53 protein-coding genes (2 of these 53 cut by a window edge) are annotated in these 57,671 nt (G+C 55.9%); 44 read left to right on the forward strand and 9 right to left on the reverse strand.

All coding sequences use genetic code 11. The features are described from left to right. Both hslU and hslV read right to left on the reverse strand, forming a co-directional pair. On the reverse strand, window positions 1-567 hold the 5' end (the start) of the coding sequence (gene hslU / locus L2731_RS11325) for an ATP-dependent protease ATPase subunit HslU (RefSeq protein ID WP_041510795.1). The gene continues 759 nt to the left of window position 1, outside the view; only the first 567 of its 1,326 coding nucleotides appear in the window; its start codon is at window positions 565-567; its stop codon lies beyond the left edge, outside the window. Window positions 568-622: 55 nt separating this feature from the next. After that, window positions 623-1,147 carry an ATP-dependent protease subunit HslV gene (gene hslV, locus L2731_RS11330; RefSeq protein WP_033539082.1) on the reverse strand — a complete coding sequence of 175 codons (525 nt, stop codon included), beginning with the start codon at window positions 1,145-1,147 and terminating at the stop codon, window positions 623-625. A 41-nt stretch (window positions 1,148-1,188) separates the two neighbouring features. Between hslV and L2731_RS11335 the strand changes: the two genes are divergently transcribed. Then, window positions 1,189-1,419 carry a hypothetical protein gene (locus L2731_RS11335; protein ID WP_249253202.1) on the forward strand — a complete coding sequence of 77 codons (231 nt, stop codon included), beginning with the start codon at window positions 1,189-1,191 and terminating at the stop codon, window positions 1,417-1,419. A gap of 322 nt (window positions 1,420-1,741) precedes the next feature. Then, window positions 1,742-3,436 carry a hypothetical protein gene (locus L2731_RS11340; protein WP_249253203.1) on the forward strand — a complete coding sequence of 565 codons (1,695 nt, stop codon included), beginning with the start codon at window positions 1,742-1,744 and terminating at the stop codon, window positions 3,434-3,436. Window positions 3,437-3,534: 98 nt separating this feature from the next. Here L2731_RS11340 and L2731_RS11345 read toward each other — a convergent pair whose 3' ends face one another. The 3 genes from L2731_RS11345 to priA all read right to left on the reverse strand — a co-directional run bounded on the left by L2731_RS11345 (window position 3,535) and on the right by priA (window position 8,191). Beyond that, on the reverse strand, window positions 3,535-4,113 hold the full coding sequence (locus tag L2731_RS11345) for an SPOR domain-containing protein (protein ID WP_249253204.1): 579 nt from the start codon (window positions 4,111-4,113) through the stop codon (window positions 3,535-3,537). A 14-nt stretch (window positions 4,114-4,127) separates the two neighbouring features. After that, window positions 4,128-5,873 (reverse strand): arginine--tRNA ligase, encoded by a 1,746-nt coding sequence (argS, locus tag L2731_RS11350; RefSeq protein ID WP_249253205.1) that lies wholly within the window; start codon window positions 5,871-5,873, stop codon window positions 4,128-4,130. 122 nt (window positions 5,874-5,995) lie between these two features. After that, window positions 5,996-8,191: a primosomal protein N' gene (gene priA / locus L2731_RS11355; RefSeq protein WP_249253206.1), complete on the reverse strand. Its 2,196-nt coding sequence runs from the start codon at window positions 8,189-8,191 to the stop codon at window positions 5,996-5,998. 279 nt (window positions 8,192-8,470) lie between these two features. Between priA and L2731_RS11360 the strand changes: the two genes are divergently transcribed. The 35 genes from L2731_RS11360 (at window position 8,471) to L2731_RS11530 (ending at window position 47,707) form a co-directional block, all read left to right on the forward strand. Then, window positions 8,471-9,232, forward strand: coding sequence for a FimV/HubP family polar landmark protein (locus L2731_RS11360; protein WP_249253207.1), 762 nt, complete (start codon window positions 8,471-8,473; stop codon window positions 9,230-9,232). 203 nt (window positions 9,233-9,435) lie between these two features. Continuing rightward, window positions 9,436-9,648: a 50S ribosomal protein L31 gene (gene rpmE / locus L2731_RS11365; RefSeq protein WP_011864187.1), complete on the forward strand. Its 213-nt coding sequence runs from the start codon at window positions 9,436-9,438 to the stop codon at window positions 9,646-9,648. Window positions 9,649-9,854: 206 nt separating this feature from the next. After that, window positions 9,855-10,625, forward strand: a complete 771-nt coding sequence (locus L2731_RS11370; protein ID WP_249253208.1) for a thermonuclease family protein — start codon at window positions 9,855-9,857, stop codon at window positions 10,623-10,625. Between the two features lie 179 nt (window positions 10,626-10,804). After that, window positions 10,805-12,052, forward strand: coding sequence for a malic enzyme-like NAD(P)-binding protein (locus tag L2731_RS11375; protein WP_239886541.1), 1,248 nt, complete (start codon window positions 10,805-10,807; stop codon window positions 12,050-12,052). Between the two features lie 319 nt (window positions 12,053-12,371). Then, a complete protein-coding gene (gene csrD, locus L2731_RS11380; protein WP_249253210.1) occupies window positions 12,372-14,282 on the forward strand; it encodes an RNase E specificity factor CsrD in 1,911 nt (636 codons plus the stop codon). A gap of 236 nt (window positions 14,283-14,518) precedes the next feature. Continuing rightward, a complete protein-coding gene (locus tag L2731_RS11385) occupies window positions 14,519-15,397 on the forward strand; it encodes an MSHA biogenesis protein MshI (RefSeq protein ID WP_249253211.1) in 879 nt (292 codons plus the stop codon). Further along, entirely contained in the window at window positions 15,398-16,003 is a 606-nt protein-coding gene (locus tag L2731_RS11390) for a PilN domain-containing protein (protein WP_249253212.1), read from the forward strand. Beyond that, entirely contained in the window at window positions 16,000-16,656 is a 657-nt protein-coding gene (locus L2731_RS11395) for an MSHA biogenesis protein MshJ (protein ID WP_249253213.1), read from the forward strand. Before L2731_RS11390 ends, L2731_RS11395 begins: the two co-directional genes overlap by 4 nt. Continuing rightward, on the forward strand, window positions 16,640-16,957 hold the full coding sequence (locus L2731_RS11400; RefSeq protein ID WP_249253214.1) for an MSHA biogenesis protein MshK: 318 nt from the start codon (window positions 16,640-16,642) through the stop codon (window positions 16,955-16,957). Before L2731_RS11395 ends, L2731_RS11400 begins: the two co-directional genes overlap by 17 nt. Then, window positions 16,958-18,640: a pilus (MSHA type) biogenesis protein MshL gene (gene mshL / locus L2731_RS11405; RefSeq protein ID WP_249253215.1), complete on the forward strand. Its 1,683-nt coding sequence runs from the start codon at window positions 16,958-16,960 to the stop codon at window positions 18,638-18,640. 4 nt (window positions 18,641-18,644) lie between these two features. Next, window positions 18,645-19,550 carry an ExeA family protein gene (locus L2731_RS11410; protein WP_249253216.1) on the forward strand — a complete coding sequence of 302 codons (906 nt, stop codon included), beginning with the start codon at window positions 18,645-18,647 and terminating at the stop codon, window positions 19,548-19,550. After that, window positions 19,547-20,713, forward strand: a complete 1,167-nt coding sequence (locus L2731_RS11415) for a tetratricopeptide repeat protein (protein WP_249253217.1) — start codon at window positions 19,547-19,549, stop codon at window positions 20,711-20,713. The genes L2731_RS11410 and L2731_RS11415 overlap by 4 nt, the downstream gene beginning before the upstream one ends. Continuing rightward, window positions 20,710-22,470 carry a GspE/PulE family protein gene (locus L2731_RS11420; protein WP_249253218.1) on the forward strand — a complete coding sequence of 587 codons (1,761 nt, stop codon included), beginning with the start codon at window positions 20,710-20,712 and terminating at the stop codon, window positions 22,468-22,470. Before L2731_RS11415 ends, L2731_RS11420 begins: the two co-directional genes overlap by 4 nt. A 2-nt stretch (window positions 22,471-22,472) precedes the next feature. After that, complete coding sequence (locus L2731_RS11425) at window positions 22,473-23,690, forward strand: type II secretion system F family protein (protein ID WP_249253220.1); 1,218 nt, start codon at window positions 22,473-22,475, stop codon at window positions 23,688-23,690. 32 nt (window positions 23,691-23,722) lie between these two features. Continuing rightward, window positions 23,723-24,214, forward strand: a complete 492-nt coding sequence (locus L2731_RS11430) for a hypothetical protein (protein ID WP_249253221.1) — start codon at window positions 23,723-23,725, stop codon at window positions 24,212-24,214. 94 nt (window positions 24,215-24,308) lie between these two features. After that, window positions 24,309-24,923, forward strand: a complete 615-nt coding sequence (locus tag L2731_RS11435) for a type IV pilin protein (protein ID WP_041510907.1) — start codon at window positions 24,309-24,311, stop codon at window positions 24,921-24,923. 74 nt (window positions 24,924-24,997) lie between these two features. Then, the gene (locus tag L2731_RS11440; protein ID WP_249253222.1) at window positions 24,998-25,504 is read left to right on the forward strand and encodes a type II secretion system protein; all 507 of its coding nucleotides are present in this window, start codon (window positions 24,998-25,000) and stop codon (window positions 25,502-25,504) included. Between the two features lie 16 nt (window positions 25,505-25,520). Then, window positions 25,521-26,012 (forward strand): type II secretion system protein, encoded by a 492-nt coding sequence (locus L2731_RS11445; protein WP_249253223.1) that lies wholly within the window; start codon window positions 25,521-25,523, stop codon window positions 26,010-26,012. A 143-nt stretch (window positions 26,013-26,155) separates the two neighbouring features. Then, a complete protein-coding gene (locus tag L2731_RS11450) occupies window positions 26,156-26,605 on the forward strand; it encodes a type II secretion system protein (protein ID WP_249253224.1) in 450 nt (149 codons plus the stop codon). Then, window positions 26,595-27,146, forward strand: coding sequence for a type II secretion system protein (locus L2731_RS11455; protein WP_249253225.1), 552 nt, complete (start codon window positions 26,595-26,597; stop codon window positions 27,144-27,146). Before L2731_RS11450 ends, L2731_RS11455 begins: the two co-directional genes overlap by 11 nt. Continuing rightward, window positions 27,146-27,943: a PilW family protein gene (locus L2731_RS11460; protein ID WP_249253226.1), complete on the forward strand. Its 798-nt coding sequence runs from the start codon at window positions 27,146-27,148 to the stop codon at window positions 27,941-27,943. The genes L2731_RS11455 and L2731_RS11460 overlap by 1 nt, the downstream gene beginning before the upstream one ends. Further along, a complete protein-coding gene (locus tag L2731_RS11465) occupies window positions 27,933-28,370 on the forward strand; it encodes an MSHA biogenesis protein MshP (RefSeq protein ID WP_249253227.1) in 438 nt (145 codons plus the stop codon). Before L2731_RS11460 ends, L2731_RS11465 begins: the two co-directional genes overlap by 11 nt. A gap of 61 nt (window positions 28,371-28,431) precedes the next feature. Next, window positions 28,432-31,080 (forward strand): DUF6701 domain-containing protein, encoded by a 2,649-nt coding sequence (locus tag L2731_RS11470; RefSeq protein WP_487392389.1) that lies wholly within the window; start codon window positions 28,432-28,434, stop codon window positions 31,078-31,080. A gap of 430 nt (window positions 31,081-31,510) precedes the next feature. Then, a complete protein-coding gene (locus L2731_RS11475; RefSeq protein ID WP_011864209.1) occupies window positions 31,511-32,560 on the forward strand; it encodes a rod shape-determining protein in 1,050 nt (349 codons plus the stop codon). 133 nt (window positions 32,561-32,693) lie between these two features. Further along, on the forward strand, window positions 32,694-33,575 hold the full coding sequence (gene mreC / locus L2731_RS11480) for a rod shape-determining protein MreC (RefSeq protein WP_249253230.1): 882 nt from the start codon (window positions 32,694-32,696) through the stop codon (window positions 33,573-33,575). Then, on the forward strand, window positions 33,572-34,060 hold the full coding sequence (mreD, locus tag L2731_RS11485; protein WP_041510821.1) for a rod shape-determining protein MreD: 489 nt from the start codon (window positions 33,572-33,574) through the stop codon (window positions 34,058-34,060). Before mreC ends, mreD begins: the two co-directional genes overlap by 4 nt. A gap of 2 nt (window positions 34,061-34,062) precedes the next feature. Next, the gene (locus tag L2731_RS11490; RefSeq protein ID WP_275659154.1) at window positions 34,063-34,650 is read left to right on the forward strand and encodes a Maf family protein; all 588 of its coding nucleotides are present in this window, start codon (window positions 34,063-34,065) and stop codon (window positions 34,648-34,650) included. Between the two features lie 99 nt (window positions 34,651-34,749). Next, window positions 34,750-36,252, forward strand: a complete 1,503-nt coding sequence (gene rng / locus L2731_RS11495; protein WP_052813792.1) for a ribonuclease G — start codon at window positions 34,750-34,752, stop codon at window positions 36,250-36,252. Next, window positions 36,252-40,628 carry a YhdP family protein gene (locus L2731_RS11500; protein ID WP_249253232.1) on the forward strand — a complete coding sequence of 1,459 codons (4,377 nt, stop codon included), beginning with the start codon at window positions 36,252-36,254 and terminating at the stop codon, window positions 40,626-40,628. The genes rng and L2731_RS11500 overlap by 1 nt, the downstream gene beginning before the upstream one ends. Then, entirely contained in the window at window positions 40,552-41,385 is an 834-nt protein-coding gene (locus tag L2731_RS11505) for a carbon-nitrogen hydrolase family protein (RefSeq protein ID WP_249253234.1), read from the forward strand. Before L2731_RS11500 ends, L2731_RS11505 begins: the two co-directional genes overlap by 77 nt. A gap of 35 nt (window positions 41,386-41,420) precedes the next feature. Next, window positions 41,421-42,869 carry a metalloprotease TldD gene (tldD, locus tag L2731_RS11510; RefSeq protein ID WP_249253237.1) on the forward strand — a complete coding sequence of 483 codons (1,449 nt, stop codon included), beginning with the start codon at window positions 41,421-41,423 and terminating at the stop codon, window positions 42,867-42,869. 159 nt (window positions 42,870-43,028) lie between these two features. After that, on the forward strand, window positions 43,029-44,432 hold the full coding sequence (locus L2731_RS11515) for a TolC family protein (RefSeq protein ID WP_249253239.1): 1,404 nt from the start codon (window positions 43,029-43,031) through the stop codon (window positions 44,430-44,432). Continuing rightward, window positions 44,422-45,393, forward strand: coding sequence for an HlyD family secretion protein (locus tag L2731_RS11520; protein WP_249253241.1), 972 nt, complete (start codon window positions 44,422-44,424; stop codon window positions 45,391-45,393). The genes L2731_RS11515 and L2731_RS11520 overlap by 11 nt, the downstream gene beginning before the upstream one ends. Window positions 45,394-45,405: 12 nt before the next feature. After that, window positions 45,406-46,572: an ABC transporter permease gene (locus tag L2731_RS11525; RefSeq protein WP_249253242.1), complete on the forward strand. Its 1,167-nt coding sequence runs from the start codon at window positions 45,406-45,408 to the stop codon at window positions 46,570-46,572. Window position 46,573: 1 nt separating this feature from the next. Next, a complete protein-coding gene (locus tag L2731_RS11530; protein ID WP_239852858.1) occupies window positions 46,574-47,707 on the forward strand; it encodes an ABC transporter permease in 1,134 nt (377 codons plus the stop codon). An 88-nt stretch (window positions 47,708-47,795) separates the two neighbouring features. Here the strand turns inward: L2731_RS11530 and yjgA are convergent, their stop codons facing one another. Beyond that, window positions 47,796-48,338: a ribosome biogenesis factor YjgA gene (gene yjgA, locus L2731_RS11535; RefSeq protein WP_239852856.1), complete on the reverse strand. Its 543-nt coding sequence runs from the start codon at window positions 48,336-48,338 to the stop codon at window positions 47,796-47,798. A 145-nt stretch (window positions 48,339-48,483) separates the two neighbouring features. On the opposite strand from yjgA, the gene pmbA reads away from it, so the two are divergent. From pmbA to arsJ, 5 genes are all read left to right on the forward strand, one after another. Beyond that, window positions 48,484-49,824 (forward strand): metalloprotease PmbA, encoded by a 1,341-nt coding sequence (gene pmbA / locus L2731_RS11540; RefSeq protein ID WP_346429478.1) that lies wholly within the window; start codon window positions 48,484-48,486, stop codon window positions 49,822-49,824. A 197-nt stretch (window positions 49,825-50,021) separates the two neighbouring features. Beyond that, window positions 50,022-50,369 carry a metalloregulator ArsR/SmtB family transcription factor gene (locus L2731_RS11545; RefSeq protein ID WP_239882517.1) on the forward strand — a complete coding sequence of 116 codons (348 nt, stop codon included), beginning with the start codon at window positions 50,022-50,024 and terminating at the stop codon, window positions 50,367-50,369. 4 nt (window positions 50,370-50,373) lie between these two features. Continuing rightward, window positions 50,374-51,408: an ACR3 family arsenite efflux transporter gene (gene arsB / locus L2731_RS11550; RefSeq protein WP_249253243.1), complete on the forward strand. Its 1,035-nt coding sequence runs from the start codon at window positions 50,374-50,376 to the stop codon at window positions 51,406-51,408. Between the two features lie 41 nt (window positions 51,409-51,449). Then, a complete protein-coding gene (locus tag L2731_RS11555; RefSeq protein ID WP_249253244.1) occupies window positions 51,450-52,460 on the forward strand; it encodes an ArsJ-associated glyceraldehyde-3-phosphate dehydrogenase in 1,011 nt (336 codons plus the stop codon). An 11-nt stretch (window positions 52,461-52,471) separates the two neighbouring features. Next, window positions 52,472-53,701 (forward strand): organoarsenical effux MFS transporter ArsJ, encoded by a 1,230-nt coding sequence (gene arsJ, locus L2731_RS11560; protein WP_249253245.1) that lies wholly within the window; start codon window positions 52,472-52,474, stop codon window positions 53,699-53,701. A gap of 168 nt (window positions 53,702-53,869) precedes the next feature. On the opposite strand, the gene L2731_RS11565 is transcribed toward arsJ, so the two are convergent. Beyond that, entirely contained in the window at window positions 53,870-54,355 is a 486-nt protein-coding gene (locus tag L2731_RS11565) for a DUF2938 domain-containing protein (protein WP_249253320.1), read from the reverse strand. Window positions 54,356-54,432: 77 nt separating this feature from the next. On the opposite strand from L2731_RS11565, the gene L2731_RS11570 reads away from it, so the two are divergent. Together L2731_RS11570 and L2731_RS11575 are read left to right on the forward strand one after the other, a co-directional pair. Further along, window positions 54,433-54,855 (forward strand): helix-turn-helix domain-containing protein, encoded by a 423-nt coding sequence (locus L2731_RS11570; RefSeq protein WP_249253246.1) that lies wholly within the window; start codon window positions 54,433-54,435, stop codon window positions 54,853-54,855. A 206-nt stretch (window positions 54,856-55,061) separates the two neighbouring features. Further along, on the forward strand, window positions 55,062-56,435 hold the full coding sequence (locus L2731_RS11575; RefSeq protein ID WP_239852840.1) for an alanine/glycine:cation symporter family protein: 1,374 nt from the start codon (window positions 55,062-55,064) through the stop codon (window positions 56,433-56,435). A gap of 60 nt (window positions 56,436-56,495) precedes the next feature. Here the strand turns inward: L2731_RS11575 and L2731_RS11580 are convergent, their stop codons facing one another. Together L2731_RS11580 and L2731_RS11585 are read right to left on the reverse strand one after the other, a co-directional pair. Next, window positions 56,496-57,506: an ABC transporter permease gene (locus L2731_RS11580; RefSeq protein WP_249253247.1), complete on the reverse strand. Its 1,011-nt coding sequence runs from the start codon at window positions 57,504-57,506 to the stop codon at window positions 56,496-56,498. Beyond that, window positions 57,493-57,671, reverse strand: the 3' end of a protein-coding gene (locus L2731_RS11585) for an ABC transporter ATP-binding protein (protein WP_249253248.1). Its footprint extends 814 nt past the window's final position; the window shows 179 of its 993 coding nt (coding positions 815-993); its start codon lies off the right edge, out of view; the stop codon is at window positions 57,493-57,495. Before L2731_RS11585 ends, L2731_RS11580 begins: the two co-directional genes overlap by 14 nt.

The following is a 57,671-nucleotide window of genomic DNA, read 5'->3' on the forward strand; positions in this document are numbered from 1 at the left end:
GCCGGGAGGTGACATGATCTCTATGCCCACCTGAGGCGCGGCGATATCGATTTCGATCTCTTTATCATCCAGCTGGCCTTCGCGCAGTTTCTTACGAAATACCTGGCGAGTGCCTGAATCATCTTTTTGCTCGCTGTCCCAGTCTTCCTTCGGCTTAGGCAGCAGGGCGTCGAGAATGCGCTCTTCGGCGGCTTCCTCGGCTCTGAATTTACACTTGGCCATCTGCTCTTCACGGGTCAGCTTAACGGCGGCGTCGGTGAGGTCACGGATGATCTGCTCGACCTCCTTACCCACGTAACCGACTTCGGTAAACTTAGTGGCCTCGACCTTGATGAAGGGCGCCTTGGCCAGCTTGGCCAGACGGCGGGCGATCTCGGTTTTACCTACACCCGTTGGGCCTATCATCAGAATGTTTTTTGGGGTGACTTCTTGGCGCAGCGCGGCGTCAAGCTGCATACGGCGCCAGCGGTTGCGCAGGGCGATAGCGACCGAACGCTTGGCATTTTGCTGGCCTATGATGTGGCTGTCCAGCTCGTGAACAATCTCGCGTGGAGTCATCTCAGACATAAGTATCCCTTAATGCTTGGGTGCATATATTTGTTAACAATGAGCGGACTCAGTGTTAGTAATTCAGTTCTTCTATCGTCTTGAATTGGTTGGTGAATACACAGATGTCACCGGCAATGGTCAAAGACTTTTCGGCGATCTCTTTGGCACTGAGATCGGTATTTTCCAGTAGCGCAGTTGCGGCTGCCTGGGCAAAGTTACCGCCCGATCCTATGGCGATCAGGTCATTTTCTGGCTGTACCACATCGCCGTTACCTGTGATGATCAGGCTGCACTCGGTATCGGCCACCGCCAACAGGGCCTCGAGCTTGCGCAGGACCTTGTCGGAGCGCCAGTCTTTAGCCATCTCGACCGCGGCGCGCATCAGATGTCCTTGATGCATCTCTAACTTGGCCTCGAAGCGTTCGAACAGGGTAAAGGCATCTGCGGTGCCGCCGGCAAAGCCCGCAAGGACCTTATTGTGATATAGGCGGCGAACCTTTTTAGCGTTTCCTTTCATCACTGTATTTCCCAGTGATACCTGGCCGTCTCCGGCAATAACAACCTGATTGTTGCGACGTACTGAAACGATTGTGGTCACGGTATTTCCTCTTCTCAAGCCGACGAGTAGGAAACTCATCGGTGGACAATAGCTTAGATATGGGGATGGCATTTCGTTTTTCAAGGGAGATCAGCCATAGGTTTACCCATGCAATCCGCGAAAAGCCGAGTTTTGTGCCTCTTAGGTGGAAAAGCCTTTTATTTTTATCGCCTTATTCATTTGAGTATGACACCGAGGATAATACTAAAGAGGGGGTATTCCTGGGCAAAACTAGCCGCTTGGTGGCGGGCTTTCATACCTTAGCCGGATGAAGGGGGAGGGGCTTGTCCGCATACTTTTGCCTGCCAGCAAAGGCTGGCGCTTGTTTCTAAGCCGCTTGTTTCAAACATGGGGATGAAAGGAAAACGGTTCGCGGTGTAGGGGTCGACTGGCCAGAGGTTGCACGGTGACGCTTGTCGGGATCTTCTCAGGATGCGCCAACATCTCAGTGATGGGCGATGAAGATTCGACATCTGGTAATCGCAGTTTCATGTTACTGCTGAGACTTGCATAGGATGCACCACCAGACTTGGTGTGCTTGGGGGCCGCTTTAGCTGAGCGCCCGACAGACAAATTTAGTAAAGGATATTACTCATGACAAAGCTACTTCCACTGGCCGCCGCCATTGCGATGACAATTGGTACCGCCCACGCTGCAGACAGCACGGCGACAACCTCACAGAATGGTTCAGGCAACCTAGCCACCACAGTGCAGACAGGGACTAACCATACCGCGACGATTAACACAGCCCTGGGTTTCGACAGCTCGGCCAACATAGACCAAGCCGGTGATGCACAAACCGCTACCATCAACCAGGTTGGCGGCGTGGCTAACTCGAGCGCCATGGTGACTCAGTCTGTATCGTCAAACAATGCCACCATCAACCAGGAGCATATGGATAACACCCATGCGACTGTGACCCAGGCCGGTGAGAGTAACAACGCCGATGTGAACCAGCTGCATGTTGACGATTCTCAGGCGATCGTTCAGCAGCAGGGTAACACCAACAACGCCAACATCAGACAATATGGTTTCGGTATCCATAATCCGGCAGGTTCGACCATACTGCAGACAGGTAACAACAATAGCGCGACTTCAGATCAAGATACCTCTACCGATGCCCTGTCGACAGTGGTGCAAACCGGCGCAGATAACATCGCCAACGTAAACCAGATGAACGGTGCCGAGCGCTCGGTGGTTGCCATCAATCAGATCACTAATAGCTCTCTGGCCACCGCGACTCAGGACGGCTCTGCCGATTCGAGCATCACCATTAACCAGATTAACGGTTCTATCGGCACAGCCGATGTCACTCAAAGCAACGGCAGCGGCAACATGGCGAGCGTGACTCAGGATGACAACAGCCTAAATGCGATTGCAAGCGTGTCGCAAACCGGCAGCTCTAACCAGGTCAGCACGCTACAGCAGCACGCAATCAACACCAGCCTGAGCGTGATGCAAGAGGGTGCGTCTAACATCGCCTCTGTTAATCAAGAGCATGTGAATGACAGCGTCGCGACCGTGAATGTGACCGGTGACTCTAACACCAGCACTGTACGTCAGTATGGCTTTGGTTTCCATGAACCGGCATCGGCTACCGTAACGACTGTGGGTAACCTCAACAATGCCAACATCAACCAAGATACCTCCTACATGGCGCAGGCGACCGTGGACCAGGCAGGTAACGGTAACATCGCCTTGGTGAGCCAGCTTAATGAGTCAGACAACGCTAACGTCTTTGTCGCTCAGATCGATGGTAGCGAGTCGGGTAACGTTGTCGTGGCGCAGAACCAAGCTGCAGACTCTACCGCGACTGTGATGCAGTCTGCCGTTAACGGTTCGGCGGTATTTGTGGCCCAGGGCCCAGGTAGCCAACTGAATGCCGACGTGAATCAGACTGGCAGTATTGGCGGTATGGTAAACGTGAACCAAGATGGCGTTGACCAAGCCGCAGTGGTGAGCCAGAGCGGTACGGATAACATGGCCGATGTTTACCAGACGGCTTCGCTTAACCGCGCGAACGTGACGCAGATGGGCGACTTTGGTGCGGCCGATATCGATCAGACCGGTGCCGACAACGAAGCTTGGGTAAACCAGAGTGGTGGTGAGTACAATGACGCCGTGTTGCTGCAACAAGGCGATGAAAACTACGCCATGATCGAGCAATCAGGCTTGGGCCAGGATGGCGCGCATAACCTGGCGACCATCAACCAGCTGGGCATGAACGATAGCGCTTCTATCATGCAGGCCGGTGGTTTCGGTAACACGGCGACCATCACCCAGAACTAAGCGATTAACGCAGACAACAAAAAGCCAGCATCATGCTGGCTTTTTTATTGCCTCAAACATAAAAAAACGGGCCTTGGCCCGTCTTTAGTCTGCTGAGGTTAACTGCCTTCCCAGAACCAGATCTGACAGCCGTTGAGGCCGCCGCGTTGCAGGATATGGCGATGCTTCTCGGCGAGGCGTTTACGCTCGTAGGGGCCTAAGACCACCTTGTACCAGATACCGCTACTGCCGCTGACTTTACGCACCTGAGCCTCTAGGCCCTGAAAGGCGATAACCGCCTTCATCTCGTTAGCCTGAGCCTCTTTCCTGAAGGAGCCACACTGCATCTGATAGGGGCGGGTCGGCGTAGTATTTTCGGGAATATCCACCTCGACCTGCTTGTTTTCAAGTTCCTCTTGGTAGGTCCACTCTTCCTTCGGCTTTGGCGGCAGCGCATTAGGGTCCTTCTTGACCACCTTAGGCTTAACCGTTTGTACCTCGGGCTGAGTCTCTACCTTGTCGGCGCTGTCGTTGATGCTCCACAGGAAGTAGCCGAAACCGCCCACCAATCCTAAGGTCACCAGTGAGAGCACGAAGGGGAAGCGTCTCGGCGCTGGTGCCGACTTACGTCGGCCACCGGTGCTCTTCTTGCGTCCTTTCGAGGCAGGTCTTCTGTTGGCGTAATCGCGATTGCTCATCCTAGCGCCCTATACTACATGCGTTCTAAGGTTTCGATACCCAGTAGATCCAGACCCTGCTTAAGAGTCTTAGCGGTCAGCTGTGCCAGCAGTAGACGGCTCTTCTTCTCATCTTCGCTATCGGCCGCCAGTACAGGACAGGCCTCGTAGAAGCTTGAGAAGGCGCCAGCCAGTTCGAACAGGTAACCACACAGGGCGTGAGGCTGACCCTTGGCCACCATGCGGCCTAGCACCTCGGCAAACTGGGCCAGCTTGTTGCCCAGCTCCTTCTCCTTGTCGTGTTCCAGCTTGATGCTGGCGCCAGTCAGGTCGACGTCGGCCGCACGCTTGAAGATGCCTGCAACACGCGTGTAGGCGTAGAGCAGGTAAGGCGCCGTGTTGCCCTCGAAGCTCAGCATCTGCTCGAAGCTGAAGATGTAATCGCTGGCGCGGTTCTTCGACAGGTCGGCATATTTCACCGAGGCGATACCGACCACCTTGGCGATCTTGGCCAGCTCCTCTTCATCCATATCGGGGTTCTTGCTGCGTACCAGTTCCAGCGCACGGGTCTCGGCCTCGCTCAGTAGGTCAACCAGCTTCACCACGCCGCCTGAGCGGGTCTTGAATGGGCGACCGTCTTCGCCGTTCATGGTGCCAAAGCCCATGTGTTCCAGGCTCATCTCTGGACGGACGAAATTAGCGGTGCGAGCCAGGCTGAACACCTGTTGGAAGTGCAGCGCCTGACGCAGGTCGACGAAGTACAGGGCGCGGTCGGCCTTGAGCACGTTTGAGCGGTAGCGCATCGCCGCCAGATCGCTGGTGGCATACAGGAAGCCGCCGTCGGCCTTCTGGATGATCACAGGCAGTGGCTCACCCTCTTTGGTTTGGAACTCATCCTGGAACACCACCTTGGCACCGTTACTTTCAGACAGCAGGCCCTGGGCATCCAGATCCTTGACCACCTGCTCGAGGTCGTCGTTGTAGGCGCTCTCGCCACGCACATCGGCGCGGGTCAGGCTGACGCCCAGACGCTCATAAACCTCGTGGCAATGGCTCAGCGAGATATCGTTAAATTCACGCCACAGCTTGTTGCAGTATTCGTCGCCCGATTGCAACTCGACCACTAGCTGACGGGCGCGGGTGGCAAACTCTTCCGATTCGTCGAAACGAACCTTGGCGGCGCGATAAAAGCTTTCGAGATCCGCCAGCTCAACCTGGGCTTGCTCACCTTGCTGAGCGCGGAGCTCTTCCATGTAGGCCAGCAGCATGCCGAACTGGGTGCCCCAGTCGCCGACGTGGTTCTGACGGATCACCTTGTGACCCTGGAATTCCAGGGCGCGTACCACGGCGTCACCGATAATGGTCGAGCGTAGGTGACCTACGTGCATCTCTTTGGCTAGGTTAGGCGACGAGTAGTCGACCACCACAGTCTGTGGCGCTGGCAAGCTGACACCCAGATGATCGTCGTTCAGGGCGGCCATCAGTTGGTTGGTCAGGGCGTTCTCATCGATAAAGAAGTTGATGAAACCAGGGCCGGCGATCTCCACCTTAGCCACCTGGCTATCTTGCGGCAGGCTATCGATTATCAGTTGCGCGACCTCACGAGGATTCTTGCGCGCCACCTTGGTCAGCATCATGGCCAGGTTGGTGGCAAAATCACCGTGGGTTTTGTCTTTGGTTCGGTCTACCTGAATGCGAGCCTCAAAATCCGCAGGGATGATCGCCTGCTGTTTTAGGGTTTGAATGGCTTGTTCGAGCAAAGATTGAATATGTGATTTCATTGGCGTTTAATCGACAGTTGCTAAATAAAAAGATTCAGGGATAACCGCGTATTTTAGCCGCTTGTGGTGGCCAATTGCTATCCTCTGGTCGGATTTTTATGAGCTATTTTTGCATTTTTTGATCACAAGAGATCCTGCGGGTCGCGATCTAGGCTCCAGCGGCATCGCTTGGCCAGGGGTAGGGCTTCGATCTGCGGCAGCGCCTGTTCGAATGCCTGCTGCAACAGGCCGCGGGTCTTGGTCTGGAACATCAGCTGACGGCGGAACTTGCCGGCCTTTCTGTCCATGGGCGCGGGCATGGGGCCTATGATCTCACACTGCTCGTCTTGCGGCAGTAACTGGGCAACCTGGGCCAGGAAGGCGTCGGCGTCCTCTGCCTTGTGGGCCTCGGCGCGCAGCAGCAACATGTGCCAGGCCGGCGGCAACAGGGCCTGTTTACGCTCCTCTAGCTGGCCGCGGGCGAACTCGCCATAGCCCTTGTGCATCAGCTCTCTCAGTATGGGGTTATCGCATTGGTGGGTCTGCAGCAGCACTGTGCCCGGCTTGCGCGCCCGCCCGGCGCGGCCGGATACCTGGGTATAGAGCTGGCCGAAGCGTTCGGGGGCACGAAAGTCGGCGCTGAACAGGGCGCCATCAACATCTAACAGGCCCACCAGGGTAACATCGGGGAAATGGTGTCCCTTGGCGAGCATCTGGGTGCCCACCAGGATCTTATATTCGCCCTTATGGATGGCATTGAGGTGGGTTTCCAGCGCGCCCTTGCGGCTGGTGGTGTCGCGATCGATCCGCACCACGGGGTAACGGGGAAACTCCTTGGCCAGGGCGTCGGCCAACTGCTCGGTCCCCACCCCTTGGCCCATCAACATGGTGCTGCCACACTGGTGGCACTGCTTGGGGATGGCGTATTGATTGCCACAGTGATGGCAGCGGATCTCCCCCAGAGACTGATGCACGGTAAAGAAGGCGTCGCAGCGGTCGCACTCATGCAGGTGGCCACATTCATGGCACAGTAGCGCCGGGGCGAAACCGCGACGGTTGAGAAACAGCAGCACCTGGTTGCCCGCATCTAGATGGATTCGCATCTCGTTGAGCAGGCCATGGGAGAGGCCATTCTTCAGCGGCTGGTTACGGATGTCGATGATTCCCTGGCGCACTTTCTCGGCGGCGCCGGCGCGGCTGCCGAGGCTAAGGTGTTGGTAGCGTCCCGACAGGGCATTCTGCAGCGTCTCCAGAGAGGGGGTGGCGCTGCCCAGCAGCACGGGGATTTTTTCCAGATGGCCGCGCATCACCGCCAGGTCTCGGGCGTGATAGCCGATCCCTTCCTGCTGCTTGAAGCTGGCATCGTGCTCCTCATCCAGGATGATGATGCCCGGATAGCGCATGGGGGTGAACAGCGCCGAGCGGGTGCCGATTATGATGGCGGCCTCGCCGCTTCTGGCCAGACGCCAGGCGCCGAGGCGTTGATTGTCGGTGAGCCCAGAGTGGATAACTACCACCTGCACCTTGAAACGGCGTTTGAAGCGGCTGATGGTCTGAGGTGTCAGGCCGATCTCGGGCACCAGAATCAGCGCCTGTTTGCCCTGTTTCAGCACTGTCTCCAGTAGCGCCAGATAGACCTCTGTCTTGCCCGAGCCAGTGATCCCTTCGAGCAGGGTGCAATGGTAGCCCTGCTGCTGATTGAGGGTGGCAACCGCAATGGCCTGCTCGGGATTGAGCTGATGGGGCGTCTCAATGAGTTCGAGCCCGTCACGCCAGCTGAGATCTGAGGCGATACGCCGCTCGATACACTCTATCCAGCCCCGTTCAACAAGAGCCTTTAGCGCCGTCTTGCTCAGCTCCAGGGCATTGAGTTCATCCTGGCTGAGCTCTGTTTCTAACAGGGCAAGCAGCAGCTTGCGCTGGGCGGGTGCACGCTTGAGCAGATCGATATCCGCTTCCTGTCCGGCAGCGGTCACGCGCCAGATCTGCAGCTGCTGCGCCTCTACCTCGGCACCCTTACGCAGGGCGACGGGTAGGGCCTGAGACAACATCTGCCCCAGGCTGCAAAAATAGTAGCGGGCGGCCCATTGGGTCAGCTTGTAGAGGGAGGGAGGCAATACGGCTTCTTGGTCGAGAAAGGCGATGACTGACTTGATCTGATTCGGCGCCAGGTCGCAGCTCTGACTGAGGCCGGTTACCAGTCCGATCAACTGTTGCCTGCCAAAGGGGACTCTGACCCTGACGCCTACCTGGGCCTTGTCGAGATCGGCCTCTGTGACGCGATAGCTAAAGGCTTGACGCATGGGGACGGGGAGGGCGACTTCGACAAACAGGGACATAGATTCGGCTGGGACTCGGCTGGCAGCAATATATAGTAGAGCAAGTGTAACCAGACAGCCTGACGAGGGCTACCAGAATCTGTCACGAGTCTGTGGAAAGCTAAGGCGGTTCAGCTCTAAGACTTGTGACAAAATTGTTGAAACATCAAGGAGCTTGTAGCTTAATAGCTAATAGACTTATGGGGCGTTAGGCGAGGCGTGTGTTGTCCCGTTGAGCCCTATAAAGGTCGGCGTCAAAGATTCGAGTCTGTTCACCCAAACAGGGATAAGAAGGTTGCGATGAAGAGAGTGCAATATCTGGTCATGCTTTGCTTAGTACTGGTGAGTCAAGCCGGGCTAATGAGTCAGTCCGCCTGGGCCAAGCTTACTCATGTCAGTATCAATCAAAGGCTGTCAGAATTGGGGCAGCGCCCGACGCTCAGGGTCAATATCGTCGCCCAATCGGTTAACCTGGATAAGGTGCAGTTTATCGTCGAGCAGCGATCGGGCAGCGAGCGATTGATGGTCAAGCCGATGAACACCTATATGTTGCTGCTCAGTGGCGTAGAAGATGTGCAGGACAGTGAGGCGGAGCTGGTGGTCAAAGAGTATCAGGTCAACAACTGGCAAGAAGTGAAACGCATGCCATTGTTCGATGCCGGCATGCGAAGCGCTAGAGCCGATAAACCAGTCAAGGTGGCTAAGTCGAACAAGCCGATGAAGGCCCCCGCGCAGCCTTCGCGAATTGCCGATGCCCGCCAACCTATGGCCGCCTTAGGGACTGTCGACGCTGGCGATAGAGTGCAACCTGGCTGTCAGCTGGATTATGCCCCGCCGCAGACTCTGTGGCGACTCGGTAGTGCCTATGCCAAGCAGTGGAAGCTGAGTACCTACGGTGCCATGCTGGCGATCTTCGAGGCCAATCCTAGGGCCTTTAACGGCGGTAAGATCAATGGCCTGCGGGCAGATGTGACCCTCAAGTGTCCGTCTACTGCCCTTAAGCAGAAATATCATAGTGCAGAGGCGGCAAGAGTCACCTTCGAGGCCCTGTCGGCCGAGTAAGCGTGGCGCCCGGCCGATTCGGGCCGGATGCCGATATTCCCAGCCGCAATATTTTTAGATGATGCAGCAGAATAGTTACAGGCTATGCTTGTATCTATTGGTGGTATCCTGTACTATCTCGCGCCTAAATATTTTATTAACTGCATGTGGTGTCCGACTTCGGGTTGGAAGTGCGACATGGCCTTAAACTTGAGGTAATCCCAATGAAACCAGGCATTCATCCTGAATATGCTGAAATCACTGCAACTTGTACTTGTGGTAACGTTATTAAAGTAAACTCAACTGCAGGTAAGCCACTGCACTTGGACGTATGTGGTGCATGTCACCCATTCTACACTGGTACTCAGAAAGTTATGGATACCGGTGGACGTATCGACAAGTTCAACAAGCGTTTCGGTATGCTTGGCAAGAAGTAATACTTCTGCAAAGAACTCTGAAAAAGGCGCCTATAAGGCGCCTTTTTTGTTGCCTATTCGGTGCTGGTTTGCCCCTCAAGCAGGCTCTTGGCAATACGGTTGGCACTCGGCCTAACAAGCTAGAATGATCAATTATTTATTATGATTGGTATAAGGTAATGATATAACTGATCGACCGAGCGATTAATCTAGGGAAGCGATTTATTATGGATAAGATTCTGGCCCTCTCTCTTTCTCTCTGCTCCTTTCTGGCGACGGCCAGCGGCAGCCTGTGTGCGCCGACCCATTATGATGAGACGGTGACTTTCGTCTCGGTGATCGATGGCGATACCCTGATGCTGGAAGATGGCCGTCAACTCAGGCTGATCGGCATCGACTCGCCCGAGATAGACAGGCACTACCCTGAGCTGTCTGAACCCTTCGCCAATCGGGCTCGCAACTTTCTGGCGGAGCGCTTGGTACCTGGGCAGAAACTCGAGCTGGCCTTCGACCGTAAACGCCTGGATCCTCAGGGAAGAACACTGGCTTATGCCTATACCGAATCAGGAGAGCATCTACAGGAGATGATGCTGAGTCAGGGCTACGCTAAGGCGAGAGTCTATCAGAACGACTATTTCTGGCAGTGTTTGGCCAATATCGAGCGTCAGGCACGCCAGGAGAAGCGGGGATTATGGAGCCATAAAAGCTATCAGGCCAAGTCGCCAGATGAGCTGGGGCGTGACGATCGCAACCGTTGGCGAGAGGTCAGAGGAGTAGTGACGGGTTTTGAAAGAAAAGGTCAGCAATTGTGGCTGATTATCGATGAAAACTTTTATGTGGGTATACCTAGAGAAGAATCTGGTAAATTTAGCAACATTTTAACCCTAAATCTGCTTGAAAGTCCGGTAATTGTGCGTGGTGAGTTGTATTATTCCTACAAAAAATGGCAGATGATTGCCCATCATCCTTCGCAGATAAGTTTGCAAAATAAGCCTTAGACCGTTTGGCTTCATAATAAACTGAAATTTTCTAATATCTTGTTTAAAAATCGCCTAATTTCGAGTATCTTAGCGCCCTAATGGCTCGCGTCGTTTTTCGCCAAATCTGGGGGAGCGAAGCGGGGCAAATAAGACCTTACCCTGAACACACTTGTCGCATTTTTTGCAGGATTACTAAAATGGCCGATTTCCGTCAGCAAGCCCTTGACTACCATGAGTTCCCCGTACCAGGCAAAACCGCCGTTAGCCTGACCAAGCCCGCAGAGACCAGCATGGATCTGGCGCTGGCCTATAGTCCGGGTGTAGCCGAGCCGGTGCGTGAAATTGCTGCCAATCCTGACGACGCCTACCGTTACACCGCCAAGGGCAACACGGTCGCCGTGATCTCAAACGGTACCGCTATCTTGGGCCTGGGTAACCTGGGGCCACTGGCCTCTAAGCCTGTGATGGAAGGTAAGGCGCTGCTGTTCAAACATTTCGCCAATATCGATGCCACAGACATCGAAGTGAAGCACCGTACCGCGGAAGAGTTTATCAACACGGTCGAGGCGATTGCCGATACCTTTGGTGGCATCAACCTGGAAGACATCAAGGCGCCAGAGTGTTTCGAGATCGAGAAGGCGCTTATCGAGCGTTGTAACGTGCCAGTCTTCCATGACGATCAACACGGTACGGCCATCGTGACCGCTGCCGGCATGATCAACGCCTTAGAGATCCAAGGTAAGAAGCTGGAAGAGGCGGTCTTTGTCTGTATGGGCGCCGGCGCTGCGGCGATCGCCTGTATGACCATGCTGGTGAAGTGTGGCGTGCAGCGTGAAAATGTCTATATGCTGGATCGCAAGGGGGTTATCCACACCCGTCGTGAAGATATCAACGAATACAAGGCGCTGTTTGCCAACAACACAGACAAGCGTACCCTGCAGGATGTGATCAAGGGCGCCGACGCCTTCCTCGGTCTGTCTGGCCCAGATGTATTGAGCGCTGAAGATGTGGCCCTGATGGCCGAGAAGCCGGTGATCTTCGCCTGTTCAAACCCAGATCCCGAGATCAAGCCTGAGCTGGCCCACGATGTGCGTAAAGATCTGATCATGGGCACCGGCCGTAGCGACTACCCTAACCAGGTGAACAACGTGCTCTGCTTCCCCTTCATCTTCCGTGGCGCCCTGGACGTGCGCGCGGCTAAGATCAATGACGAGATGAAGATCGCCGCAGTACACGCCATCGCGGCCCTGGCGAAAGAACCGGTTCCAGCCGAGGTATTGGCTGCCTATCCAGACGTGTCTGAGCTGAAGTTTGGCCCCGATTATGTGATACCTAAGCCGATGGACCCACGCCTGCTGTCAAACGTGGCCAAGGCCGTTGCCCAGGCGGCTATCGACTCAGGTGTTGCCGCCTTGCCGACATTGCCTGAACACTACACAGCCTAATCGGCGAATGTGATGATAAGAAAAGGGCCTCAGGGCCCTTTTTTATTGTGCCTTTACGGCTTTATTTGTATGGTAAGTGTTAATACGCAGCCTTTGCGTTGACGCCTTTTACCGCAAGCGGTCAGCGAAGCTGTCAGGAGTCGTTCCAGACGATTTCTTTGTTGCGTGCTATTTACATAGAATAACTATGCCGCACAGCACGCGCCTTGAGCAAAACGCGTTTAGATTGAACAAAAAGTAAACCTGAAAGATAAACAGACCCTAGATGATAAAGCGGTCTCAGACGTAAAAAATAATAATAATCCTGCAGGAAGCGGAAATGAAATTGACACAACTCCTCACCAAGAAGTTAACCGGCTTTTGGCTGCTTTCCCTCGCTGCGGTCGCCTTCATCTTTCTGCTTACCGCCCTGGTCAGTTTTATTCAGCTTACCTATAAGTTCCAACAGCAGCAGATGACAGAGCTGGAAGAGATGCTGCTGCAACATCAGGTTCGCCATGAGCTGCAGCATCTGGATATCTGGTTGCCGCAGATCTTGGCGGCCTACGATGCGCAGAAATTTACCCTGATCCGTGGCGAAGAGACGCTGTATCGTTTCGATAGGGGCAATCATGAGCAGAGTGTGGTCAACTACGACAGGGTGCTCAACCAGACCCTAGATCTGCATTTTCATATCAGCCTGCCCCAGCCCTTCTTGCTGCATAACATCAGCTGGCACGGCAGCCTGGTGTTCTTGGTGGGCTGTATCGCCGTGGGGCTGCTGGTACGCCGGGGCTATCTCTGGCTGGCGCAGCAGTTACAGGGCATAGAAGATCTGGCCAAGCGCAGCCATCTGATCCTCTCCGGGGACTATGATAAGGCTCTGGCCGAGACGGGCCACGGCCGTCCTCGATTGATCAACCGCGCCCTGACCCAAATGTTGCTGGAGCTGGATGATGCCCAGAAGCAGCGCGCCAGGTTCGATCAGTTTATTCGCTCCAACACCTTCCTCGACCCCGAGTCTGGCATAGGTAACCGCCTGTTCCTCAAGAATCGTCTGGATGCCCTGAGCAACAAGGATGGCATGATGGCCCCTGGGGTACTGCTACTGCTGGAGATGGAAGATCTGGATCTCTTACAGCAGGAGGCCGACGAGTTCAGCATTCAGGAGCTGCTCACCCAGACCATAGGCGGCATCAGCCACCTGCTGGACAGCCAGGCCAACAGCATCTTCTCCCGCCGATCCTATAATCAGTTTGCCATAGTAGTGCCGCAGATCTCCCTGGCGGACGCCGAGAAGCTGGCGGCCAGGCTGCTCAAGGTCTGCCTGAGCCAGCCCCTGGAAGGGGTGAATAATCGCGACGACTTCTTTCATATCGGCGTCGCCTACTTTAAGGTGGGCGAGAGCAAGGAGCAGCTGTTCGAAGAGGCAGAGATGGCGCTGCGGGCGGCCCAGTTTCAGGGCAACAGCGGCTGGTTTATGTATGACAAGGGCGCGGTGGACGAGGAGTTTGCCAGAGGCTCGGTGCGTTGGCGCAGCTTTCTCGAGTATGCCCTGGTCAATAAGCGCGTGGTACCTTTCACCCAGGCGATACTCGACAGCGATGGCAAGGAGCACCACAGCGAGGTCTCCTGTCGTCTGCGCGACAGTAGCGACAATCTGGTGCGCGCCACCCTGTTCTTGCCTATGGCAATCAAGTGCGGCCTGATCCCCCAGATCGAGCGTCAGGTGATCGAGGCCGTGTTGTTCGATCTGTTACCTAAGTCACCCAAGGACCAGCGGAAATACAGTATTAATCTCTCTCTGGATACACTGACCAGCCGCGCCTTTATCCGTTGGCTACAGACGACCCTGCTGGAGTATCGTCATCTAACGCCGCGGCTGATCTTCGAGATTAACGAAGATATCTTGGTGAATAACCTGGCGAAACTGAAGGCGCCGCTGGATATGATCGCCAAGATGGGCGCCAGCCTGTGTGTCGACCGAGTGGGGCAGCAGGTGGTGAGCACCCAGTATCTTCAATCCTGCCGCGTGGATCTGATTAAGCTACACAGATCTATTGTGCGACAAATACATTTACGCCAGGAAAATCAACTGTTTGTCAGAAGCCTTATCGGTGGCCTCTATCGCACCGAGGTGCAGGTCTTTGCCGAAGGGGTCGAGTCGCTGGAGGAGTGGCAGACGCTGAAGATTTTAGGGGTGAGTGCGGGACAGGGCAGTTTCTTTAGCGACCCCCTCGAGGCCGCGTGATTTTGTTATCTCCCTGTTGGGCCTGATAAGGGCTTGTTAGGGCAGGGTTACTGTTCTATGTTTATCTGAGTGTATCTGATTGATGTTAGATTTTTTCTATAAAATTAGGCGATTAGTCGCTACAATAACGCTATTATTTTGACGCTTTCCTCGAGGCAATATCCATCCGGCATTTGAGGTAGAGCGATTTGGGACACTCATGGCGCGTGAGTATCAAATTGGTGGATATGCCTTTAATGGAAAATAGTCTTTTGAGTAAATTTGCCTTCTGGCAAACCAAGCACGATAGAGTCGATTTAGGCGTATACCTCAACGCCGCCGAAGTGACCTTCTTTAAGCGCGACAGCGATACCTCCTTTTCTCTGTCCCTGTCGGGTGATGACTGGTCTGGCGTATTTCAGGCGCTGACCGACAAGATCCCCGCTCCCAACCTGCAACTCGTGCTGAGTGAAGATTTTTACCAGCTGCTGGTGGTCGACAAGCCTATGGTCGAGCCCGAAGAGATGCATCAGGCGCTCATCTGGTCGATCAAGGATATGGTGTCAGAACCTGTCGAGTCTTTGCATCTGGATTATTTTGAGTCGCCTGAGTCGACCAACAACAAGGTGACTGTGGTGGTGGTGAACCGGGCGATGTTGCAGGCACTGGTCAAGGCGGCCGATAAGCATGAGGTGAGCATTGGCGGGATCAGCATCGAAGAGATGGCCATCAGTAACTATGGCGCCGAGGACAAGCTGGCGCACATGGTGCTTTGCCATAAGCCGGGGAGCGAGCTGCTACTGACCGTGGTGAAACAGGGTCAGCTCTATATGCAGCGTCGTATTCGCGGCTTCAGCCAGATCGACAGGGTCTCCAGCCAAGATCTTCAGCTCGGTGTGGCCGATAACCTCAGCCTGGAGCTGCAGCGTTCCATGGACTATTTCGAGAGCCAGTTGCGCCAGGCACCTGTGGCGTCTATCGCCCTGTTGATGGGCGGTGAGCGTCAGGTGCTAGCCCAGCTACTGAGTAAGAACTTTGACCAGGGGGTTGAGGTGATCGCCTGCGATCAGGTGCAGGACAAGTTGGCCCAGTGGGCTTTGGTCGAGCTTGAACGTCAAACGGAGGAGCCTGCGTAGATGAATTCAAAATTGCGGGTCAACCTCTACACCGCCAGCCTGTTACCGCCCAGGCTGCGTCTCTCATTTACGCGCCTGCTGCAGCTTGGTTTCGGCCTGTTTGTCTTGATGCTGACGGCTAACTTACTGGCCTATGTGCAGCTTGGTAGCCTGGAGACAGAGAAGGCGCAGCTGCTTACCGAGAAGGCCGCCTTCGACCAACAGAAGGCACAGCTCGAGCAGGCTATCGCCAAGCGCAGCGCCTCTCAGGCGCTGGTACAAGAGGTGGATCTCCTCTCACAGCAGGTGGAGCTTAAGCGCCTGCTTCTAGGCGAACTCACCCATGTGGAGACGCTGACCAGTAAGGGCTATTCTCCCCTGCTGACCGGCCTTGCGCGGGTGACCGACGATCAGCTCTGGCTGAGCCGCATCCAGGTGCAGGAAGATCAGTTTGTCTTCGAAGGCTATAGCGCCGCTCCCAATGCTGTTCCCCTCTGGCTGGCACGTCTGCAAGGGGTCGAGCCCCTCAAGGGCCAGGCCTTTAGCACGCTTACCATGAACCGGGGTGACAAACAGCCGCTAGGGTTTGTGCTGCGTAGCAAGCGTGATGAGGAGCAGGTGAAATGAAGCAGCAGATAGCCCGCTGGGGAGAAGCCTTCAATAAACTGAGCCAGCGCGAGCGGGTGATGATCGCACTGGCCGTCGTGGTGGTGATCGGCATGCTGCTCTATCTGCCGCTGGAGTCACTGCTGACCCAGAACAGCCGCGTACAGAGCAATATCAAGGCCTTAACGGCGGAGAACCGTATCTCAGAGCAGCAGATCGACCTGTATCAGCAGACGCTGGCGAGCGATCCCGACCAGGAATACCGTCAGCGTCTGGCTAGTCTGCAACAGCAAGTGGCGGATCTCGATCAGCAGCTGTCGTTTCAGATGGTCGACATGGTGCCCGCCGACAAGATGCCGACCATGCTCGGTGAGCTACTTGGCCGGGTGAAGGGAATACGTCTGCAAAGTTTCGAATCTTTGGCGCCTAAGCCACTGCTGGCCCTGGGGGATGAGAATAAGCTCAATCTCTACAGCCACGGGATCAGGCTGGCGTTCGAGGGGGATTACTTTTCTACCCTCAAGTTTATCGAGGCGGTCGAGTCTATGCCCAATAAGCTCTACTGGCGTCAACTGGATTATGTGGTGGGCGATTACCCTAAGGCCGAGGTGATGTTAGAGGTCTACACACTTAGTATTAACAAGGACTTTATCAGTGTTGCGAATCAAGATTAGTGTTTGCCTGTTGGCACTGCTTAGCCTGACTCAGGCCTCGGCGCAGACCCTGAGGGATCCTACCAGGCCGGGTGTTGGAGCCCCAGGCTCGGCGCAGCATCAAGGTGGACAGAAGCTGGTGCTCAACAGCCTGATGATCACCGACAATTCGGCGACGGCCATTATCAATAACAAGACATTCACCACAGGTGACAGGGTACAAGGTGTGAGCATTACTCGCATCACTAAGCAGGGGGTCTGGCTCGCCGATGGCCGCCAACTCAAGCTCTACCCAGAAGTAACTGCGACAAAGGGACAATAAATGACTGCGATGAAAACCATAACACCTCTGTTCGTGCTGATGTTAGCCGCCTGTCAGACAACGGATCGTCCCCAGCCTGTCGAGTCGAAATCGGCGATCGATACCTCGATCGCGGCGGCCCAGAATAAGCCGCAGACGCCCCCTCCGGCGGCTGTGATGCCAGACTCTGTGCAGCGTGAGCTGCAGTCATCGGCCCTGCTCGGCTCCTTGACCCCAAGCCAGCCGAGCGAGCGACGCTTCGATGTGTCGGCCAAGGATGTCGATGCCAAGGTCTTCTTCCCGAGTCTGGTGCAGGGCACGCCCCTGAGCGTCGCCGTGCACCCTAATGTGACAGGCACTGTCTCTCTGTCCCTCAAGGGGGTGACCCTGAGCGAGGCGCTGCAGGTGGTCGAAGATATCTATGGTTACGAGGTGAGCCGAGAAGGACGTATCCTGCGTGTCTTCCCTGCGGGCATGCGCACCGAGACCTTCCCGCTCAACTATCTTTACATGGAGCGTCAGGGCCTGTCGCTGACCTCGGTGAACTCTGGGCGGATCTCGGACAACAATAACAACCGTAATAACAACGGCAACAACAGTAATAATTACAACAACAATAACTCGAACAACAACGGTGGCGACGGCAATAGCAACAATAGCAACGAGACCACCAACGGCACCTTTATCCGCTCCAAGACCAAGACAGACTTCTGGGGTGAGCTGAAAGAGACGCTGGAATCTATCATAGGCACCACGGGTGACGGCCGTCAGGTAGTGGTCAGCCCGCAGGCGGGCCTGGTGACCATCAGGGCCTATCCCAACGAGCTGCGTCAGGTGAAGACCTTCCTCAAGACCGCCGAGAGCCATCTGCAGCGTCAGGTGATCCTCGAGGCCAAGGTGCTCGAGGTGACCCTGTCTGACGGTTATCAGCAGGGGATCCATTGGGAAAGCGTGCTGGGCCAAAGCGGCAACAACAGCGTCGAGTTTGGAACCTCGAAGGCGCCCGATGGTCTGGGGGATGTGATCACCTCGGCCATTGGTGGCATCACCTCCTTACAGATCAAGGGCAAAGACTTCAGCACCATGATTAACCTGCTCGATACTCAGGGTGATGTGGATGTGCTGTCCAGCCCAAGGGTGACTGCCTCGAACAACCAGAAGGCGGTGATCAAGGTGGGCCGCGACGAATATTTCGTGACAGATGTGTCTTCGACCACGGTAGCGGGCACCACGCCGGTCACCACACCGGAAGTGGAGCTGACGCCGTTTTTCTCGGGCATCGCGCTGGACGTGACCCCGCAGATCGACGAGGAGGGCAATGTGTTGCTGCACATCCACCCGTCGGTTATCGATATCAAGGAACAGAACAAGTCGATCAAGGTATCAGACAGCACACTCGAGCTGCCACTGGCCCAGAGTGAGATCCGCGAGTCGGATACTGTCATCAAGGCCAATACCGGCGATGTGGTGGTGATCGGCGGCCTGATGAAGAGCGAGAATATCGAGCTGGTTTCTAAGGTGCCGCTGCTGGGGGATATTCCGTTTCTGGGCGAAGCCTTTACCAACCGTTCCAACTCGCTACGCAAGACTGAGCTGGTGATCCTGCTCAAGCCGACCGTGGTGGGGGCCGAGACCTGGCAGACCGAGCTGCAACGCTCCAAGGCCCTGCTGGATCGCTGGTACCCAGAAGAGAAGCAGGAGTAGGCGCTTGTATCTGCAGCACTTTCATTTGGCGCAGCCCCCCTTTTCGCTGACGCCAAATACCGGCTTCTTCTTCGGCTTGGCGCCCCATGTCGAGGCGCTACAAGTGCTGCAAACTGCCCTGCAGACGGGTGAAGGTTTTATCAAGGTTACCGGCGAGGTCGGTACGGGCAAAACCCTGATCTGTCGCAAGTTACTCAACGATATCCCCGAGCGCTTTCACTGTGCCTATCTGCCCAATCCCTATCTCAGTCCCAGCGAGCTGCGCTGGGCGCTGGCCTTGGAACTTGGTCTCAAATATAGCGCCGATATGGATCAGCAGCGCCTCACCACGCTGATTCAGCAGCAGTTGATTGCGCTCAGTGCCCACGGTCATTCCATCGTCCTGGTGCTGGACGAGGCCCAGGCCCTGCCCGATGAGAGCCTGGAGGCATTGAGGCTGTTCACTAACCTGGAGACGGAGAGCCGCAAGCTTCTGCAGGTAGTCTTGTTTGGCCAGCCGGAGCTGGATAGCCGTCTGCAGCAGACGCAGTTTCGTCAGCTCAGGCAGCGAATTACTTTTAGTTATCAACTGAGGGCCATGACCGCCGACGAGACCCGAGCCTACCAGGCCCACAGACTCGAGGTGGCGGGTTATCGCGGCGAGGGGCTATTTGGCGCACGTGAGAGCAGACGCATCGCCCGCGCCGCAAGAGGAATTCCGAGACTCATTAATATCTTATCCCATAAGGCTCTGCTGCTGGCCTATGGTGAGGGTGCAGCAAGGGTGAACCTCTGCCACGTGAAGGGCGCGATCAAGGATACTCAGGACGCCGACAAGGGGCTGTTTCCCCCTTGGTGGCTGGGCACTGCCGGGGCCGTGTCACTGGGCTTGGGCGCGTTGTGGCTATGGTTAGCCAGGGGGCTGGCATGAGCGTCATCAACACCATGCTCAAAGACTTAGATAAGCGCCAGCAGCCCCATGGGCTGGATGAGCTGCCGGTGCCGCCGCTGCAATATCGTCAGGCGCCTCAGTCACGACTGCCCTGGTTGCTACTCGGGCTGCTTTCGCTGTTGCTGTTGGCCATGGGCTATCTGGCATGGGAGAGATATGCGGTGCTCGAACGAACCAACCTGGCGCTGCAACAGGATAATCAGATTCTGGTCCAGGAGATCGCCAGCGGCGAACTCAAACAGCCTGTGGTGAGCGAAGAGCCAACTACCAAGAACGAACCTGAGTTGGCAGCGGGTAAAGCGCCTGCCGAGAAACCAAGGGCTGAGGTTTCACAGGCTGCAGATACTCAAACCATTGCGAAGACCGAGTCTGACGCCGAATCTAGTGTTGAGCTCATGGCTACCCCCAAAACAGACCCGGTTGCTGAGTCTAAGGTCGAAAGAAAGCCTGCTGCTGAGAGTAAGCCTGTCGTTATGCCTCAGAGGGTTCGGGTCGAGCAGGCATCAGACGGCAAGATAGCAAAAACGACCGGCACCATGGCGGTGACCGAGGTGAAGCTTTCCCCGGAGGCGCTGGCCGAGAAGCGTTTTAGTCAGGGCAAGTCGGCCCAGGAGGGCGGGCAGCTCTCCCAGGCGGTGAAGGACTTTAGTGAGGCGATAAGCCTGAATCCTGCGCTGCACGGTGCGCGTCAACATCTGGCGGCTCTCTATTATGGTCAGGGGCAGCTGGGTGAGGCCAACAAGGTGCTGGAACAAGGGCTTGCCCTCTATCCCGGCGAATTCGATTACGCCCTCATGCTGGCCAAAGTGTTGGAGGCACAGGGTGATAGGCAGGGGGCCTTGGCGGCGCTTGGCAATATCCCAGATGATCACCTGCTCGCCAAGCAGAAGTGGGTGATGCAGAGTCATCTGGCCCAGCAGGCCTCGGCATTTACCCTGGCCGAAGAGAGTTATCGTCGCCTGGCCAGGGTCGAACCCAATCAGGCCAAGTGGTGGATGGGGCTGGCTTATGCCTTAGATTCCCAGCAAAAATTTACCGGCGCCAAGCAGGCCTATGGTCAGGCTCTAGGCTTACCCGGCTTGTCGCAGCAGGCCAGCGATTTTATTCAGCAGCGGCTGGCGCAGTTAGGAGATATTGAGTGAAACCCAAGTTAAAGATGCGCCTCGGCGACTTATTGGTACAGGAAGCGATTATCAGCGAGGCGCAGCTGGGCCAGGCCCTGGCGGAGCAGAAAAATACCGGCAAGAAGCTGGGACGCACCCTGATCGATCTCTCCTGTATCACCGAAGAGCAGCTACTTAAGTTTTTGTCGCAGCAGCTTAATATCCCCTTCCTCGATATCAGTCGCCGGGCTATTCCACCTCAGGTGGTGAACCTTCTTCCCGAGGTGCAGGCCCGTCGCTATCGCGCCCTGGCGGTGGAAGATAATGGCGACCATGTGCTGGTGGCCATGAGTGATCCTGCGGACCTGCAGGCGATGGATAATATCGAGGTGTTGCTGGCGCCTAAGGCGATCCAGATAGCCGTAGTCACCGAGACCCAGCTGCTGGAGGCTTTCGATAACCTGTATCGCCGCACCGGTGAGATCGCGCAGATCGCCGGTAAGCTGGAGGAGGAATATGCCGCCGACGATCAGTTCGACCTGGCCAGCCTGACAGATGCCGACAGCGATAACGAAACCACTGTGGTTAAGCTGCTGCAGTCGATCTTCGAAGATGCGGTGCAGATGCGGGCTTCCGATATTCATATCGAGCCCGGCGACAAGGTGCTGAGGATCCGCCAGCGTATCGACGGCCAGCTGCAAGAGAACACACTGCAGGAGGTGAACATCGCCTCGGCGCTAGTACTGCGCCTCAAGTTGATGGCGGGGCTGGATATCTCTGAGAAGCGACTGCCGCAGGATGGCCGCTTCCACATGGAGGTCAAGGGACACAAGATAGACGTGCGTATGTCGACCATGCCTATCTATCATGGCGAGTCTGTGGTGATGCGTCTGCTGGACCAATCCGCGGGTCTGCTCACATTGGATGAGACCGGCATGCCTGCCGAGATACTGGCGCGGGTGCGTAAACAGATCAAGCGCCCCCACGGCATGCTGCTGGTGACCGGGCCTACCGGTAGTGGTAAGACCACCACGCTATATGGAGTGCTGAGCGAGCTTAATACCGCAGATCGCAAGATCATCACGGTGGAAGATCCTGTGGAATATCAGTTGCCGCGTATCAATCAGGTACAAGTTAACCATAAGATAGGACTAGATTTTTCCAATGTACTGCGCACCACCCTGCGTCAGGACCCCGACATCATCATGGTGGGTGAGATGCGTGACCAGGAAACGGTGGAAATTGGCCTCAGGGGCGCACTCACTGGTCACTTCGTGTTATCGACCCTACATACCAATGATGCGGTCACCTCTGCCCTGCGTCTGTTGGACATGGGCGCCGCCAGCTATCTGGTGGCCAGTGCGCTTAGGGTGATCATCGCTCAGCGTCTGGTGCGCCGTGTCTGCCATAACTGTTCCCAGCCCTATGATCCTAGCGCCGCCGATCATGCCTGGCTTAGCAGCATCAGCGGTCGCGACTTCAGCCAGGCCAAGTTTCGTATTGGCACCGGCTGTCAGAGTTGCAACGGTAGCGGCTATCGCGGCCGTATCGGTGTATTCGAGATCCTAGAGCTGGACGAGCAGATGATTGAGGCGATGCGTAGCGGTAATCCCCAGGCGTTTGCCCAGGCGGCCTACCAGAGCCCTAATTTTACACCGCTGGCAGAGTCGGCACTCAACTACCTGGCCGAGGGCATGACCACTATGGAAGAGGTGGCCAAGCTTATCGAAGATGCCAGCGATGCCCAGGTGCCTATCTCCCAAGAGATGATCCATCAACATGAGATTGAGGGCTAATTATGCCTGTCTATCAGTACAAGGGGCGTGATGCACAGGGCAATGCGGTCAGCGGGCGACTCGATGCGACCACACAAAGTGCCGCCGCCGATCAGCTGCTGTCTCGCGCCGTGATCCCCCTTGAGCTGGTGGAGGCCAAGGCCGCGCGCGAGTTTCACCTTGGCAGCCTGTTTAAGAGCAAGGTCGGCCTGGATGAGCTGCAGATATTTACTCGGCAGATGTATTCGCTCACTCGCTCGGGCATCCCTATTCTGCGGGCCATCGCCGGTCTATCGGAGAGTTCTCACTCCAAACGCATGAAAGATGCCCTCAACGATATCTCAGAGCAGCTGATTTCTGGTCGCCCGCTTTCATCGGCGATGAACCATCATCCGGATGTGTTTGATGCCCTGTTTGTCTCCATGATCCATGTGGGTGAGAACACGGGTAAGCTGGAGGACGCCTTTATTCAGCTCTCTGGTTATATCGAACGCGAGCAGGAGACTCGCAGACGTATCAAGGCGGCGATGCGCTACCCCATCTTCGTCTTGATGGCGGTGGCACTTGCTATGGTAGTGCTCAATATCATGGTGATCCCCAAGTTTGCCGATCTGTTCGCCCGTTTCGGCGCGGATCTGCCCTGGGCTACCAAGTTGCTGATCGGCACTTCTAACTTCTTCGTCAACTACTGGTACCTGCTGCTCCTCGCCTTGGTGGGGGGCTTCGTGGGGATCCGCTACTGGCACAATACAGAGAAGGGCGAGCAGCAGTGGGACAGATGGAAGCTTAAGATCCCGGCGGTGGGGAGCATCATAGAACGCTCGACCCTGTCGCGATATTGCCGCAGCTTCTCCATGATGCTGAGTGCGGGCGTGCCCATGACACAGGCGTTAAGCCTGGTGGCCGATGCCGTCGATAACGCCTACATGCATGACCGCATCGTGGCCATGCGCCGGGGCATAGAATCGGGCGAGTCCATGCTGAGGGTGTCGAACCAGAGTCAGCTCTTTACCCCGCTGGTGCTGCAGATGGTGGCGGTTGGGGAAGAGACGGGCCAGATAGATCAGCTGCTTAACGACGCCGCCGACTTTTACGAGGGGGAGGTCGATTACGACCTCAAGAACCTGACCGCCAAGCTGGAGCCTATCTTGATCGGCATCGTCGCGGTGATCGTCCTCATCCTGGCGCTGGGTATCTACCTGCCGATGTGGGATATGCTCAATGTGGTCAAGGGGGGATAACCCATGGCAGCCATGAGCCGGGAGCTGAGCTGATGGAAAACCAGACACGGGTCGACAGCGAGCTGATGCAGGCCTACGGCAAGATGATCGCCATAGTGGTGCTCTTGCTCATCTTGGGGGTACTGGGTTACGGTTATTTTGCCAAGGTGGATCAGGTCTCTTCTCAGGGGCTGAAGCTGGAGCACAGCCGCCTGCTGAATGTGCTGGCCATGGTGCGCTCTCAGTGGTTGGTGCAGGGGCGCCCCGCTGAGATGCATCTCGACTGGTCCACGGCCATGGAACTCAGGGACGGTGAGCAACCCCTGATCAAGATGAGTGATCAGGGGTGCCCAACCTTAGACAAGATAACCCAGGAAAGCTGCAAGACCCTCTGGTGGCAGCTGTTGGGTGGACGCGACGATTTAGCCAAAATTGTTACACAAGCGGACCAGGTCGGAGAGGTTTGTAGTTATATTGCTAATAACGGTGATCGTTTGAGTTATCAACTCAATAGCGGGCGTGTTATTTTTTTGACTGATCTTTGAATTTAGCAACTTCTAAGGTTTTATAATTTGCTGTAACTGCTAGAATTATCAGGATTATCTAAGGGAGATTTTTATGAAAATGCGAGCCCAAAACATGGGAGTGAACCAGAGTGGTTTCTCTCTGATCGAATTGGTGATCGTTATCGTTATCCTGGGCATATTAGCGGCCACAGCGATTCCTCGTTTTTTAAATGTGACCGACGATGCAGAAGATGCTAGCGTAGATGGCGTAGCCGGTGGCTTGGCCACGGCGGTAAGCTTCGTGCGCTCACAGTGGGAGGTGGATGGTCGTAACAATGCCAATGTGGTCTTAGATGGCACCCAGATCTCTCTCGATACTCGTTTCGGTTTTCCAACCGGATTAACCTCGGGAAGTGGTATCGTCAGTGCGACCGGCATGACAGATGCCGCCTGTCAGGAGGTATTTCAGAACATTCTGCAGGGCGCGCCGCGTAACGTGCTTTTTAATCAGGATGCCCGTAATCAGCGTTTTACCGCGCGGGTATTAGATGGCGCAGGGGGTAATGGGGTAGCCATAGATGGGACTCAGGTGAGCAACTTAGATCTCTGTGTCTACCATCAGGTAACCTCCTTGGTATTAAACACCACCACAGGGGTGCCGACACCAGCACCGGATCTGGCGACCGCCAATGCCAAAGGCATACTGTACAACCCAGGCACAGGCCAGGTGCTCAGCTTTACCAATTGATCTAGTCCCTTGCCCTGGCGAGGTAGATAAAATTTTACATAAGTTAGCAGAAGCGACAATAACAAGGGTACGACATGAAGAAGCAAAACGGCTTTACGCTGATCGAGTTAGTGGTTGTGATCATCATCTTGGGGATTCTGGCCGTTACCGCAGCGCCTAGGTTTATTAACTTACAGAGCGATGCGCGTCTATCTGCATTGGAAGGGATGAAAGCTTCCATACAAGGGGCTAATTCACTGGTGTATTCCAAAGCAGCGATTGCTGGAAAAGAGAAAGGGGGAACTGGTGGTGCGGCAACTTTGGATATAGGTACAGGAACAGATATAAATATTGTTTACGGTTACATGAAAGCGACTGAAGCAGATTTTGAGAATGGATTAGACGTCACTTTCGCTGCAGGTGCTGATGGTAAGCCAACATCCACAACGGCAACCGATGAATGGATTATCAAGGAAGAAACCTCAAAGGTAACTATATGGCAAAAAGGGGCTCCAGCCGCCTGTAAGTTGGAATATACCCAAGCGACAAGTTCCAGTGCTGGCCCTACATTTGCAGCAATGCCAACGACTTCAAATTGTTAAATTATAGGAATATTAAATGAATCAACAGAAAGGTTTTACACTAATCGAATTAGTGGTGGTTATTATCATTTTAGGGATTCTGGCGGTGACCGCCGCACCTAAGTTCATTAATTTGCAGAGTGATGCGCGTGTTTCGGCTTTGCAAGGTGTAAAAGGTGCATTGCAAGGGGCGAACTCCCTTTATTATTCCAAGGCAGCCATTGCTGGAATTGAAAAAACTGCTGCTACTGCGGCTGATTCGAATGCCACACCACCAACTACAGGAACGGTAGTTGAAGGTGTGACCCTAAATTATGGTTATATTCAGGCTACGCAAGCTGAGATTACCGCTGCATTGGAGATCACCGCTGCAGATTGGACATTTACAGCGGTTACCGATTCAGTTCCTGCAGCAATCGAAATTTCTCAGAAGGATGCACCTACTAGTTGTAAGTTTACTTATACTCAGGCTAAGGATGCATCGACACCACCTATATATGGTGCTATTCCGGCGGCAAGTGATTGCTAAATATTACACTTCTAAAGGCCTGCATTGCAGGCCTTTTTTGTCTCTGCAGTGAGACTAATTACTGAAATCGATGGCAATATTTGCCATACTCTGTAGGTTATTAGAAAGTTTAACGCTATCAGCGTGTTGCAGCTGGGGTGTCGATGAATAAACAACAAGGTTTTACCCTTGTAGAGCTGGTTACAACCATCATCTTGATTGCCATTCTTTCTGTGGTGGTCTTGCCGCGCTTCTTTACCGCCTCAAGCTACAGCGCTTATACCCTCAGAGACGAACTGATTAGCGAGCTCAGACGGGTACAGCTGATGGCCCTCAATAATCTGGATCGCTGCTACAAGGTGAGTGTGACAGAAGCGGCCTATCGCGCCGATATCTATGGCGCCGACTGCAACAGCCTGACGGTCACAGGCAATGCCCAGTCGCTACCCCGGCAGACAAGTCTGAGCCTAGGTGGGGCGAACAGCTTTACCCTGGCATTCGATCGCGATGGTCGGTTGACCGGAAGCTGCGCGTCGGGTTGTACCATCAAGGTCGCCGCCGATGAAACCTTAGATCTTACTATCGAGAGTCAGGGGTATATTCATGGACGCTAGCAGAGCCACATCACCAAGGCGCGCCTCTGGCTTTACCCTGATCGAGTTGGTCGTGGGCATGATAGTGCTGGGCATCGCCCTGGTTATGCTCACCAGCATGCTGTTCCCCCAGGCGGATCGTGCCGCCGAGACGCTACACAGGGTGCGCTCTGCCGAGCTGGCCCATTCCCTGCTCAACGAGATCTGGGGCAAGCGTTACGATCAGAACAGCAATCCCAATGGCGGCGTGCCCGCCTGTGGCGCGGCGGCTAGGCCAGACCTCGGATTGCCAGCAGGGCTGCCCTGTACAGACCAAGCCAACTTTGGCGCGGGCGGACTCGATCGCAATGCCTATCGCGATGTGGATGACTATCATGGCCTGACCCAGGGCAGCAAGATGCTCAACTCGGATCGCACCTATGCTCAGGAATATATTAACTACCAGCTATCAGTCAGCGTCACCTATCCCGGCAGCGACAAGAACAGTAAGCTGGTGGCGATCAATGTGACCACACCCAGTGGCGAGGTGATCACCTATCATGCACTGCGGAGTAACTACTGATGCGGCTGCAAACTAACAAGGGTTTTACCTTGGTGGAGATGGTGACCGTTATCATCATACTCGGTATCCTGGTGGTCGGCGTGAGCAGCTTCGTCATCTTGGGCACCCGTATCTTTGTCGAGTCCAGCTCGGTGGATCAGGTGTTGAGCCAGAGTCGTTTCGTGATTGAGCGTATGACGCGGGATCTGCGTAATGCCCTGCCAAATAGCATCCGGGTGGGCAGCCCCAGTGGCGCGCAGTGCATAGAGTTTATGCCTATCACCGCCAGCGCCAGCTATATTAGCCTGCCGATTGCGCCAGGGGCTGCGGCCGATACTGGCAGCATCATGTTGCCTGCGCAGGGAGTAAACCTGGCCCATAAGATAGTTGTGTATCCGCTATCGCCCGGTCAGCTCTATCAAGACAGCCCATCGAGTACAGAGGGGCGTATATTCGATGTTAAACAGCTGAGTGGTAATCAGATCAAATTTAACGATTCACTGCGTTTCGATGAGGTATCGCCTCAGAAGCGCTATTTCATGGTCAATGGTGCCGTGAGTTATTGCTTCTTAAGCAGTGGCGATATCAGGCGTTACGACGGCTATGGGGTTCAGACCAGCCAGCCGACACCCGCGCAGATGGGGACGGGCGCCTTGATGGGCCAGTATGTGGTCAATAATCTAGGTAGCGAGGCGCCGATTCACTACACGCCTGGCACTCTGGTTAACAATGCCGTGGTGCAGCTGTCGCCCCGGTTTGAAGTGAATGGCCAGACCTTTCAATATCAACATCAGGTGCAGGTGATCAATGTTCCTTAATCGATCAAGCCAACGAGGCAGCGCCCTAGTGATAGGTATCTTCATCATTACCGTGATGTTTCTGATGGCGGCTGCGCTCATCAATATCGTCAGCGATGCCGATGAGGGGGTAAACCTGGAGGTCTTGGCGACACGCGCTTTTGCCGCGGCGAACAGCGGTGCCGATGCTGCCATGGCGCAGCTATTTCCCTTAAGCGGCGTTGTGGTGGGATGCTCTAGCGTCTCTGCCAGCTGGACGCCGCCTGATGTGGTAGGCTTTCATGGCTGTAGCGTGACGTTAAGTTGCAATCAGACCACAGTGACGATTGGGAGTGAGAGTGTAACCCAATATCTTATCGGCAGCGAGGCGACCTGCGCCGTGGGCAGCTGTGATGGCGACGCCTGTCTGCGTGTCAATCGTAAGGTGGAGGTAGAGGCCCGTGACTAAATTATTTCAGTGCTTCTTGGGCTGCCTACTCTATCTGTTTTTTTCTACGGCTGTTCTCGCCGTGCCTCAGTGTGATGCGATCTTTACCGACCCACCTTCAGGTAACCATTTCCCAAATGGTATATGGCCTCCTGATAATTTGGAGCCTACTCGAGGAAATCTTACATGTCGAAAGCAGGGGCGATCTACCTATTGTTCACCAAGCTATTATAGTTTCTCTCCGGGAGATTATAATTTTTCCACGGGCAGTTTTAGTCACGGAAGCTATGTGGCAACAAACGGTGCCAGTACTCGCTTATATTTTGATGATTTATATTTAAACCAAGCAAGATTGAATCAGTTTGGTAATGCCGCTGATTTAGTTATTTATGTTCGAGGCAGTTTATCAATCGCTGGGCAGAATTACATAAATGGTATTGTTTATGTAGCGGGCAGTGTGTCAGTAACAGGCAATGCTTCGATCGATGGTGCTCTTGCCTCTGGCGGGGCAATGGTCATTAATGGTAATGGTAATGTCGATGTCGACCTGAGTGCCGTGGATGATGCCGACTTCGGTGGCATGTGCAATAAGGGCGGGCCAAGTGTCGATCATTACCGGCTCGAATTTACCTCGGATGCGCTGAGCTGCGCCGCCAAAGACATACTGCTGCGGGCCTGTGTCAACGCCGACTGCTCGACTCAAGCGAGTGTCTCTTCGAGCGTCGAGTTAACCAAGAATGACAATAAATATGCCGATGTCGGCTTTACCGGATCGACTCAGACCCAGGTATGGCACCCTGATGGTGGCAGTGTGTTATTCGGCTTAGATGCCACGGCACCATCCGCGCCCTATCGCTGTTATATCGACGGTGCTCTGGTGGCTAATGCCCAGTGCCTGCTCGATTTTGCCGATACGGGATTCTATTTCGATGTGCCCGACAGCACCGCCTGTAAGACGGGTAACAGCTTTAACCTGTTTGCGGTGACCAAGGATACTCAGACGCAGCAGTGTAAGCCCCTGTTTGCCAACCAGACCAAGACGGTCAACTTCGGCTTCGATTATCTGCGCCCGGCCGTGGTCAACAATCCGGCCAAGCTTACCCTGAACAGCCTGTTATCCCCGACGGATACGGTAGTTATTGATGGCGGCGGCACTCAGACAGTGCAGGTGCATTTTAACGGTGAAGGGGTTGCCAACCTGTCGGCCAACTACCCTGAAGCGGGCGTGGTGACGCTTAGCGCCGAATATAACCACACAGTTTCGCGTCCCGCCGGAGGCTCAGAGACGCTAGTGCTCACCCACAGTGATAGCTTTACCTCGGCGCCCGCCGGTTTTCATTTTGCCAATGTCAGTGCCAATGGGCGCTGTGATGCAGGCGATCCCTATGATGCAGGCTGTAAGGTGCTGGCCGCGGCGGGGGAACCTTTTAGCATGCAGGTGACTGCGGCCTGTTGGCAGAGCGATGATGATAAGGATTTCGGTGACAATACTGCATTGCAAAACTTCGAGCATAATGGCCTGTCTGTGATCTCTCAGGTGGTACAGCCCGATACTGGGGTCAATGGCGTATTAGGCCGTGATAGTTTGGCGTTCTCGCTATCATCTGGTGCCAGTGCCCAGATCATCAATGATCAAAGCTGGAGCGAGGTGGGCACTATGAAGGTAGCGCTTGGCAGCGATGTCAGCTTTGAGGGAGTAACCATTCCCGCCAGCCACGCTAGCAGTGAGGTGTTTGGCCGTTTCACGCCAGCCTATCTAGGCATTACAGGCAATACCCCTGAGGCTGACCAGAGCTGCGGCACATTCACCTATCTGGATCAGCCCTTCGGCTTTAAAACGGGCGTCGAGCCAAAAATTGAGGTGGCGGGGTTAAATGCCCAAGATAAGGTGACCAGCAATTACCAGATCGGCGATTGGTGGCGTTATAAACATAGGGATGAGGCCGAGCGCAATCAGTGGGCTGAGCGCAGCTATCAAGACAGCACCGGGTCTGCTGTGATTGGTGACAGTCAGGCGCCGGCACTCTCTGGACAGGTCAATTATCTTAGCTCTCCAAATGTCGCTGAGTTAATCGGCGCAGAGCCGAGTTACCAGCGCACCAAGACGCCGCTGGCTCCTTTTAATGCCGAGTTTGCTCTGGTTTTGTCGGCGCTGGACGTCAGCGATGAAGATGGTATCTGTTACCAAGATAACGTCACGGCCCCTTGCCGCGGATTTACCTTCAGCGATATCGGCGACGGTAAGGCCTTCGAGCTTCGCTATGGCCGCATGGTGCTGGAAAACGGCTATGGTCCTCAGTCCGAGAGCCTGCGTCTGCCGCTACGCAGCGAATATGTTTCCAGCGTGACAGCTGGCGTGCCGGTCTGGACATTAAATGGCGACGATAATTGCTCGATTTTTAATTCGCAGACCTCCTTAGATGCCGGCGAGACGGCAACCTCTGGCCTGTATCGCGTTCTTCCGCCGGGCTTCCCCGATCTGCAGGCCTATAGCGATAGCGGACTGTCGCTGCGAAGTGGCGCCTTACTGAATGGCTTGGGCAATCTCTATTTTGCCATCCCCAATCAAGCGGGCGAGGTGCCCCTCAAGCTGCATGTCGAGCCTTGGTTAAAGGGATACTGGAACTATCCAGGTAATGCCGCCGATACCCTGTTTGATCCCAGAGCAAACGCCTATTTTGGCACCTACCGTGGGCACGATAAGATCATCTATTGGCGGGAAGTAAAATAGCCACTCTCCCAATTGATCAGCGAGTGTTCACTTAGGCTGACACTAGGGCCTGTTGATCTTTCAAGTTTAATTTTTGTTCAATCTAAACGCGTTTTGCGCGAGGCGAGAGCCATGAAGCATAGTTACTCTATGTGAATGGCGAACAACAAAGTGCAGCGCGCGTTTAGATGAACCCGTTGGGCAGCGTTTGTAGGTCATTTCTACGGCGTTATCGCCAATTTGTGTAGAAGACTACACCACACAGGCTCTGCCTTGTATAAATCACCTTCAAACTGCTGCAAAAACAAACGGCAAAGATCAACAGGCCCTAGGGCCAATGATGAACAGATATTTATCTAAGGATCAGCATAATATCCTTGTGGAATGCGGGGGGCATTGATAAAGTTACCTGATTTTTATTTTTCCGACTCCACTGAGACAGGCTGGTTACATGTTCAAGAAGCTGCGTGGCATTTTTTCTAACGATCTTTCGATCGATTTGGGTACGGCTAACACCTTAATTTACGTTCGCGAAGAGGGCATAGTGTTAAATGAGCCTTCGGTTGTTGCAATTCGAGGCGAACGCGGCAGCGGCGGCCAAAAATCGGTTGCCGCCGTGGGAACAGAAGCTAAGCAGATGCTGGGTCGTACGCCGGGCAACATTCAGGCCATACGTCCAATGAAAGACGGCGTGATCGCCGACTTCTATGTGACCGAAAAGATGCTGCAGCATTTCATCAAACAGGTACACAACAACAGCGTATTCCGTCCAAGCCCACGCGTCTTGGTGTGTGTGCCAGTGGGAGCCACTCAGGTCGAGCGTCGCGCGATTCGTGAGTCGGCCATGGGCGCAGGTGCTCGCGAAGTCTATCTGATTGAAGAGCCGATGGCGGCCGCTATCGGTGCCGGTCTGCCGGTATCGGAAGCGACAGGTTCTATGGTCGTGGATATCGGTGGTGGTACTACCGAAGTGGCTATCATCTCGCTAAACGGCGTGGTCTACTCATCATCTGTGCGTATCGGTGGTGACAAGTTTGACGACGCCATCATCAACTATGTGCGCCGCAACTATGGCAGCCTGATAGGTGAAGCCACGGCCGAGCGCATCAAGCACACCATAGGTACCGCCTATCCGGGTGACGAAGTGCTGGAGATCGAAGTGCGCGGCCGCAACTTGGCCGAAGGGGTACCACGTAGCTTTACCCTGAACAGCAACGAGATCCTCGAGGCATTACAAGAGCCACTGTCTGGTATCGTCAGCGCCGTGATGGTTGCATTGGAACAGTCTCCACCAGAACTGGCCTCAGATATCTCTGAGCGCGGCATGGTACTGACAGGTGGTGGCGCCTTGTTGCGTGACCTTGACCGTCTGTTGATGCAAGAGACAGGCATTCCAGTGATGGTAGCCGACGACCCGCTGACCTGTGTGGCCCGTGGCGGTGGTAAGGCGCTTGAGATGATCGACATGCACGGTGGCGATCTCTTCTCTGACGAAAACTAATTCGGCCCAAATAAAATAGGCAGCAAGACTCTGGTTATCCTCTGGGCGAGACACAGCAACTGATGGCTCGCCGCCCCGACACCACAAGGTGAAAGGGTAAAGCGGGTACCGGGTTCGCTGCCTTAAGTGTTTTATGAAACCTATTTTTGCCCGCGGTATTTCGAATCAATTCAGGCTCACATTGGCAATTGTTTTGTCGGTGATCTTACTGGTGGCCAACGATAGGCTGGAGCCGGTTCGCCAATCTATCTCCTCTTTGCTCGGCCCCTTACAATACGTGGCCAATATTCCCGGTGTCGTGCTGGACTGGTCGGCCGAGAGTATCGCTACCCGCAACATGCTGGCCAAGCAAAACAAGCAGCTGCTCAGGCAGCAACTCTTGATGAGCGAGCGTCTGCAGCGTTTCGAGCACCTGAGACAGGAAAACGATCGTCTGCGCGCCTTGCTTGGCTCTCCGGTGCATATGGACTCCAAGAAGATGGTGGCCGAGGTGATGGAGGTGGCCAGCGACCCCTTTCGTCACTATGTGGTACTCAACCATGGCGCCCGTAGCGGCGTATTCGTCGGTCAGCCGGTGGTGGATGCCCACGGCGTCGTCGGCCAGGTGGTGGAGATCAGCGAGCTGACCAGTCGGGTACTGCTGATCTCAGACGTGACTCACGCGATTCCGGTGCGGGTGACCCGCAACGATGTGCGTCTGGTGGCCCAGGGTATAGGTGAGCTCGATGAGCTCGAGCTGCGCCACGTGGCGAAGAGCACAGATCTCAGGGTCGGCGATCTCCTGGTCTCCTCAGGCCTGGGTAAACGTTTCCCCGAGGGCTACCCGGTGGCGCGTATCATGAAGGTCGAGCGCGATGATGGCCAGAGCTATGCCACGGTAACCGCGCAGCCCCTGGCGGCGCTGGACCGTATTCGTTATCTGCTGTTGATCTGGCCAGACGGCAACCAGAGTGAATTGAGCGAGCCTCAAGCCGAGCCGCAAGCCGACGAGCCTAAAGCGGAGGAGACGCCATGAGCATGCATATTCCCCATGGACGTTGGGTGGTCTGGCTAAGCTTCCTGCTGGCCATGTTGTTTCAGATCATGCCGCTGCCCGGCCTGGTCGAACCCTGGCGTCCCGACTGGTTGCTGCTGGTCATGATCTACTGGGCTATGGCACTGCCGCACCGTTATAACATCTTATCTGCCTGGTTACTGGGTGTGTTGCTGGACATCTTGCTGGGGGCTCACCTCGGCATACGCGCGCTCTCCATGTCGCTGGTGATCTATGTGGTGGTGTTGCATTTCCAGCGGCTGCGTAACTTCCCCATGTGGCAACAGGCCCTGATGGTGGCTAGCCTGGTGTGTCTGCACCATCTGCTGGTGTTCTGGACACAGTTTGTGGTGAATGTGGCCAGCTTTGATGCCAGCCTGTTCCTGCCAGCCCTGTCGAGCCTGATCATCTGGCCTTGGGTATTTTGGATGCTGAGACGCATTCGTCGTATTTATAAAGTGAGATAATCATGCAACTGGTATTAGCCTCTGCCTCTCCCCGTCGTCGTGAGCTGCTGTTGCAGGTCGGCCTGGGCCAAGCTGAATTTAGTTTCGAGGCGCTGGCCGCCGATATCGATGAGAGCCATAGGGCCGGGGAAAGTGCCGCAGAGTTCGTGGTGCGTCTGGCGATTGAGAAGGCCAATGCCGGATTGGCGCTGTGGGGGCAATCGGATGCCGTGGTGCTGGGCTCAGATACTATAGTGGTATTAGAGGGGGCTATCTTAGGTAAACCTAAGGATGAAGCAGACGCCAGGCAGATGCTTAGTGCGCTTTCAGGTAAGCGCCATAGTGTGATGACGGCGGTGGCGGTGACCGATGGTCAGCGGACCCTGTCTCGATTAGTTGAAACTAAAGTGCAATTTTGCGGCCTAACAGAACAGGCTATCTTGGCTTATATCGCCACCGGCGAGCCTATGGATAAGGCCGGTGCCTACGGCATTCAGGGCCTGGGCGGCTGCTTTGTCGAGGCCATAGATGGCAGCTATTCGGCGGTAGTGGGCCTACCCCTGGTGGAAACCCGGGCGCTGCTGGCCGAGATGAAGCTGTTATCCATTTAGCATTTTACCCAGTAGATTGAGCCATTTAGGTGTAAATTGTTCTAAAATTAACGGTCCGTTAGGGCCGTTAATGCATTAATCATATTTAAGTGAGTAAGCATGAGTCACATAGTCAAAAACAGAGTACAGAAAAAGATAGGTTCTGAGTTATTGATCAATGTGACGCCGACCGAGGCGCGGGTAGCGCTGGTGGAATATGGCATCCTGCAAGAGGTGCATATAGAGCGCCGCATGAAGCGTGGTCTGGTTGGCAATATCTATAAGGGCAAGGTCAGCCGGGTGCTGCCAGGCATGCAGGCAGCCTTTGTGGATATCGGTCTAGACAAGGCGGCCTTTCTTCATGCCTCAGATATTGTGCCTCATACCGAGTGTGTGGCGGATATCGAGAAGGGCAACTTCGTGGTGCGTGATATTGCCGAGCTGGTTCGTCAGGGCCAGGACATCATGGTGCAGGTGGTAAAAGATCCCCTGGGCACCAAGGGCGCACGCCTCACCACAGATATCACCTTACCCTCACGTTATCTGGTGTTCATGCCGGGCTCCAGCCATGTGGGCGTGTCGCAACGGATCGAGTCCGAAGAGGTTCGCGCCCGTCTCAAGGGGCTGACTGAACCCTTCGTCGACGAAGATGGCGGCTTCATTATCCGCACCGCCGCCGAGAATGCCGGCGAGCAGGAGCTGGTTCAGGATGCGGCTTTCCTGCGCCGAGTCTGGGCCAAGGTGTGTGAGCGTCGTAAGCGTCCCGGTGTCTCGCTGCTCTATCAAGATCTCGCCCTGCCTGTGCGTATCGTACGCGACTTCGTCGGCACAGAGCTGGATCAGATCCAGGTGGACTCAGGCCAGACCTATGAGGAGCTGCTGCAGTTTACCCAGGAGTTTATGCCCGAGATCGCCGACAAGATTGAACACTATTCTGGCCGGGTACCCATCTTCGATCTCTACGATGTGGAGAACGAGGTGCAGCGCGCCTTGGGGCGCAAGGTAGAGCTCAAGTCTGGCGGCTATCTGATCATAGATCAGACCGAGGCCATGACCACTGTGGATATCAACACAGGCGCCTTCGTCGGTCATCGCAACCTTGAAGAGACCATATTCAACACCAACCTGGAGGCGACACACGCCATCGCCCGCCAATTGCGCCTGCGTAATCTGGGGGGGATCATCATCATAGATTTTATCGACATGCTGAACGAAGATCATAAGAAGCGTGTCCTCAGTACCCTGGAGGCGGCGCTGGCCAACGACAGGGTGAAGACCAATGTCAGCGGCTTCTCGGGCCTCGGCCTGGTGGAGATGACCCGTAAGCGTACCCGCGAGAGCCTGGAACATGTGCTGTGTGGCGAGTGTCCGGCCTGTTTCGGTACCGGGAGTCTGAAGACAGTCGAGACGGTTTCTTACGAGATCTTCCGCGAGATCATCCGCCTCAACCGCGGCTATGATGCCGACGAGTTCCTGGTCTACTGCGCCCCCACGGTTTATAACAGCCTCACCGGCGAGGAGAGTCATCTGGTGGCAGAGCTAGGAGCCTATATCGGCAAGCATGTGCGCCTGCAAAACGAGCCCATGTACGCGCAAAACAAATTCGATGTGGTGATAATGTAGTGTCCCGCCCATTCTGTCCCCGCACCTTCGGCCGCCTATGCTGGCAGATTATCGCCATCATAGTGGTGCTTTTTGCCTTGAGCGTCAGCCTGTTCAGAGGCCTGCTGCCTAAGCTGGATCAGGTCCGTCAGGAGCTGGTGAGCTATATCTATGAGCAGTATCAGGTCAAGGTCGAGGTCACCGAGCTCACCGCCGAGTGGCAGGCGTTTGGCCCTGCGGTGACCATCAAGAATCTGGTCTTGCCGGTGCAGGAGAACCTGCCGGTCACCTTCATCATAGACAATGTCCACCTCAAGTTGGATTTCTGGGACAGTCTGGTCTCGGCGTCGCCTCAGATAGAGAATGTGATCTTCGAGGGGGTCAAGATTGCCCTGGATCTCGACCGTATCAGTCAAGCCGGTAACGGTCAGCAGAGCAGCGATGCTCCTGTGGCAGAGCAGAATACCGATTGGCTCTATGCCCTGATGCTGGAGCAGTTCGATCGCTTCGCCATCACAGATGTGACCATGCAGCTGATCAGTCGCTCCCATAAGTTTAGGCCTATCCATATCAGGGACCTGCGCTGGCGCAACTTAGCCGGGCGACACAGGGCCGAGGGCGCGCTGTTCCTCGATGAGCAGGCCTCAGAGGTCGAGCGTCTCTCTCTTGCCGTCGATATTCGTGGCGACGGCCATAACCCAGAGTCATTGGCAGGTCAGCTCTATCTGGCGGCCAACTCACTGGATCTCGGCGAATGGGCATCGCGCCAGGAAAACCCTTATGCCTCGGGTAAGAAGCTGCCTTTAGAAGGCGTGGTGAACCTGCAGGCCTGGGCCGAATTTTCCGACCGAGCCTTTACCGCTGCGACGGTCGCCTTCGAGCCGAGCTGGTTGCAATGGGAGCTCAAGGGTGAGCAGCAAAAATTTGAGATACAGGGTGGACAGCTCAACTGGCAGCCGCAAGTCTCGGGCTGGCAACTGACCAGCTCAGATCTGGCCTTTGTGACCAATGGCCAGGCCTGGCCGGCGCTGCATATTGGCGCGCGTAAGCGTGACGACCAGCTGATGGCCAATATCAATCAACTCGATGCCAAGGTATTGCTGCCCCTTTTGCCCCTGGTGCCCGGCATGGATCTCGATGGCCTCCACCTGTGGCAGACGATGGACCCCAGTGGCACCATAGAGCAGCTCAAGTTGGGCTATGGCGAGCAGCAGGGCTTTGCCCTGTCGGCGCAGTTAACTCAGTTTGCCTGGCAGGCGAGTGGTTCCATTCCGGGGGCCGAGGCGATCGATCTTATGCTCGGCATCCAGGGCAGCGATCTCTATCTGTCTGCGCCCGAGCAGCAGTATCACTTGGATTTTAATGGCGGCTTCGAGGCGCCACTGTCGCTTGACGGCGATGCCTTTACGCTTAAATACGCCATAGGCGAGGCGGCGCTGGTTGCGCCTAAGCTGCATTTCTATAACGCCGATCTGGATCTCGACGCGGCCATGAAGCTGGGCTTTTCAGGCGAAGCCAGCCTCAACCTGCTGGCCGATGTACAGGTGAAAAACGCCGCCAGGGCCAAATACTATTTTCCGAAACGAGGGATGAGTGAGTCGCTTGTCGATTACCTCAGCGGCGCCATCAAGGCGGGACAGAGCCAGGATGCCAAGGTGGTGTGGAACGGCGCCCTCAAGCATTTTCCTTATGACGACAACAGCGGCGTATTCCAGGCCGGTTTCTCTTTGAATCAGGCCCGCTATCAGTTTCAGCCCGATTGGCCCGAGGTGACCGAGCTGAGTCTCGATGCCTTGTTTGAAAATGCGGCTATGGATATCTGGGTGAACAAGGGGATGTTAATGGATGTTCCCGCCGACGGCGCCCATGTGGCCATTCCACGTATGAGTCATGAGACTCTGCTAACGGTGAAGGCGGATCTTCGCACTCAGGGCGAGGCCGCCAAACAGGTGCTACTGCGCTCGCCCCTGGCCGATACGGTTGGCGCGACACTCGAGGTCGTGCAGGTGCAAGGTGATGTCTCGGGCAAGCTGGATCTGAGCATTCCCCTCTATCATGGCGGCAAAGAGCAGATATTGGGACAGGTAAGCTTCGACAACACCCCAGTTTATGTTACTCAGCCGGGCGTGCAACTCGAGGGCGTAACCGGTGTGGTGCATTTTGCCAACGATGTGGTCACGGGCGAGGAGATACAGGCGCGTCTGTTCGAGCAACCCGTAAGTTTCACCTTCGATACCGGCAAGAGCAACAAAAATTATGGCCTGAACCTGGATATGCAGGGTACGTGGGCACTGGTCTCGCTTCCATCGTCATTGGATAATCCGCTCAAGGATTACTATCGCGGCGAGCTGGATTGGCAGGGCGCCATGACGCTGATCTTCGATGAGCTGGGCTATCGTATTCAGGCGCAAGTGAAGAGCGACATGCGGGGCGTCGAGCTCAGCCTGCCGGGCAAGTTTGCCAAGGCGGCGGACAGCCCGCGGGCGCTCTCCTTCGAGCTTATCGGCGACAACAAGCAGGCCTCCCTGGGTGCTAAATTAGGGGACCAGATGGAGTTCTGGGGCGGTTTCGACGAGCAGTCGGGTGACCATCTGGCGCACTTCGACCTGCTGCTGGGACGCCTGTTTAAGCCCGGCGATCAACTCAAGCGTCAGGCCGGCCATCTACAGCTGGATATGCCTGCCACCGAGTTTGCCCCTTGGCTACCCATCATCAAGGGATTCATGGGGGACGCCGCGCTGGAATCCTCCCTGGATGCCGCTATGCGTCAAGCCCTTGAAGAGCAGACACAAGAAACCCCGCTACTGCAGGCTGAAGAAGCGCCTCAGAAGAGCCATTTCTTCCCGCCCTTGATCGCCGTAGATGGCCAGGTACGCCAGTTAAATCTCTATGGGCAGCCGCTGACCGAGTTGAGTCTGGAGGCCTATCCCACAGAACATGGTTGGCGCTTCGAGGGCAACGCCAACGAATTTAGCGGCCGGGTGGACTTCTATCCAGACTGGTCGACCCAGGGGTTAAAGCTGGTGGCGAGCCGGTTTAACTTTGCCCCCGAAAGTACACAAGGCGATGAGTCTGAGTTAGCCAGCGACGAGGTGCTCAGCATACTGCCGCCGCTGGCGGTGGATGTGGATCAGTTTAGTGTCCACGGCAAGTCTCTCGGTCACCTGGTGTTGCAGGCGACCCCCAAGAATGGCGACTATCAGATTCAGACCATCGCCATCACGACCCCGGGGATCACCCTCAAGGGCAAGGGGGCCTGGTCGAACAGTGAGGGGCAGAACCTGACCGAATTTGAGGTGGATCTCAAGGCCAAGCAGTTCGATGAAGTCTCTGAGCGTCTGGGCATAGACCCTGGTCTCAAGGAGGCGCCGCTGGATCTGCAGGCCGAGCTGTCCTGGCAGGGGGCCCCCCACGCCTTCTCGCTGGAGACCCTCAACGGCCAGATAAGCTATAAGCTGGGTAAGGGCCACCTGTCTGAGGTGAGTGACAAGGGCGCGCGTATCTTCTCCCTGTTCAGCCTAGATTCCCTGCTGCGTAAGCTGTCGCTGGATTTCTCCGATGTCTTCGGTAAAGGGCTCTATTTTAACGCCTTTACCGGTACCCTCAAGCTGGACAACGGCGTGGTGAAGACCACTGATTCCGAGATGGATGCGGTGGCGGGTAACATGAGGGTGCGGGGCTATACCGACCTCACCACAGAGAGCCTCAACTATGACATACGTTTCGTGCCGCAATTGGCCTCCAGCGTGCCGACCGTGGTGCTGCTCAGTACCGGCGGTTGGACCCTGGGCCTAGGTGCGTTTGCCCTGACCAAGGTGCTGGAGCCGGTGATCGAGGTGATCTCGGAAATTCGCTTCAGGCTGACGGGGACCATGTCAGAGCCTAAGCTGGAGGAGCTGGAGCGTAAGAGCAAGGAGATAGAGATCCCCGAGTCTGTCTTGCCACGTCAACCAGAACAGGAGCCTGGCGCTGAGACTAAGCCCCAGAGCGAATCGAAAGAGCCTAAACAGGAAAAGGCGCAAGAGCCAAAACAACAGCTTCAGCAAGCACAGCAGCAAGAACAGAGCCAGGTGCAACAGTCATCGTCTGCGGAGCAGTCAGAGACCGGGGCCGAGCAATTACCTGCGGCGGCGACTCAGCCCGAGGCAGTTTCGGCTGATGAGCAGGTGATGCCATCGGGTGTCGCTATCCCTAAGAGTGCGGTCGAGGCCATGCCCGAGTTTAAGGAGACGTCGACCGGCCAGCAGCCCGTCGAGCAAGAACCTCAGGCGCCGCAACAGCAAGAATCACAGGAAAAACCGGTGAACAAGGAGCCAAGCGATGCAGGTCAGCCTATTACAATGTCAGAGTGGTCGCGACGTCGAGGAGAACCTCAAGTTTATTCGCGAGCAGCTTGATCTGCTAGAGAGTAGTGAGCGCCCCCATTTGGTGGTGCTGCCCGAGTGCTGTCTGCTGTTTGGTGGCCATGAGCGTCAACAGCTGACCTATGCCGGCAATGATGCCGACAGCGACCTCAAGCAGACCCTGGCCGCCTTGGCCAAGCAGTATGGCATCTATCTGGTGGCGGGCACCATTCCTATCCTGGCCGATGAGGGGCGAGTGTTCAGCCGCAGCTACCTGTTCAACGACAGGGGTGAGGCCCTAGGGCACTATGACAAGCTGCACCTGTTCGATGTAGATGTGGACGACGGCACTAAGTCCTACCGGGAGAGTGACACCTTTTGCCCCGGTGAGGCGGTAACCGTTGTCGATACGCCTTTCGGTAAGGTCGGGATGGCGATATGCTATGACATCAGGTTTGCCGATCTATTTCGCGCCATGCGCCTGCAGGGGGCGGAGATCATCGTCCTGCCAGCGGCCTTTACCAGGGTGACCGGGCGGGCGCACTGGCTGCCCCTGCTACAGGCGAGGGCGATTGAGACCCAGTGTTTCCTGTTGGCGGCGGCCCAGTGGGGCGAGCATAACCAGGGAAAACGTGAGACCTGGGGACACTCCTGCGTCATAGATCCCTGGGGGGAGGTGCAGGCGATTAAGCCAGAAGGCTGTGGCTGGTTGTCGGCAGAGATAGACCTTAAGGCCATAGAGGGGATACGCCGTAACATCCCTGTGGTCGAGCACAATCGTTTCGAGCCACCCAAATTAAAGAGATTATAAAATCGCGCCTTCCAAGCGCCATAGAGAGAAAATTAATGCCATTTTTAACCCAAGTAGAACAGAGCCTCTTGCAAGACGGATTGTCATTGGATCAGTTGCAAGGCTATATCAATAGCATTCATCAGCATCAGGTGGACTTTTCCGATCTCTATTTTCAGGGCAGTCGCCATGAGTCTTGGGTGTTAGAAGATGGCATAGTCAAAGAGGGCAGCTTCCATATCGAGCGCGGTGTGGGGGTGCGTGCCATCAGCGGCGAGAAGACGGGCTTCGCCTATGCCGACGAGATCACCCCAGCGGCGCTGAGCGCGGCGGTCGAGGCGGCTCGCGGCATCTCTGCGGCGGGCAATAGTGGCCGCGTCCAGGCCTGGAAGCAGCAGAAGGTGACGCCGCTCTATCAGAGCGCCGACCCTATCGCCGCCATGGAAGAGGTGAAGAAGATTGAGCTGCTCAAACAGGCAGACGCCTATGTGCGCAGCCTGGATGCGCGCATCATACAGGTGGTGATCAGCCTGTCGGGCGTGCACGAAGAGATCTTAGTCGCGGCCAGTGACGGCACCCTGGCGGCAGATATTCGTCCCTTGGTACGTTTTAACTGTAGCGTGGTGCTGGAGCAGGAAGGCAAGCGTGAGCGCGGCGCCAGCGGTGGCGGCGGACGCCATGATTATCAAGTCTTTTTCGAGTCGGGCGACGACGGTCTGCCCAGCTGTTTTGCCTTTGCCCGCGAAGCCGTGCGTCAGGCTTCGGTCAATCTGACCGCCATAGATGCGCCCGCCGGCGAGATGCCTGTGGTTCTGGGGGCCGGTTGGCCCGGCGTCTTGCTACACGAGGCCGTGGGGCATGGCCTGGAGGGTGACTTTAACCGTAAGGGGAGCAGCGCCTTTAGCGGCTTGGTGGGCCAACAGGTGGCTTCTAGTCTGGTGACTGTGGTGGACGATGGCACCCTGGAGAATCGCCGCGGCTCGCTCAGCATAGACGATGAAGGGGTTCCTACTCAGAAGACTGTGCTTATCCAGGATGGCATCCTCAAGGGCTATATGCAAGACAAGCTCAACGGCCGTCTGATGGGCCAGGCCTCAACCGGTAACGGTCGCCGCGAGTCTTATGCCCATCTGCCGATGCCGCGCATGACCAACACCTATATGGAAGCCGGCGACAGCTCGCCTGAAGATATCATCAAGTCGGTGGACAAGGGGATCTATGCGCCTAACTTCGGCGGCGGTCAGGTCGATATCACCTCGGGTAAGTTTGTGTTCTCGGCATCTGAAGCCTACCTCATCGAGAAGGGCGAGATAACCCAGGCGATCAAGGGCGCAACCCTGATAGGTAATGGTCCCGAGGCCATGGGGCAGATCTCCATGGTTGGTAACGATCTGGCGCTCGATAAGGGCGTCGGTGTCTGTGGCAAAGATGGTCAAAGTGTGCCCGTGGGCGTGGGCCAGCCTAGCCTGAAACTCGATCGCTTGACGGTGGGCGGCACAGCCTAGTTCGACGGATCTCGCTGTCTGTAGAAAGCGTTGGCGGCGATTGCTGGGAAGACTGCCGATAAGGCGCTAGAGAAGCTTGCCTACAAGGCCTGCTTCTCAACGCCTCCATAGGGTGTTAACATTTGCCAAGGAAGTAGAGTATTAGCTCTAGAGGTGTAGATGAGATATTCACATGTTATTTGGCTGTCGTTGTTGACCCTGGTGGGGCATGCGGCGCAGGCGCAAGAACTCGCCTTTGGCGAGGCCTGGCAGCAGCTGCTACAGGTCAGCGACAAGCTGCAGGCCAGTCAGCAGGAGGTTAACCGTGCCCAGGCCGAAAGAGACGCCGGGGAGGATCTCAAGCTGCCGTCGCTGTCGATCAACGGCAGCTACACACGCTTAGAGAAACCCCTGGAGCTGGACCTGAGGGATCTCAATCCCTTAGCCAGCCTCGATCCCGCGAGTCTGCCTCCGGCGCTCGGCGCCGCCCTAGGCGCCATTCCTGGCTCGCTGTTTATCACCCCTTTTACCGAGCAGGATGTCTTCCGCTCCAGTCTGCAGGCGATGTGGCCCATCTATACCGGCGGTCGTATCAGCGCCGCGCAGGGGATCCATGAGGCGCAAGTCGCCGAGAAGGAGCAGCAGCATCAGCTGTCGACGCGGGATCTCTTCATCAAGCTGGTGGACAGATATTATGGCGTGGCGGTGAGTCATGCCCTGATGACCACCCGAGGCCAGCTGGTGGATGCCTTGAGCGAGCATGCCGAACATGCCGTCAAGCTGGAAGAGCAGGGACAGATCGCCAAGGTCGAGCGTCTCAACGCCCAGGTAGCGTTGGAAAATGCGAGGGTGGACTATGCCAGTGCCAAGCGTCAGCTGGAGATGACTCAGATCGCCCTATCGCGCATGTTACATCGGGAGAATATCGATACCGCCTCCAGGCTGTTTATGCTGGAAAACTCGCCCTCTTTAGGTCAATTAAGCCAGCTGACCCTGACGACACACCCAGCGCTCAAGCTGCTGGAAGCCAAGGAAGTCCAGGCCAATGGCCTTATCGACGTAGAGAAGGGCAGTTATTACCCCACAGTCTTTCTTTACGGCAACTACACCCTGTATGAAGACGATAGCCTGCTGGCCAAGATGGAGCCAGATTGGATGGTCGGCGTCGGGGTGAAGATCCCGTTGATCAGTCGTGATGGACGCAGCGGCAAGGTCGAAGCCGCCCGCAGTGCCTTGCTTCAGGCGCGCTATACCAAGGCGCAGACCCAGCAGGATCTCAGCCTCTTGCTGGACCAGAGCTATCGCCAGCTCGAGCAGGCCAGAGAGGAGACCGAGTCCCTCAACCTATCGTTGGTCCTCGCCAAAGAGAATAAACGCCTGAGGGATCTCGCCTTCAGTCAGGGGCTGTCGACTTCGATTGAGAAAGTGGACGCCGAGCTCAAGCTGAGCGGCGTGCAGACCCAACAGTTGGCGGCCCAGTACCGCTATGTGCAGGCCTATGCCAGATTGATGGCCATCAGTGGCCAGTTAGATGAATTTATCGGTCGCTCATCGAGTGCCCAGGAGAGAGTCAATGCGAACTAATAGAGCCTTAGCCGTTGTCGCCTTACTGGTATTGGTGGCTTTACTCGGGTACGGATTAAAGTTAGCCCATACCCCTAAGCCCGAACGACTACAGGGGCAGATAGAGGCCAGGGAATACAACATCTCCTCCAAGGTGCCGGGACGCGTCGCCGAGGTGCTGGTGCGCCGTGGCGATCGGGTGGCCGAGGGTGATCTGTTATTTGCCATCGACAGTCCCGAGCTCAACGCCAAGCTGATGCAGGCCCAGGGGGGCCGCGATGCAGCCAAGGCCTTGCAACAGGAGGCGGATAACGGCGCCCGTAAGCAACAGGTTGCCGCGTCGAAAGAGCAATGGTTGAAAGCCAAGGCGGCGGCGACCCTGGCCGAGACCACTTATAAACGTGTAGAGGTGTTGTTTAGCGAAGGGGTGCTGGCGCGCCAGAAACGCGATGAGGCCTTTACCCAGTGGCAGGCAGCCAAGTATACCGAGCAGGCGGCCTACGCCATGTATCAGATGGCCGAAGAGGGCGCTCGCGAAGAGACCAAGGCCGCGGCCGAAGGCAATGCCCGTATGGCCGAGGGGGCGGTGAAAGAGGTTAGTGCCATTTTGGCCGACAGTCAGATGCGCTCGCCCAGAGCCGGCGAGGTAAGCGAAGTCCTGTTGCAGCCAGGTGAGCTGGCGCCGAGTGGATTCCCCGTGGTGAGCATTATCGATATGCAGGATGCCTGGGCGGTTTTCCAGGTGCGTGAGGATCAGCTTAAAAACTACAAGATAGGCGACACCCTCGAGGTCGAGATTCCGGCATTGGGGGCCAGTTATCCGTTCACCATCAAGCATATTGGTGTTATGGGGCACTTTGCGACCTGGCGCTCTACCGAGAGCGGTCACGACTTCGATATGCGCACCTTCGAGATGGAGTTGCGGCCAAACGCCCCGATCGCCGACCTGAGAGTGGGCATGACAACTCTGCTGGTGCGTTAAGCCTTGGCCACCATGAAGCAGCTAATTAAACGCGAGTTAATCGCCTTGTGGAATGACCCTTGGCAACTCGCCTTAGTGAGCTATATCCCCTTGGTGGGGATATTCGGTTTATGGTGGCTATTTAGTGCCGGTCTGCCACGTGAGTTGCCCGTGGCGATCGTCGATCAGGATCAGAGTCAGATCAGCCGTATGCTGGTGAGACGGCTACAGGCTAACTCTGTGATCACCCCAATTCATTATCAAGACATCAATAGTGCCAAGGCCTCGATGGAGAGCGCCGAAACCTATGCCATGGTGGTGTTGCCGTTTCAGCTCAATCGCGATCTACTCACGGGTCATCAGCCAACCATAGATATACGTTACAACAGCCAATACCTCTTGGTTGGTAAGCTGTTATCGAGCCAGATCCAGCTCAGCCTGGCCGATGGGCTCAAGAGCAAGGCGCTCTTGAAGCAATTGGCCGCGGGTGTGCCTATGGCGCAGGCCGAAGTGAACCTTAACTTAGTGAAGACCCAGGTAAGCGCGCTCTATAATGCCAACAGCAACTATGTGGTGTTCTTGCTGCCACCGATACTGCTCGCCCTGGGGCAACTGCTCGCCATGTTAGTGTTTGCCAACTCCCTTAACCGGGAGCTAAGACAGGAGACCATGACCGAGTGGTTTAGCCTGGGCACGCGGCGTGTGTTATGGGCCAAGATGCTGGTTTATACGCCCTTGATCGTGCTGCAGGGGCGCCTGATCCTGACCCTGCTATATCAATACCTGGGATTACCGCTGGCGGGGGTATTCGGTCAGCTATTGTTGGCGCAGATAGTGATGTTGTTGGCGGTGTGGCTGCTGGTACTCACCATCTTCTTCCTGTTGCAAGACGCCGCCAGGGTGATCAGTTTCTGCACCGCACTGTTTGCTCCGGCATTTCCCTTTATGGGGATCACCTTTCCAACCCAGGAGATGCCGCAGTTGGCTCAGTGGTGGCGAAAGCTGATGCCATCGAGCCACTACATAGATACCCATGTTGGTGTGGTGAGTTATGGCCAGGATTTTGCTGTCTTTGTCCAGCAGGTGACTAGCTATTGGGGCTTCTTGTTGTTGGTGCCTGTGATTGTGGTCTTGGCTCGTCGGGTCAGGCGGGAATGGTCTGCCGAAGCCAGCACTCAGCCTATGAATGAGGCGCCTTAATATGGATTTCTGGTCTTTGATGTGGGCAGACTTTAAGTCGATCGTGACAGACAAGGCGATCGCTATCACCTTGTTTGGCGGCGTGCTCTTCTATTCTGTACTCTATCCACTGCCTTATCTGCATGAAGTGCCGACCAAGCAACAGATAGTCGTCGTCGACGGGGATCACTCGAGCCTGAGCCGTCAGTTGATTCGCCATGCCGATGCCAGCCCCAAGCTCGAGGTCGTCGCTGAGCTGAATAATATTAACCAGGCGGAGGACTGGATCGCCTCGGGTAGAGCCCACGGCTATATGGTGATTCCTGAAGGATTCAGGCGGGATCTGATTCGTCAGAAAGGGGTGACCTTAGCCTACGGCGGCGATGCCAACTACTTCTTGATCTACTCTGCCGTGCTCGAAGGGCTAGTATCCGCCGGGATAGATGCGGGCAAATATGTACAATTTAATGGTCTGCTGGCCAGGGGGAGTTCGGCCAAACAGGTGAAGCATGACCTGGAGCCGATTAAGCTCAACAGTGTACCCGCCTTTAACCCTAGCCTGGGCTACACCCCTTATGTGGTGCCTGGCGTGCTGTTATTGGTGCTGCACCAGACCCTGCTTATTGGCGCGGGCATACTCGGTGCGGGGCAATGGGGAAGAGAGGGCTACTGGCAGCAGGTGCCTGCCATGAAGCTTATTTTTGCCCGGGTGAGTGTGTTCGCCCTTATCTACAGCCTGTTTACCAGCTTCTATGTGGGCTTCTGTAACTACTGGTATGGGGTCAGCGTACAGGGAGTGTTATCCCAGGTGGTCCTGTTCCTAGTGCCCTTCGTTATCTGTACGGCAATTGCCGGTGTCGCCTTTAGCTGTATGTTTACCCGGCGTGATCTGCCGACCCAGGTGCTGCTGCTTATCTCTATGCCGATCCTGTTTGTCTCAGGGTTTATCTGGCCGTTTGAGTTGATCCCGTCGCCGCTTATCTGGATCGCCCAGGTGATCCCTGCCATACCTAGCATACAGGGCATGTTGCAGTTAAATCAGATGGGGGCCAGCTGGAGTAGTGTTGCCGGCTTCTGGTGGCAGCTATGGGGCTTGGCCCTGGTTTATCTTCTGCTAGCCTATCTGGGCGTCAGGTACCGTTTAAATAGCAAATAGCCCGCGCTGATGGCGGGCTATTTATTCGAAAGGCTATTCGCTCGAAGGGCAATCTTCTCGAGGGATTATCTTTTCTAGGGATTAGTGCCTATTCGCCGGTCTCGGCGCGCAGATACTTGACCAATTCGGCGGCAGACTTAGAGGCCTCGTCGGGCTTCTTGGTCAGCTCCTTGTTGGCCTGTCTCACCAGTTGACGCAGCTTCTGACGCTCTAGGCCCGGATGCTGTTCGAGCAGGGCCTGAATCGCCTCATCACCGCCACTTAGCAGCTGATCTTTCTGCTTCTCGGCGACGTTCTGCTTAGAGCTTTCGTTACGATTCTGGTTGAGCACGTTCTTCAGGTTTGCCTGCAGCTCGTCGATATCTACGTTGCGCATCAGCTTGCCGACATAGTGCAGCTGACGGCGATGAGCCTCGCTATTGATGCGGATCGTCTTGGCTTTCAAGATGTTATCGTGCAGCAGCTCGTCCAGCTCCAGCTTCTTCAGCTGGCTCTTGCTGAGGGAGACCAGTTTCTTACCTAGCTCTTGGTAAATGGCAATCTCGCGCTTTATATCGGCTCTGCTGACGTAATCGTCGTCATGATCGAAGGGCTGTTTAAAGTGTTCTGAGTCACCAACAATATTATTCATTAAAACTCTCTGGGGTCTAAGCCATAACTCCCCTAATGATACCATTTCCGGCCAATATCGCCTACGAAACGACTCAGTTATTTAATGTGAAAGCCTGACGGGTTTGCTATGCTACGGCCACGTTTGATAACAAAAGAGTAGATTTGTGCCTTCTCCCAGCATCGAAACCGAATTGAATTCACTGAAAGACGCCGTGTCTATGGCATTGGAATATGCCGCCAAATTGGGTACCTCGGGGGCCGAAGTGGCCATCAGCAAGCAGCAGGGACTCTCAGTCTCTACGCGTCTGAAAGAGGTTGAGACCGTTGAGTTTAATAAAGATGGTGCGCTGGGGATCACACTGTTCAGGGATGGCTGCAAGGGGAGCTCATCGACATCAGATCTGAGCCCTGAGGCGATTCGCCGCGCCGTGAAGGCCGCCGACGATATCGCCCGCTTCACCTCGGAAGACCCCTTCAATGGTCTGGCAGATGCCGAGTTGATGGCGAAGCAGATAGAAGATCTCGAACTCTACTATCCTCACGAGGCTGCGCCAGCCGAGCTCGAAGCCTTGGCGGCAAGCGCCGAAACGGCGGCGTTAGATAGCGATGTCCGCATCATCAATTCCGACGGTGCCAGTGCCAATGCGCACACAGGTGCCAAGGTGTATGGCAACAGCCATGGATTCCTTAATGGTTACGTCAGCTCACGCTACAGCCTGAGCTGCGTGGTGATCGGCGAGCAAGACGGTCATATGCAGCGTGACTACGACTACACGGTCGCCCGCCGCTTCGAAGACCTATGGACGCCCGAGGCGGTAGGTCAGCAGGCCGCTAAGAAGACTTTGAGCCGTCTGGGGGCACGCAAGATAGCCACCACTAAGCTGCCGATTCTGTTTGCACCAGACGTGGCCACCGGCCTCATGGGCCACCTGGTGGGCGCCATCAGCGGCAGTAGCCTGTATCGCAAGTCGAGCTTCCTGCTCGATGCCATAGATACCCAGATCTTCCCCGAGTGGTTTACCATCGCCGAGCAGCCGCACCTCAAGGGGGCACTGGCCAGCGCCTGTTATGACAGCGAAGGTGTGGCGACAATCGATCGCAACATCATCGACAGCGGCATTCTCTCTACCTATCTGCTGACCAGCTACTCGGCGCGCAAGCTCGGCCTGACTAACACGGGCCATGCCGGTGGTATCTATAACTGGACGCTTTCTCATACCGGGCAGAGCTTCGATGAGCTGGTGAAGCAGATGGACACAGGTCTTGTTGTCACCGAGGTGATGGGTCAGGGGGTCAACGGCGTGACCGGCGATTATTCTCGCGGCGCCGCCGGTTTCTATGTGGAGAAGGGCGAGATCCAATTCCCCGTGGAAGAGATCACCATAGCCGGTAACCTCAAGGATATGTATCGCAACATGGTGGCCGTGGGTAAGGAGCGGGATCTGCGATCTTCTATCCGCACCGGTGCCATACTGCTCGATGAGATGAAGATTGCCGGTAACTAATCCGGCATATTCATACTGATATTTTTCATGCTGCTATTTTAAATACTGATGTTTAAATGATAGGAAGCGAGCCCGATGGCTCGCTTTTTTGTGTCTGCTCGTCGGCTGGGGGGCGTGTTACAAGCGTGGCAAACAAGACTTGAATATACGGAAAAGCATATATATGCTTAGCCATATATTTATGTGTGGGAGTGCCAATGGCCGTCGCAATCTTTAAAGCCCTTTCCGATGAGACCCGCCTGCTGAGCCTGCTGTTGATCCAGGCCGAGGGCGAGCTGTGCGTGTGTGAGTTGATGGCGGCGCTTAACGAGAGCCAGCCCAAGGTCTCACGTCACCTGGCGCAGCTGCGTAAGGCAGAGCTTTTAAGTGACCGTCGTCAGGGCCAGTGGGTGTTTTACCGTATCAACCCCGAGCTACCCGCCTGGGCTGGTGAGGTGATCCAAAAGACCCTGGCGGGCAACCCTGAACTCTTGCGTCAGGCCCAGGCCCGTCTGGCTAAGATGGGTCAGCGTCCCGAGCGGGTACAAGTCTGTTGTAAAGGATAAATCCATGGGACTATTTGAACGTTATCTGAGTGTCTGGGTAGGGCAGGCCATAGTGGCTGGTGTCGCATTGGGCTATCTGCTGCCGGCGCAATTTGCCCTAATTGCCTCCTTTGAATATGCCAGCGTCAATCTGCTGATCGCCCTGCTTATCTGGGTGATGATCTACCCTATGATGGTACAGATCGACTTCTCGGCTGTGAAGGATGTGGGCAAGCGCCCCAAGGGACTGGTGCTGACCCTGGTGGTTAACTGGCTGGTTAAGCCTTTTACTATGGCGCTGCTGGGCTGGCTATTTTTCAGAGTCCTGTTTGCCTCCTGGGTGGACGCGCAGACCGCCAGCGAATATATCGCCGGCATGATCCTGCTGGGCGTGGCGCCCTGTACCGCCATGGTGTTTGTCTGGAGTCAGCTCACCAAGGGCAATCCTAATTACACTCTGGTGCAGGTGTCGGTGAACGACATCATCATGGTGTTCGCCTTCGCCCCCATCTGTGCCTTCCTGCTTGGGGTGAGTGATATTCAGGTGCCCTGGCAGACCCTGCTGATCTCTGTGATGCTCTATGTGGTACTGCCGCTTGTCGCCGGCGTGATCACCCGTAATTTATTGAATAAAAAGGGTCATGTTTTGGGCATCGAAGGTTTTGTCGCTCGCCTCAAGCCCTGGTCTATTCTGGGACTGCTGGCGACCGTGGTGCTGCTGTTTGGCCTGCAGGCCAACACCATATTGGCACAACCGCAGAACATCCTGTTGATCGCCATTCCCTTGCTTATCCAGACCTATGGCATCTTCTTCATCGCCTATTTCGCCGCTAAGCGGCTCAGGCTGGAACAGGAGGTGGCGGCGCCCGCCTGTATGATCGCCACCTCTAACTTCTTCGAGCTGGCGGTGGCCGTGGCCATCTCATTGTTTGGCCTGCACTCAGGCGCGGCCCTGGCGACTGTGGTGGGGGTGCTGGTGGAGGTGCCCGTGATGCTCTCCCTAGTGGCCTTCGTCAATCGGGATAAAACCAATTACCTGCGAGGCCTGGGTAAGGCCTAGGCGGCAACAGAAACAGCGAATCGAGAGAATAGGATAACAAGATGACAATCAAAGTAGGCATCAACGGCTTTGGCCGCATGGGACGTCTGGCGCTACGCGCCGCCTGGGAGTGGGACGATATCGAGTTTGTGCAGATCAACGACCCGGCGGGCGATGCCGCCACCCTGGCCCACCTGCTCACCTTCGACTCCATCCATGGCCGCTGGGCGCATGAGGCTGTTGCCGAAGGCGATCAGATAGTCATAGGTGATAAGCGCATTGCAACTAGCGCTAACCGCGCCATCGGCGACACCGATTGGTCCGGCTGCGACCTGGTGATCGAGGCCTCTGGGGTGATGAAGTCTAAGGCGTTGCTACAGGCCTATCTGGATCAAGATGTGAAGCGCGTGGTAGTGACAGCACCTGTGAAGGAGGAGGGCGTACTCAACATCGTCATGGGAGTTAACCATCAGCTGTATGACAAGGACAAATATCCGATAGTCACCGCGGCCTCCTGCACCACCAACTGTCTCGCCCCCGTGGTCAAGGTGCTGCACGAGCAGATCGGCATCAAGCATGGCTCCATGACCACCATTCACGATATCACCAATACCCAGACCATCTTAGATGCGCCCCACAAGGATCTGCGCCGTGCCCGCGCCTGTGGTCAGTCGCTGATCCCGACCACCACAGGTTCGGCCACCGCCATTACTCATATCTTCCCCGAGTTGAAGGGTAAGTTAAACGGCCACGCGGTGCGTGTGCCGCTGGCCAACGCCTCTATCACTGACTGTGTGTTTGAGATGCAGCGCCCCGTCACCGAGCAAGAGGTCAACGCCCTGTTTAAGGCTGCTGCCGAAGGTGAGCTGAAAGATATTTTAGGCTACGAGGAGCGCCCACTGGTGTCGGTGGATTACAAGACAGATCCGCGCTCCAGCATAGTCGACGCCCTGTCGACCATGGTGATCAACGATACACAGCTCAAGCTCTATGTCTGGTACGATAACGAGTGGGGCTATGCCAACCGCACGGCCGAGCTGGCACGTATGGTCGGCCGGTTGGATAAGGCCTAAGGTACACCGGCATGCTAACTAGCCTGCGCGCCCTACCGAGTGAGATGCGCCAGTATCTGCTGGTGACTGGCAACTACTGGGCCTTCACCCTGACCGACGGTGCCTTGCGCATGTTGGTGGTGCTGCATTTTCACCAGCTTGGCTATTCGCCGCTGTCGATCGCCATGTTGTTTCTATTCTATGAGATATTCGGCGTGGTGACTAACCTGGTGGGCGGCTATCTTGGCGCCCGCCTGGGGCTCAATCGCACCATGAATATCGGCCTCGGCTTGCAGGTTGCGGCACTGGCCATGTTGCTGGTACCAAGCGCATGGCTTACCGTGCCCTGGGTGATGGCCGCCCAGGCGCTATCGGGGATCGCCAAAGATCTCAATAAGATGAGTGCCAAGAGCAGTGTGAAGATGCTGGTGGCCAAGGGGGAAGAGGGCAGGCTGTATAAGTATATCGCCGTGCTGACAGGCTCTAAGAATGCCCTCAAGGGGGCGGGCTTCTTCCTCGGCGGCGCCCTGTTGGCGCTGCTGGGCTTCAAGGGGGCGATCGGTCTGATGGCGGCCCTGCTGGCTATCGTCTGGCTGGTGAGCATCATCAAGCTCAAGCAAGATCTGGGCAAGGCCAAGAGCAAGCCCAAGTTTACCGAGCTGTTTTCCAAGAGCCGGGCGATCAACATACTCTCGGCGGCGCGCATGTGCCTGTTTGCCGCCCGTGACGTCTGGTTTGTGGTGGCTCTGCCTGTCTATCTTGCCAGTCAGTTTGGCTGGGACCACTATCGGGTGGGGGGCTTTCTGGCACTCTGGGTCATAGGTTATGGCGCGGTGCAGAGCCTGGCGCCCAGAATCACCGGCAAGGCCAGCGGCCAGGTGCCCGATGGCCGCAGCGCCATGTTATGGGCGGCTGGGTTGACACTGATCCCCGCCGCGATTGCGCTGGTCCTGACTGGACAGCTCGGGCTTGCGTCGGCGATGGCCCAAGAGGCGGCCTTGCTGATCGGCCTCTTGCTGTTCGGCGCCGTGTTTGCCATCAACTCCTCCTTACACAGCTACCTGATCGTCAGCTATGCCAGTGACGATGGCGTCTCCTTGGATGTCGGTTTCTACTACATGGCCAATGCCATGGGACGGCTATTGGGCACTATCCTCTCGGGTTGGGTCTATCAGGCCTATGGGCTGGCGGCTTGCTTATGGATCTCGACGGTATTGCTCGGGCTAACGGCAGTGATTAGTGTGGGGCTGCCGAGGCGTTAACCTTGGCATGAAGACCGGGCATTATTTTGCTCTGCCATCGATGTTCGCAGCTGCATCTGCAATCGATCATTTACTCTCTTAGATTTGATGGCATTTGAATCATTGGGGGCTCAATTCCTGAGGTTGCTGTTTCTCCGCTTAGCCCTCTTCAATTCATAGTATTTCGTCTCAGTGAAAGAGTCGCAGGCCGAGGGCCGAGAGGTAGAGGCCGAGCCCGAATATGCCGTGGGTGAGCAGGCTGTGTAGCCGTGCCTGACCTGGGTTGGGCAGACGAGAGGCGGCGATGCCTGCGCCCATGCCGGGTTGCATCAGCAAGAAGGGGGCGAGCACGGTGACTAGGCCCACCGCGAGGGCGGGAGACAGGCTTGGCTCTGTGAGCCACTGTGAGCCGGTAATGAGCAGCAAGAGGGCGGCAAAGCTGACGCCGATGAGATAGTGGGCCAACCAACCTATGAGGGTCTCACCCAGGACAGGGGAGGCCTTTGCTATCGCCTGATGACGAAACTGACCCTTGGGCATGTGGCATAGCCAGCGGCCCACCAGATAGTAGCTAGGCAGGGGCATACCCAACAGGGGATGACGCAGCAGGCCCCAAAGATCCATGATGAGGGTGGCGCCCAGGCCGATGAGGAGGCAGTCGATAAGGGGAGAGATATTCATTCCTTTGTTGTGTGAAGCCATTGATATTGTTAGCTTACAACTTCAAGTCGACTTGAGGTCAAGGGAAGGATATGGATATTTCACTGGTCGCCAAGCGCTCGGGCGTGCCGGCGTCGACCCTGCGTTATTACGAAGAGCGGGGGTTGATCTGCTCGCTGGGGCGTCATGGCATTCGCCGCCAATTTGGCGCCGAGGTGCTAGAGCGTCTGGCGTTGATTGCCCTTGGCCGCTCGGCGGGATTGTCCCTCGATGAGATTGGCAGCATGCTCGCAACAGGCGGTGATCCCCTCATAGACAGAGAGCTGCTGCTACGCCGGGCCGACGAGCTGGAGCGCACCATCTTGAGGATGCAGGCGATGCGTGACGGTTTGAGACACGCCGCCAACTGCACCGCGCCCAGTCACATGGAATGCCCCAAGTTTCGCCGTCTGATGAAGGCCGCCGCAGCCGGTGCATTTGACTCGCAGTATAAGTCGTCTCTACCAAGGCGCTAGCGGCTCGCTTGCGTCAAATTCCTCATGAAAACGCCTTGAGTCATATTCTTAGGCAGTAGGCTTGCCGCTTCGGCTAACATCTCTCTTTGTTTCAATTTGTTAACAATCGCTGCTTTCATTTTGAGCGCTTTTCGTTGTACTCTGGGATGCAATCAACAAAGCGTGGCGTAGATCACCAAAATAACGATAAAAACGAAGAGGTTTGAATGGAAGTTATTACTGAGTTTGTCAGTACGATTAACGGGTTCGTATGGGGTACTCCCATGCTCGTGATGATCTTAGGCGTGGGACTCTTTCTCTCCTTTGGCTTGCGGTTGATGCCGATTCTAAAGCTGGGTACTGGCTTTAAGTTGCTCTGGTCTGGGCGTATTCCCGATAAAGATAAGCAGATGAAGGGGGAGATCAGCCCCTTTAATGCCCTGATGACCTCACTGTCGGCCACCATAGGTACGGGTAACATTGCTGGGGTGGCGACCGCCATCTTTATCGGCGGCCCGGGTGCCCTGTTCTGGATGTGGTGTACAGCCTTAGTCGGCATGGCGACCAAGTTTGCCGAGGCGGTGCTGGCGGTGAAATACCGTGAAGTCGACGATAACGGCAACCATATCGGCGGCCCCATGTACTACATCAAGAATGGTCTGGGCAGCAAATGGGCCTGGCTGGGTACCGCCTTCGCCCTGTTTGGATCCTTCGCCGGTTTCGGTATCGGCAACACAGTACAGGCCAACTCTGTGGCCGACGCCCTGAGCAGTAACTTCGGCGTGCCCACCTGGGTGACTGGTGTGGTGCTCATGGTGTTGGTGGGCGCTGTGCTGATGGGCGGTATCAAGCGTATCGCCGATGTGGCGGGTAAGCTGGTGCCCCTGATGACGGTATTCTATATCGCCGCCGGCCTGTCGGTGATCGTGGTTAATTTCGCCGATATTCCCGATGCCATCGCCCTTATCGTGCACAGCGCCTTTAATCCTGTGGCGGCCCAGGGCGGCTTCGCCGGTGCGGCGGTGTGGGCCGCGGTACGTTTCGGTGTGGCCCGCGGCGTCTTCTCTAACGAGGCCGGTCTAGGTAGCGCGCCTATTGCCCACGCGGCGGCGCAGACCAACAACCCTGTGGCCCAAGGCCTGGTGGCTATGCTGGGTACCTTCATCGATACTCTGGTGGTATGTACCATTACCGGTCTGGCGATCGTGGTCTCAGGTGCCTGGACATCGGGTGAGAATGGTGCGGCGCTGACCTCCTATGCCTTCTCCCACGCCCTGCCTATGGGGAACTATATCGTGGCCATCGCCCTCTCTATCTTTGCCTTCACCACCATCCTGGGCTGGAGCGTCTATAGCGAGAAGTGTGTGCAGTACCTGTTTGGTGTGCGCGCGGTAAAACCCTTCAGAGCCATCTGGGTCATAGTTGTTCCGCTAGGGGCCGTCAGCTCGCTCGACTTCATCTGGCTGCTGGCCGATACCCTGAATGCCATGATGGCGATCCCTAACCTGATCGCCTTGTCGCTGCTCAGCCCAGTCGTCTTCGGCTTGACTCGTGAGTACTTCATCAAGAAGCGACAGCAAGAGGCCGAGGCCAGTAGTTAAACCGTCTGTTATGAGCAACAAAAAAAGCGCCCGAGGGCGCTTTTTTTGTTGCTCATATGACTAGTCGAGACGCTTATTGAAGCGCAGCGAGGCCACTAGGATGCCGACCAGGGTAAAGCCGATAAGCCAGAGGGCATCGAACTGCATGTCGCTCAGGTTGCCCCCTCGCAGCACGATGGCGCGTATGATGCGCATGAAGTGGGTGGCGGGCAGAAGCTCGGCGATCCACTGGGCCGGCCTGGGCATGGCCTCGAAGGGAAACATGAAGCCTGACAACAAGATAGTGGGCAGTATGATGAAGATGGTCATCTGCATCGCCTGCAGTTGCGTCTTGGCGATGGTGGAGATGATCAGCCCCAGGCCGAGGATGATGGTCATCTGCACCAAGCCCACCAAGATGTAGGGCACTATCTTACCCAGCATCAGCTCTAGCGGCTTGATGGGCGTGGTGATCAGCAGCTCCAGGTTGCCGCGCTCGCGCTCTCGTACTATGGCTGCCGAGGTAAAGAGGATCATGGTCATGGTGAGGATCACCGCGATCAGCCCCGGTACTATGTTGACCGCCGAGCGCTGCTCTGGGTTATAGAAGAGGGCGATCTCGAAGGTGGGCAGCCTCTGTGTGTCTTGCCCTGTGATCTGATCCAGAGGCATGTTTCTCAGCTGGCTGATCGCCGAGGCAACCATGGTATCCGAGCCGTCGACCACCCATTGTCCCAGGGTTTCGCCGTTGGCCAGCTTCTGGGTGAGGTTGGGCGGCAGGATCAGCGCCGCGCGTACCTCACCCCGGGTAATGGCGGCCTCGGCCTCTTCGGCACTGGCGTAGTGCTTCTCTATGCTGACCACCTGAGTCACCTTGATCGCCTCGACTATCCAGCGACCGGCGGCGGAGTGGCTCTGATCCACCACGACCACGGGCACGTTACGCACATCGGTATTGATGGCATAGCCAAACAGCAGCAGCTGGATTAGGGGGATCATCACCACCATGCCGAAGGTGATGCGATCCCGCTTGAGCTGGCGGATCTCCTTGGTGGTGATCGACTTTATCCGCCTCAGGCTAGCCAGTAACATCTTCAGCCTCCCGAGAGGTTTTGAGTCCTTTGCCTGTGACGGATACGAAGAGATCTTCTAGGTTGGGCGAGACCAGGCTTAACTGATTGGCGCTCAGCGGTTCAGGCGTCGGTTGCCCTGTCATGGTGCGACTCTTCTCCAGCAGCCAGGGGATGGGATCTGCTA

Origin of the sequence: Shewanella aquimarina, assembly GCF_023349185.1 — a bacterium.
Lineage (GTDB): Bacteria > Pseudomonadota > Gammaproteobacteria > Enterobacterales > Shewanellaceae > Shewanella > Shewanella aquimarina.

Coding starts and splice junctions, on each gene's coding strand:
- L2731_RS11340 (WP_249253203.1), top strand. CDS start 1,742: ATGACAAAGCTACTTCCACTGGCCGCCGCCATTGCGATGACAATTGGT.
- L2731_RS11345 (WP_249253204.1), bottom strand. CDS start 4,113: ATGAGCAATCGCGATTACGCCAACAGAAGACCTGCCTCGAAAGGACGC.
- argS (WP_249253205.1), bottom strand. CDS start 5,873: ATGAAATCACATATTCAATCTTTGCTCGAACAAGCCATTCAAACCCTA.
- priA (WP_249253206.1), bottom strand. CDS start 8,191: ATGTCCCTGTTTGTCGAAGTCGCCCTCCCCGTCCCCATGCGTCAAGCC.
- L2731_RS11360 (WP_249253207.1), top strand. CDS start 8,471: ATGAAGAGAGTGCAATATCTGGTCATGCTTTGCTTAGTACTGGTGAGT.
- rpmE (WP_011864187.1), top strand. CDS start 9,436: ATGAAACCAGGCATTCATCCTGAATATGCTGAAATCACTGCAACTTGT.
- L2731_RS11370 (WP_249253208.1), top strand. CDS start 9,855: ATGGATAAGATTCTGGCCCTCTCTCTTTCTCTCTGCTCCTTTCTGGCG.
- L2731_RS11375 (WP_239886541.1), top strand. CDS start 10,805: ATGGCCGATTTCCGTCAGCAAGCCCTTGACTACCATGAGTTCCCCGTA.
- csrD (WP_249253210.1), top strand. CDS start 12,372: ATGAAATTGACACAACTCCTCACCAAGAAGTTAACCGGCTTTTGGCTG.
- L2731_RS11385 (WP_249253211.1), top strand. CDS start 14,519: ATGGAAAATAGTCTTTTGAGTAAATTTGCCTTCTGGCAAACCAAGCAC.
- L2731_RS11390 (WP_249253212.1), top strand. CDS start 15,398: ATGAATTCAAAATTGCGGGTCAACCTCTACACCGCCAGCCTGTTACCG.
- L2731_RS11395 (WP_249253213.1), top strand. CDS start 16,000: ATGAAGCAGCAGATAGCCCGCTGGGGAGAAGCCTTCAATAAACTGAGC.
- mshL (WP_249253215.1), top strand. CDS start 16,958: ATGACTGCGATGAAAACCATAACACCTCTGTTCGTGCTGATGTTAGCC.
- L2731_RS11415 (WP_249253217.1), top strand. CDS start 19,547: ATGAGCGTCATCAACACCATGCTCAAAGACTTAGATAAGCGCCAGCAG.
- L2731_RS11425 (WP_249253220.1), top strand. CDS start 22,473: ATGCCTGTCTATCAGTACAAGGGGCGTGATGCACAGGGCAATGCGGTC.
- L2731_RS11430 (WP_249253221.1), top strand. CDS start 23,723: ATGGAAAACCAGACACGGGTCGACAGCGAGCTGATGCAGGCCTACGGC.
- L2731_RS11435 (WP_041510907.1), top strand. CDS start 24,309: ATGGGAGTGAACCAGAGTGGTTTCTCTCTGATCGAATTGGTGATCGTT.
- L2731_RS11440 (WP_249253222.1), top strand. CDS start 24,998: ATGAAGAAGCAAAACGGCTTTACGCTGATCGAGTTAGTGGTTGTGATC.
- L2731_RS11445 (WP_249253223.1), top strand. CDS start 25,521: ATGAATCAACAGAAAGGTTTTACACTAATCGAATTAGTGGTGGTTATT.
- L2731_RS11450 (WP_249253224.1), top strand. CDS start 26,156: ATGAATAAACAACAAGGTTTTACCCTTGTAGAGCTGGTTACAACCATC.
- L2731_RS11455 (WP_249253225.1), top strand. CDS start 26,595: ATGGACGCTAGCAGAGCCACATCACCAAGGCGCGCCTCTGGCTTTACC.
- L2731_RS11460 (WP_249253226.1), top strand. CDS start 27,146: ATGCGGCTGCAAACTAACAAGGGTTTTACCTTGGTGGAGATGGTGACC.
- L2731_RS11465 (WP_249253227.1), top strand. CDS start 27,933: ATGTTCCTTAATCGATCAAGCCAACGAGGCAGCGCCCTAGTGATAGGT.
- L2731_RS11475 (WP_011864209.1), top strand. CDS start 31,511: ATGTTCAAGAAGCTGCGTGGCATTTTTTCTAACGATCTTTCGATCGAT.
- mreC (WP_249253230.1), top strand. CDS start 32,694: ATGAAACCTATTTTTGCCCGCGGTATTTCGAATCAATTCAGGCTCACA.
- mreD (WP_041510821.1), top strand. CDS start 33,572: ATGAGCATGCATATTCCCCATGGACGTTGGGTGGTCTGGCTAAGCTTC.
- L2731_RS11490 (WP_275659154.1), top strand. CDS start 34,063: ATGCAACTGGTATTAGCCTCTGCCTCTCCCCGTCGTCGTGAGCTGCTG.
- rng (WP_052813792.1), top strand. CDS start 34,750: ATGAGTCACATAGTCAAAAACAGAGTACAGAAAAAGATAGGTTCTGAG.
- L2731_RS11505 (WP_249253234.1), top strand. CDS start 40,552: ATGCAGGTCAGCCTATTACAATGTCAGAGTGGTCGCGACGTCGAGGAG.
- tldD (WP_249253237.1), top strand. CDS start 41,421: ATGCCATTTTTAACCCAAGTAGAACAGAGCCTCTTGCAAGACGGATTG.
- L2731_RS11515 (WP_249253239.1), top strand. CDS start 43,029: ATGAGATATTCACATGTTATTTGGCTGTCGTTGTTGACCCTGGTGGGG.
- L2731_RS11520 (WP_249253241.1), top strand. CDS start 44,422: ATGCGAACTAATAGAGCCTTAGCCGTTGTCGCCTTACTGGTATTGGTG.
- L2731_RS11525 (WP_249253242.1), top strand. CDS start 45,406: ATGAAGCAGCTAATTAAACGCGAGTTAATCGCCTTGTGGAATGACCCT.
- L2731_RS11530 (WP_239852858.1), top strand. CDS start 46,574: ATGGATTTCTGGTCTTTGATGTGGGCAGACTTTAAGTCGATCGTGACA.
- yjgA (WP_239852856.1), bottom strand. CDS start 48,338: ATGAATAATATTGTTGGTGACTCAGAACACTTTAAACAGCCCTTCGAT.
- L2731_RS11545 (WP_239882517.1), top strand. CDS start 50,022: ATGGCCGTCGCAATCTTTAAAGCCCTTTCCGATGAGACCCGCCTGCTG.
- arsB (WP_249253243.1), top strand. CDS start 50,374: ATGGGACTATTTGAACGTTATCTGAGTGTCTGGGTAGGGCAGGCCATA.
- L2731_RS11555 (WP_249253244.1), top strand. CDS start 51,450: ATGACAATCAAAGTAGGCATCAACGGCTTTGGCCGCATGGGACGTCTG.
- arsJ (WP_249253245.1), top strand. CDS start 52,472: ATGCTAACTAGCCTGCGCGCCCTACCGAGTGAGATGCGCCAGTATCTG.
- L2731_RS11570 (WP_249253246.1), top strand. CDS start 54,433: ATGGATATTTCACTGGTCGCCAAGCGCTCGGGCGTGCCGGCGTCGACC.
- L2731_RS11575 (WP_239852840.1), top strand. CDS start 55,062: ATGGAAGTTATTACTGAGTTTGTCAGTACGATTAACGGGTTCGTATGG.
- L2731_RS11580 (WP_249253247.1), bottom strand. CDS start 57,506: ATGTTACTGGCTAGCCTGAGGCGGATAAAGTCGATCACCACCAAGGAG.